At 68.6% G+C, this 56,086-nt stretch carries 55 protein-coding genes, 2 tRNA genes and 1 other RNA gene (1 of these 58 cut by a window edge); 42 read left to right on the forward strand and 16 right to left on the reverse strand.

The features are described 5' to 3' along the window. The coding region (locus ACIQ0W_RS09950) for a cation diffusion facilitator family transporter (RefSeq protein WP_396642651.1) at positions 1 to 734 on the forward strand (734 nt) is incomplete at its 5' end. A 90-nt stretch (positions 735 to 824) separates the two neighbouring features. Here the strand turns inward: ACIQ0W_RS09950 and ACIQ0W_RS09955 are convergent. Further along, a complete protein-coding gene (locus tag ACIQ0W_RS09955; protein WP_396642652.1) occupies positions 825 to 3,377 on the reverse strand; it encodes an ATP-dependent DNA ligase in 2,553 nt (850 codons plus the stop codon). A gap of 106 nt (positions 3,378 to 3,483) precedes the next feature. Here ACIQ0W_RS09955 and ACIQ0W_RS09960 point away from each other — a divergent pair, with 106 nt between their 5' ends. Next, positions 3,484 to 4,380 (forward strand): Ku protein, encoded by an 897-nt coding sequence (locus ACIQ0W_RS09960; protein ID WP_396642654.1) that lies wholly within the window; start codon positions 3,484 to 3,486, stop codon positions 4,378 to 4,380. 20 nt (positions 4,381 to 4,400) lie between these two features. Here the strand turns inward: ACIQ0W_RS09960 and ACIQ0W_RS09965 are convergent, their stop codons facing one another. Continuing rightward, positions 4,401 to 5,195 carry a DedA family protein gene (locus tag ACIQ0W_RS09965; RefSeq protein ID WP_396642655.1) on the reverse strand — a complete coding sequence of 265 codons (795 nt, stop codon included), beginning with the start codon at positions 5,193 to 5,195 and terminating at the stop codon, positions 4,401 to 4,403. 65 nt (positions 5,196 to 5,260) lie between these two features. Further along, positions 5,261 to 5,342: transfer RNA gene (locus tag ACIQ0W_RS09970), tRNA-Leu, on the reverse strand. Positions 5,343 to 5,448: 106 nt separating this feature from the next. Between ACIQ0W_RS09970 and ACIQ0W_RS09975 the strand changes: the two genes are divergently transcribed. The 11 genes from ACIQ0W_RS09975 to ACIQ0W_RS10025 all read left to right on the forward strand — a co-directional run bounded on the left by ACIQ0W_RS09975 (position 5,449) and on the right by ACIQ0W_RS10025 (position 13,221). Continuing rightward, complete coding sequence (locus ACIQ0W_RS09975; RefSeq protein WP_396642656.1) at positions 5,449 to 5,820, forward strand: PadR family transcriptional regulator; 372 nt, start codon at positions 5,449 to 5,451, stop codon at positions 5,818 to 5,820. A gap of 1 nt (position 5,821) precedes the next feature. Next, positions 5,822 to 7,171, forward strand: coding sequence for a permease prefix domain 1-containing protein (locus ACIQ0W_RS09980; protein WP_396642657.1), 1,350 nt, complete (start codon positions 5,822 to 5,824; stop codon positions 7,169 to 7,171). A gap of 88 nt (positions 7,172 to 7,259) precedes the next feature. Continuing rightward, positions 7,260 to 7,697, forward strand: coding sequence for a hypothetical protein (locus tag ACIQ0W_RS09985; protein ID WP_396642658.1), 438 nt, complete (start codon positions 7,260 to 7,262; stop codon positions 7,695 to 7,697). A 175-nt stretch (positions 7,698 to 7,872) separates the two neighbouring features. Next, complete coding sequence (locus tag ACIQ0W_RS09990) at positions 7,873 to 8,985, forward strand: CpaF family protein (protein WP_396642741.1); 1,113 nt, start codon at positions 7,873 to 7,875, stop codon at positions 8,983 to 8,985. Beyond that, complete coding sequence (locus ACIQ0W_RS09995; protein ID WP_396642659.1) at positions 8,982 to 9,839, forward strand: type II secretion system F family protein; 858 nt, start codon at positions 8,982 to 8,984, stop codon at positions 9,837 to 9,839. Before ACIQ0W_RS09990 ends, ACIQ0W_RS09995 begins: the two co-directional genes overlap by 4 nt. Beyond that, positions 9,836 to 10,792, forward strand: coding sequence for a type II secretion system F family protein (locus tag ACIQ0W_RS10000; RefSeq protein ID WP_396642660.1), 957 nt, complete (start codon positions 9,836 to 9,838; stop codon positions 10,790 to 10,792). The genes ACIQ0W_RS09995 and ACIQ0W_RS10000 overlap by 4 nt, the downstream gene beginning before the upstream one ends. A gap of 465 nt (positions 10,793 to 11,257) precedes the next feature. Next, entirely contained in the window at positions 11,258 to 11,617 is a 360-nt protein-coding gene (locus tag ACIQ0W_RS10005) for a hypothetical protein (protein WP_396642661.1), read from the forward strand. Positions 11,618 to 11,712: 95 nt separating this feature from the next. Beyond that, the gene (locus tag ACIQ0W_RS10010; RefSeq protein ID WP_396642662.1) at positions 11,713 to 11,892 is read left to right on the forward strand and encodes a hypothetical protein; all 180 of its coding nucleotides are present in this window, start codon (positions 11,713 to 11,715) and stop codon (positions 11,890 to 11,892) included. A 6-nt stretch (positions 11,893 to 11,898) separates the two neighbouring features. After that, entirely contained in the window at positions 11,899 to 12,309 is a 411-nt protein-coding gene (locus tag ACIQ0W_RS10015; RefSeq protein ID WP_396642663.1) for a TadE/TadG family type IV pilus assembly protein, read from the forward strand. Positions 12,310 to 12,313: 4 nt separating this feature from the next. Beyond that, on the forward strand, positions 12,314 to 12,775 hold the full coding sequence (locus ACIQ0W_RS10020; RefSeq protein ID WP_396642664.1) for a TadE family protein: 462 nt from the start codon (positions 12,314 to 12,316) through the stop codon (positions 12,773 to 12,775). Next, the gene (locus ACIQ0W_RS10025; protein ID WP_396642666.1) at positions 12,772 to 13,221 is read left to right on the forward strand and encodes a pilus assembly protein TadG-related protein; all 450 of its coding nucleotides are present in this window, start codon (positions 12,772 to 12,774) and stop codon (positions 13,219 to 13,221) included. Before ACIQ0W_RS10020 ends, ACIQ0W_RS10025 begins: the two co-directional genes overlap by 4 nt. Before the next feature lie 177 nt (positions 13,222 to 13,398). Here ACIQ0W_RS10025 and ACIQ0W_RS10030 read toward each other — a convergent pair whose 3' ends face one another. Beyond that, entirely contained in the window at positions 13,399 to 14,802 is a 1,404-nt protein-coding gene (locus ACIQ0W_RS10030; RefSeq protein ID WP_396642668.1) for an MFS transporter, read from the reverse strand. 20 nt (positions 14,803 to 14,822) lie between these two features. Here ACIQ0W_RS10030 and prfB point away from each other — a divergent pair, with 20 nt between their 5' ends. From prfB to smpB, 4 genes are all read left to right on the forward strand, one after another. Continuing rightward, positions 14,823 to 15,932 carry a peptide chain release factor 2 gene (prfB, locus tag ACIQ0W_RS10035; RefSeq protein ID WP_396642669.1) on the forward strand — a complete coding sequence of 370 codons (1,110 nt, stop codon included), beginning with the start codon at positions 14,823 to 14,825 and terminating at the stop codon, positions 15,930 to 15,932. A gap of 222 nt (positions 15,933 to 16,154) precedes the next feature. After that, positions 16,155 to 17,390: a cell division ATP-binding protein FtsE gene (ftsE, locus tag ACIQ0W_RS10040; RefSeq protein WP_396642670.1), complete on the forward strand. Its 1,236-nt coding sequence runs from the start codon at positions 16,155 to 16,157 to the stop codon at positions 17,388 to 17,390. Then, entirely contained in the window at positions 17,387 to 18,304 is a 918-nt protein-coding gene (ftsX, locus tag ACIQ0W_RS10045) for a permease-like cell division protein FtsX (protein ID WP_396642671.1), read from the forward strand. The genes ftsE and ftsX overlap by 4 nt, the downstream gene beginning before the upstream one ends. Before the next feature lie 107 nt (positions 18,305 to 18,411). Continuing rightward, positions 18,412 to 18,888, forward strand: a complete 477-nt coding sequence (gene smpB, locus ACIQ0W_RS10050) for an SsrA-binding protein SmpB (protein WP_396642672.1) — start codon at positions 18,412 to 18,414, stop codon at positions 18,886 to 18,888. Positions 18,889 to 18,912: 24 nt separating this feature from the next. On the opposite strand, the gene ACIQ0W_RS10055 is transcribed toward smpB, so the two are convergent. The 5 genes from ACIQ0W_RS10055 to ACIQ0W_RS10075 all read right to left on the reverse strand — a co-directional run bounded on the left by ACIQ0W_RS10055 (position 18,913) and on the right by ACIQ0W_RS10075 (position 24,869). Beyond that, positions 18,913 to 20,373 (reverse strand): MFS transporter, encoded by a 1,461-nt coding sequence (locus ACIQ0W_RS10055; RefSeq protein ID WP_396642673.1) that lies wholly within the window; start codon positions 20,371 to 20,373, stop codon positions 18,913 to 18,915. 25 nt (positions 20,374 to 20,398) lie between these two features. After that, complete coding sequence (locus ACIQ0W_RS10060) at positions 20,399 to 21,748, reverse strand: M20/M25/M40 family metallo-hydrolase (RefSeq protein ID WP_396642674.1); 1,350 nt, start codon at positions 21,746 to 21,748, stop codon at positions 20,399 to 20,401. A gap of 36 nt (positions 21,749 to 21,784) precedes the next feature. Then, on the reverse strand, positions 21,785 to 22,435 hold the full coding sequence (locus ACIQ0W_RS10065; RefSeq protein ID WP_396642676.1) for an SIMPL domain-containing protein: 651 nt from the start codon (positions 22,433 to 22,435) through the stop codon (positions 21,785 to 21,787). A gap of 237 nt (positions 22,436 to 22,672) precedes the next feature. Beyond that, positions 22,673 to 24,091, reverse strand: a complete 1,419-nt coding sequence (locus ACIQ0W_RS10070) for a DUF222 domain-containing protein (RefSeq protein WP_396642677.1) — start codon at positions 24,089 to 24,091, stop codon at positions 22,673 to 22,675. Positions 24,092 to 24,242: 151 nt separating this feature from the next. Then, positions 24,243 to 24,869 (reverse strand): hypothetical protein, encoded by a 627-nt coding sequence (locus ACIQ0W_RS10075; protein WP_396642678.1) that lies wholly within the window; start codon positions 24,867 to 24,869, stop codon positions 24,243 to 24,245. 228 nt (positions 24,870 to 25,097) lie between these two features. Between ACIQ0W_RS10075 and ACIQ0W_RS10080 the strand changes: the two genes are divergently transcribed. The 14 genes from ACIQ0W_RS10080 (at position 25,098) to ACIQ0W_RS10145 (ending at position 38,360) form a co-directional block, all read left to right on the forward strand. Then, on the forward strand, positions 25,098 to 25,919 hold the full coding sequence (locus ACIQ0W_RS10080) for a DUF4397 domain-containing protein (RefSeq protein ID WP_396642679.1): 822 nt from the start codon (positions 25,098 to 25,100) through the stop codon (positions 25,917 to 25,919). A 34-nt stretch (positions 25,920 to 25,953) separates the two neighbouring features. Next, positions 25,954 to 26,586 carry a class F sortase gene (locus ACIQ0W_RS10085; RefSeq protein ID WP_396642680.1) on the forward strand — a complete coding sequence of 211 codons (633 nt, stop codon included), beginning with the start codon at positions 25,954 to 25,956 and terminating at the stop codon, positions 26,584 to 26,586. Then, positions 26,583 to 27,191 (forward strand): RNA polymerase sigma factor, encoded by a 609-nt coding sequence (locus tag ACIQ0W_RS10090; RefSeq protein ID WP_396642681.1) that lies wholly within the window; start codon positions 26,583 to 26,585, stop codon positions 27,189 to 27,191. Before ACIQ0W_RS10085 ends, ACIQ0W_RS10090 begins: the two co-directional genes overlap by 4 nt. Next, on the forward strand, positions 27,178 to 27,939 hold the full coding sequence (locus ACIQ0W_RS10095) for an anti-sigma factor (RefSeq protein WP_396642682.1): 762 nt from the start codon (positions 27,178 to 27,180) through the stop codon (positions 27,937 to 27,939). The genes ACIQ0W_RS10090 and ACIQ0W_RS10095 overlap by 14 nt, the downstream gene beginning before the upstream one ends. A gap of 116 nt (positions 27,940 to 28,055) precedes the next feature. Beyond that, positions 28,056 to 28,425, forward strand: a transfer-messenger RNA (tmRNA) gene (gene ssrA, locus ACIQ0W_RS10100). A gap of 190 nt (positions 28,426 to 28,615) precedes the next feature. Further along, on the forward strand, positions 28,616 to 28,882 hold the full coding sequence (locus ACIQ0W_RS10105) for a hypothetical protein (protein ID WP_396642684.1): 267 nt from the start codon (positions 28,616 to 28,618) through the stop codon (positions 28,880 to 28,882). Between the two features lie 126 nt (positions 28,883 to 29,008). Next, positions 29,009 to 29,986, forward strand: a complete 978-nt coding sequence (locus tag ACIQ0W_RS10110) for a zinc-binding dehydrogenase (RefSeq protein WP_396642685.1) — start codon at positions 29,009 to 29,011, stop codon at positions 29,984 to 29,986. A 153-nt stretch (positions 29,987 to 30,139) separates the two neighbouring features. Further along, positions 30,140 to 31,657, forward strand: coding sequence for an SPFH domain-containing protein (locus ACIQ0W_RS10115; RefSeq protein ID WP_396642686.1), 1,518 nt, complete (start codon positions 30,140 to 30,142; stop codon positions 31,655 to 31,657). Between the two features lie 58 nt (positions 31,658 to 31,715). Continuing rightward, entirely contained in the window at positions 31,716 to 32,447 is a 732-nt protein-coding gene (locus tag ACIQ0W_RS10120; protein WP_396642742.1) for a formylglycine-generating enzyme family protein, read from the forward strand. Between the two features lie 211 nt (positions 32,448 to 32,658). Next, positions 32,659 to 33,060 carry an SdpI family protein gene (locus tag ACIQ0W_RS10125; protein WP_396642687.1) on the forward strand — a complete coding sequence of 134 codons (402 nt, stop codon included), beginning with the start codon at positions 32,659 to 32,661 and terminating at the stop codon, positions 33,058 to 33,060. Positions 33,061 to 33,165: 105 nt separating this feature from the next. Continuing rightward, on the forward strand, positions 33,166 to 33,360 hold the full coding sequence (locus ACIQ0W_RS10130; RefSeq protein ID WP_396642688.1) for a hypothetical protein: 195 nt from the start codon (positions 33,166 to 33,168) through the stop codon (positions 33,358 to 33,360). A gap of 413 nt (positions 33,361 to 33,773) precedes the next feature. Further along, positions 33,774 to 35,423, forward strand: a complete 1,650-nt coding sequence (locus ACIQ0W_RS10135) for a glycosyltransferase (RefSeq protein WP_396642689.1) — start codon at positions 33,774 to 33,776, stop codon at positions 35,421 to 35,423. Beyond that, complete coding sequence (locus tag ACIQ0W_RS10140; RefSeq protein ID WP_396642690.1) at positions 35,416 to 36,852, forward strand: glycoside hydrolase family 26 protein; 1,437 nt, start codon at positions 35,416 to 35,418, stop codon at positions 36,850 to 36,852. Before ACIQ0W_RS10135 ends, ACIQ0W_RS10140 begins: the two co-directional genes overlap by 8 nt. A gap of 74 nt (positions 36,853 to 36,926) precedes the next feature. Then, positions 36,927 to 38,360, forward strand: coding sequence for a UDP-glucose dehydrogenase family protein (locus tag ACIQ0W_RS10145; RefSeq protein ID WP_396642691.1), 1,434 nt, complete (start codon positions 36,927 to 36,929; stop codon positions 38,358 to 38,360). Positions 38,361 to 38,617: 257 nt separating this feature from the next. On the opposite strand, the gene ACIQ0W_RS10150 is transcribed toward ACIQ0W_RS10145, so the two are convergent. Then, positions 38,618 to 39,202, reverse strand: coding sequence for a hypothetical protein (locus tag ACIQ0W_RS10150; protein WP_396642692.1), 585 nt, complete (start codon positions 39,200 to 39,202; stop codon positions 38,618 to 38,620). Between the two features lie 10 nt (positions 39,203 to 39,212). Then, complete coding sequence (locus tag ACIQ0W_RS10155) at positions 39,213 to 40,052, reverse strand: inositol monophosphatase family protein (RefSeq protein WP_396642693.1); 840 nt, start codon at positions 40,050 to 40,052, stop codon at positions 39,213 to 39,215. Between the two features lie 101 nt (positions 40,053 to 40,153). Here ACIQ0W_RS10155 and ACIQ0W_RS10160 point away from each other — a divergent pair. Beyond that, positions 40,154 to 40,226, forward strand: a tRNA-Lys gene (locus ACIQ0W_RS10160). Between the two features lie 70 nt (positions 40,227 to 40,296). Here the strand turns inward: ACIQ0W_RS10160 and ACIQ0W_RS10165 are convergent. Continuing rightward, positions 40,297 to 40,668: a hypothetical protein gene (locus ACIQ0W_RS10165; protein ID WP_396642694.1), complete on the reverse strand. Its 372-nt coding sequence runs from the start codon at positions 40,666 to 40,668 to the stop codon at positions 40,297 to 40,299. A 166-nt stretch (positions 40,669 to 40,834) separates the two neighbouring features. Here ACIQ0W_RS10165 and ACIQ0W_RS10170 point away from each other — a divergent pair, with 166 nt between their 5' ends. Next, positions 40,835 to 41,803 (forward strand): fumarylacetoacetate hydrolase family protein, encoded by a 969-nt coding sequence (locus ACIQ0W_RS10170; protein ID WP_396642695.1) that lies wholly within the window; start codon positions 40,835 to 40,837, stop codon positions 41,801 to 41,803. Positions 41,804 to 41,889: 86 nt separating this feature from the next. On the opposite strand, the gene ACIQ0W_RS10175 is transcribed toward ACIQ0W_RS10170, so the two are convergent. Then, on the reverse strand, positions 41,890 to 43,179 hold the full coding sequence (locus ACIQ0W_RS10175; RefSeq protein ID WP_396642696.1) for a phosphatase PAP2 family protein: 1,290 nt from the start codon (positions 43,177 to 43,179) through the stop codon (positions 41,890 to 41,892). Positions 43,180 to 43,481: 302 nt separating this feature from the next. On the opposite strand from ACIQ0W_RS10175, the gene ACIQ0W_RS10180 reads away from it, so the two are divergent. Beyond that, a complete protein-coding gene (locus tag ACIQ0W_RS10180) occupies positions 43,482 to 43,841 on the forward strand; it encodes a hypothetical protein (RefSeq protein ID WP_396642697.1) in 360 nt (119 codons plus the stop codon). 2 nt (positions 43,842 to 43,843) lie between these two features. After that, positions 43,844 to 44,635 (forward strand): nitroreductase family protein, encoded by a 792-nt coding sequence (locus ACIQ0W_RS10185; RefSeq protein WP_396642698.1) that lies wholly within the window; start codon positions 43,844 to 43,846, stop codon positions 44,633 to 44,635. Between the two features lie 60 nt (positions 44,636 to 44,695). On the opposite strand, the gene ACIQ0W_RS10190 is transcribed toward ACIQ0W_RS10185, so the two are convergent. Both ACIQ0W_RS10190 and ACIQ0W_RS10195 read right to left on the reverse strand, forming a co-directional pair. After that, the gene (locus ACIQ0W_RS10190; protein ID WP_396642699.1) at positions 44,696 to 45,745 is read right to left on the reverse strand and encodes a zinc-dependent alcohol dehydrogenase family protein; all 1,050 of its coding nucleotides are present in this window, start codon (positions 45,743 to 45,745) and stop codon (positions 44,696 to 44,698) included. A 162-nt stretch (positions 45,746 to 45,907) separates the two neighbouring features. Next, positions 45,908 to 46,690: an IclR family transcriptional regulator gene (locus ACIQ0W_RS10195; RefSeq protein WP_396642700.1), complete on the reverse strand. Its 783-nt coding sequence runs from the start codon at positions 46,688 to 46,690 to the stop codon at positions 45,908 to 45,910. Between the two features lie 162 nt (positions 46,691 to 46,852). On the opposite strand from ACIQ0W_RS10195, the gene ACIQ0W_RS10200 reads away from it, so the two are divergent. Genes ACIQ0W_RS10200 through ACIQ0W_RS10210 form a run of 3 tightly spaced genes read left to right on the forward strand, consistent with a single transcriptional unit; the run spans position 46,853 to position 49,519 of the window. Further along, positions 46,853 to 47,635 carry a CoA transferase subunit A gene (locus tag ACIQ0W_RS10200; protein WP_396642743.1) on the forward strand — a complete coding sequence of 261 codons (783 nt, stop codon included), beginning with the start codon at positions 46,853 to 46,855 and terminating at the stop codon, positions 47,633 to 47,635. Between the two features lies 1 nt (position 47,636). Further along, a complete protein-coding gene (locus ACIQ0W_RS10205) occupies positions 47,637 to 48,338 on the forward strand; it encodes a 3-oxoacid CoA-transferase subunit B (protein ID WP_396642701.1) in 702 nt (233 codons plus the stop codon). Next, complete coding sequence (locus ACIQ0W_RS10210; protein WP_396642702.1) at positions 48,335 to 49,519, forward strand: acetyl-CoA C-acetyltransferase; 1,185 nt, start codon at positions 48,335 to 48,337, stop codon at positions 49,517 to 49,519. Before ACIQ0W_RS10205 ends, ACIQ0W_RS10210 begins: the two co-directional genes overlap by 4 nt. A gap of 198 nt (positions 49,520 to 49,717) precedes the next feature. On the opposite strand, the gene ACIQ0W_RS10215 is transcribed toward ACIQ0W_RS10210, so the two are convergent. Beyond that, a complete protein-coding gene (locus ACIQ0W_RS10215; RefSeq protein WP_396642704.1) occupies positions 49,718 to 49,969 on the reverse strand; it encodes a hypothetical protein in 252 nt (83 codons plus the stop codon). Positions 49,970 to 50,307: 338 nt separating this feature from the next. Between ACIQ0W_RS10215 and ACIQ0W_RS10220 the strand changes: the two genes are divergently transcribed. The 4 genes from ACIQ0W_RS10220 to ACIQ0W_RS10235 form a co-directional block, all read left to right on the forward strand. After that, a complete protein-coding gene (locus tag ACIQ0W_RS10220) occupies positions 50,308 to 51,756 on the forward strand; it encodes a trehalose-6-phosphate synthase (protein WP_396642705.1) in 1,449 nt (482 codons plus the stop codon). After that, complete coding sequence (locus ACIQ0W_RS10225; RefSeq protein WP_396642706.1) at positions 51,753 to 52,649, forward strand: trehalose-phosphatase; 897 nt, start codon at positions 51,753 to 51,755, stop codon at positions 52,647 to 52,649. The genes ACIQ0W_RS10220 and ACIQ0W_RS10225 overlap by 4 nt, the downstream gene beginning before the upstream one ends. 9 nt (positions 52,650 to 52,658) lie before the next feature. After that, positions 52,659 to 54,377 carry a dihydroxy-acid dehydratase gene (gene ilvD / locus ACIQ0W_RS10230; protein WP_396642707.1) on the forward strand — a complete coding sequence of 573 codons (1,719 nt, stop codon included), beginning with the start codon at positions 52,659 to 52,661 and terminating at the stop codon, positions 54,375 to 54,377. Positions 54,378 to 54,458: 81 nt separating this feature from the next. Then, positions 54,459 to 56,086, forward strand: partial view of an acetolactate synthase large subunit gene (locus ACIQ0W_RS10235; RefSeq protein WP_396642708.1) — the 5' portion only. The gene runs 175 nt beyond the window's last position; only the first 1,628 of its 1,803 coding nucleotides appear in the window; it begins with the start codon at positions 54,459 to 54,461; its stop codon lies beyond the right edge, outside the window.

A 56,086-nucleotide genomic window follows, 5' to 3' on the forward strand; every position in this document is an offset into this window, starting at 1 on the left:
TCGTTGCGAACGCGGTCGCGTCCCGGCCCGCGGATGACCGGCGCACCTACGGTTATCAGCGCGCCGAGGTGTTCGGGGCGCTGATCAACGCGGCGGTCCTGATCGTGCTCTCCGTCTGGATCGCGGGCGCGAGCGTCGGGCGCCTGATGGCGCCCGACGGTGCCGAGGTAGAGGGCGGCGTGATGCTCGTCATCGCGATCGTGGGCCTCGTCGCGAACGCCGTGGCGCTCTGGCTCCTGAGTTCGGCGCAGCGGAACAGCATCAACGTTCGCGGGGCGTACCTCGAGGTCATGGGCGATCTGTTCGGATCTGCGGCGGTGATCGTCGCCGCCATCGTGATCGTGGTGTCGGGATGGGTGCAGGCGGATGCGATCGCGTCGCTGCTGATCGCAGCGATGATCGTCCCGCGGGCGATCGGGCTGCTGCGTGAGGTGTTCTCGGTGCTGTCGGAGTCCGCGCCGCAGGGCACGCAGATCGCCGAGATCCGGGGCCATATCCTGGGCGCACCAGGCGTCGCAGACGTCCACGACGTGCACGTCTGGCAGCTGACGCGCGGTGCTCCGGTGTTCACGGCGCACGTGGTCGTGGACCCGGACGTGCTCGAACGCGGGGGAGCGGCCGAGCTGCTGGCGAGTCTGCAGTCGTGCCTGGCCGATCACTTCGACGTCGCGCACTCGACGTTCCAGATCGAACCCGCCGGTCACGCCGACCGCGACACGGCCGCCCACGCCTGACCCTGGGCGCAGCCATGCCCAGCGAACGGACGCAACATGCCGTGTCGATCCCGACGGACGCGGCATGTTGCGTCCTCTCGCGGTTGAGTGTCAGGGCTCGCGGACCACGTCGGCGGGGGTCTTGTCGGGGCGGAGGCCTCGCCAGCGGGCGTGACGCAGCGACCCGTCCCGGGTCCACTCGGCGAACTCGACCTCGGCGACGAGTTCGGGCCGCACCCAGAGCGCATCCGAGGCATCCGCCGCCGGGATTCCGACGAACGGATTGGTGTCCGTTCGCAGCGGCGATAGCGCCGCCGTGAGCCGCGCGAGGGTGGCATCGCTGAACCCGGTGCCGACACGCCCCGCGTACTCCAGCCCATCCGGACCCGGGACGCCGAGCAGCAGCGAACCGATCGATCCGCTCCGGCCACCGCGACCCGGCCGGATGGCGCCGATCACGACCTCCTGCGTCTGGGTCAATTTGACCTTGAACCAGGACTCGGTGCGGATGCCGCGGCGATACGCCGATGCGGGGTCTTTCGCCATCACCCCCTCCAGGCCGAACTCGCGAGCCGTCGCGAGGGCGGCGTCGAGGTCGTCGAAGACGGGCGGGGCAGACAAGGGGGGTCGGGCCTCCGCCACGACGCGCTCGAGCAGGGCCCGTCGTTCACGCAGGGGGAGGGCCGCAACATCCGCTCCGTCGTATTCGATGAGGTCGAACACGTAGTAGGTCACCGGGGTGCGCCGGGCCTCGGCGGCGATGTCCTGAGCCTTGACCAGATTCATGCGGGGCTGCAGCAGCGAGAAGCTGGGCCGACCGGTCTCGTCGAGCGCGACGAGCTCGCCGTCGAGCACCGCGGGCTCGGCCGGAAGTCCGAGCGACTCGGCGGTGAGTTCGGGGTAGCGCGCGGTGATGTCGGTGCCACGACGACCGATCAGCCGAAGCCTCGCACCGTCCCAGACGCCGAGTGCCCGGATGCCGTCCCACTTGAACTCGACCCACGGCTCCGCGTCCGCGCGTGCCGACCAGCGCCGGATCGCCCCGGCCGCGAGCCCGGGCGCGGAGCCCGTCGCGAGCATGGGGCTGAAGCGTTCGCCGGAGGGGATGTCGGAGCTCGGTCTCGTCTCAGAGCGCGCGTGCGCCCCGGGATTCGCCCCTGCCTCCGCATCCCCGTGCTCGTCCCGGGACGGCGGAGCTTCGTCGTCGATCTCGTCGTCCACCTCTTCGAGCGCGACGACGGGCGTCCCTTCCGACTGCTGCCCACCCGAGGAATCCGTCTTCATCCGATGCAGCAGCCAGGTCGACTTCTCACCCGCGCCGTCCGTGCGGATGAGCGCGAGGCGCACCGCACCGAGAGGGCCTCCCGGGCGCCCGAACAGCGTGAAGATGATCTCGTCGTCGCGCCACTTCTCGAGGTCGTAGCGACCGTCGTCCCAGATCGTCATCGACCCCGCGCCATACTCACCCGCGGGGATCGTGCCCTCGAAATCGAGGTACTCGATCGGGTGGTCTTCGGTCTGCACGGCCAGATTATTGCGGGCGGTTGTGGGCGGCACACCCCGCGGCACGGCCCAGCTGGCCAGCACGCCGTCGCGCTCGAGGCGCAGGTCCCAGTGCAGGCGGCTCGCGTGGTGTTCTTGGATGACGAAGCGCGGTCGGTCGCCGGATGCCTCGGAGGCGCCCAGCGCGTTGGACGGCACGGGTTCGGGGGTCTTGCCCGCCTCGCGTTTGGCGATGTAGACGGCGAGGGGCCCGTCGTCGGCGGCGCGACCACCAGCGTGGAAGCCGAGTGCGCTCAGGGGGTCGCCATCCGTTTCCACTCTCTCGAGCACCTCGGTGAAGTCGAGGTGCGCCAGGTCGGGATCCTCGAGCTCGCCCCACGTGCGAGGTGCCGCGACCATCGGGCGCAGGCGTCCGCGCAGCGAGTAGGGCGCGATCGTGGTCTTGGCGCCGTTGTTCTGGCTCCAGTCGATGAACACCTTGCCGGGGCGCGCGGCCTTGCTCATCGCGCTGACCACGAGGTCGGGATGATCCGCCTCGACCGCGCGCGCGAGCTCCTTCGCGAATGCCGAGATCTGGTCGCTCGTCTGGGCTCCATCAAGAGGCGCGTAGAGGTGGATGCCTTTGCTGCCGCTGGTGACGGGGTAGGTCTCCCACCCCATGCCGCCGAGGATCTCGCGACACCTGCGCGCGACCTCGGCGCACTCCAGGAGCCCCACGCCGGGCCCCGGGTCGAGATCGAGAACGAGGCGGTCGGGATTGCCGCGCCTGCCATCGGGCGTGAACCGCCACTGCGGAACATGCAGTTCGAGGCTCGCCACCTGCGCGAGGTACACGAGCGTCGCGACGTCCCCGACGAGCGGATAGTCCTTCGGGCCGCCCGAGTGCTCGATCGGCGTGCGCCGAACCCAGTCGGGCGCACCGGCCTCGAGGTCCTTCGCGAAGAACGAGGACTCCGGATGCTCCGCCGTGCCCACGCCGTCCGGCCACCGCTTGCGGGTCACGGGCCGTCCGGTGACGTGCGGGATCAGGAACGGCGCGATCCGCGTGTAGTACGCGATGACCTCGCCCTTGGTGGTGCCCGTTTCGGGGTACAGCACCTTGTCGAGGTTCGACACCCGCAGGCGGCGCCCCGCGACTCGCACCACCTGCTCCCCGGCCATCCGCCCAGGGTACCCGGGCACCATCGAGTTGCTCCGCTGTCGCACATCGATGCCGAGCCCGCGTCAAGGGGTCGATTTGCGACGGTGGAACGGGTTGACTGAGGGCATGAGAGCGATCTGGAAGGGTGCCGTCGCGTTCGGCCTCGTGAACGTGCCCGTCAAGGTCTATGCCGCGACCGAGGATCACGACGTTTCGCTGCACCAGGTACATGCGGCCGATGGCGGACGCATCCGGTATCAGCGCATCTGCGAGATCGACGGCGAGGTCGTGCCGTACGCGGACATCGATCGGGCGTTCGACGACGGCGAGCAGACCGTCGTGCTGACCAAGGATGACATCGCTTCGCTGCCGTCCGAGCGCAGCCGCGAGATCGAGGTCGTCGAGTTCGTGCCGTCCGAGCAGGTCGACCCGATCATGCTCGACCGCTCGTACTTTCTCGAGCCCGACTCGTCATCGCCCAAGGCATACGTGCTGCTGCGGCGGACGCTCGAACAGACCGACCGCACCGCGATCGTGCGGTTCACGCTCCGCCAGAAGACGCGACTCGCAGCGCTTCGGGTGCGGGGTGACGTCCTCGTGCTGCAGACGCTGCTGTGGGCGGACGAGGTGCGCGAGGCGGCCTTCCCGTCGCTCGATGAGCCCGTGAAGATCTCGGCCAAAGAGCTCGAACTCTCGGCCAGCCTCGTCGACAGCTTCGCCGAGGACTTCCGCCCCGACGAGTTCGTCGACGACTACCAGCGCGAACTCAAGACCCTGATCGAGGCCAAGCTCGAGCAAGGCGACACGCTCGATACGTCGGCGACGTTCGGCGAGAGCGCGGATGAGGACAAGGGTGGCGAGGTCATCGACCTGATGGATGCCCTCCGCGCGAGCGTCGAGCGGTCCCGGGCCGCGCGGGAGGGCGGTGGGGCGAAGAAGGATGCCCCGGCCAAGAAGTCCGCGGCCGGTTCGAAGTCCACCGCGAAACCTGCGGCCAAGAAGAAGGCGGCCAAGGCCTCCTGACAGACGCTCCTCGGCTTGCCCTAAGCGCCGGGACGGTGCTCGCCGTCTGAGTCGTGGTGGCCGATCTCGGGTGCCTTCTCGAACACCTCGGGCTCGAGCACGAGCTCCTGCGCCTCGACGGCATCCGTGACGACGTCTTCGCCCGCGGCGACGGCCTTCTTGGCCTTCCGGCGCTCGCTGAAGTAGTGATACACGGTGACGAGAAGCGTCCCGGCCACGGCGGCGAGCAGGATGATGTCGATGTATTCCGCAACGAAATCGCCGAGCCCGGGGATGAACCCGATGCCATAGCCGATCATCGTCAGCCCGAAGCCCCAGATCATCGCACCGATGAAGTTGTACAGCGAGTACCGGCGCCACGGCATGTGACCGACGCCTGCCGCGACCGGGGCGAAGGTGCGCACGATCGGCACAAAGCGCGCGATGATGACGGTCAACCCGCCGTACTTCTCGAAAAAGGCGTTCGTGCGCTCGACGTTCTTGCGGCTGAACAGGCCGGATTCTTTGCGCTCGAAGATCGCGGGTCCGCCCTTGTGGCCGATGTAATAGCCCACTTCGCCGCCAAGGAACGCAGCGAGGGCGATGAGCAAGGCGACCCACCACACGCTGATGCCGAATACGCCGTTCGGCGCGACATCGCTCGAGTGGGACAGTAGGCCGGCCATGATCAGCAGGGTGTCGCCCGGCAGCAGGAATCCGACCAGCAGGCCGGTCTCGGCGAAGATGATGAAGCAGACCACCAGCAGGGCCCAGGGGCCGGCGGCGGCGATCAGCGTCTCGGGATCGAGCCAGGGGATGAGGGCTGCAGGCTGCACCAGTTAGTTTCCCGTCGTTCTGGGGCGGGTCGCCGACGTCACAGAGGTGTGAAGAATCGGCCGCGTGCGGAAGGTGGGACTTGAACCCACACGCTCGAAAGCACAGGAACCTAAATCCTGCGTGTCTGCCAATTCCACCACTCCCGCGAGTTCGATCAGTCTACTGGCGAGTACGCCCGTTTCTGAGTGCTCGAAGACCTTTGCCGCTATGCATAGCACCACAATGTATAGTGCTTCGAGGGTAGGAGGTCCCGTGAACATCGACAAAGACCTGGTCGCCGCGATGGCTGCACCACTTGTTCTCGCGATTCTGAATGACGGTGAGAGCTACGGCTACGCCATTCTGAAGCGCGTTCGCGAGCTGTCGGCGGGTGAACTCGAGTGGACGGACGGGATGCTCTATCCGCTGCTGCATCGTCTCGATCGGCTCGGGCACGTCGAGGCCGAATGGGGTCTGTCGCCGGAGGGTCGCCGCCGTCGCAATTATCGGATCACGGATGCCGGACGCGCACAGCTCGTCGAGCAGCGCCGGCAGTGGGCCACCGCGACCCGAACGCTCAGCGGCATCTGGGGACTCGCCGCACCGGGCGGCCTTCCGGGCGGCATCGCCGTGGCGGGGGCCTGACATGGGTGTGCTGGATGAGGGCGTGCAGCAGTGGCGCGCTTCGCTGGCACGCGGGCGGGTGATCGATTCGGCGGACCTCGACGAGCTCGAGGAGCACTTGCGCGATCAGGCGGAGGACCTCACCGAGTCGGGGTTGAGTGAGGACGAGGCCTTCCTGATCGCGCTGAAGCGACTCGGGGCGGCGGACCGCCTGACCGCGGAGTTCGCCCGAGAGCACGGCGACCGGCTGTGGAAGCACCTGGTGCTCGCGCCCGAGGTGGAGACGGAGGGCGCGAGAGCGAAGCATCCGCTTGTCGTCATGATCGCGTTCGCCCTATTCGCTGCCGTGGCGATTCAGGTCGGCCGGATCGCGGCGGAGAGCGGCGGCGGCATGGCGTCGTGGTTCCCGCGCAACGTGAGTCTGCTCGTGCTACCGGTGCTGGCGGGGTACCTCGCGTGGACGCGCGGTGTCGCGCGAGCGCGAGTGGCCGTGCTCGGCGGGGTCGTGGCGATCCTCGCGGTCGGCGTGAACGTGTTCCCGTTCGACGACTCGTCGTCGACCGCGACCCTCGTGGCGATACATCTGCCGGTCGTGCTGTGGTTCGTCGTGGGCGCCGCGTATGTCGGAGCGGAGTGGCGGTCGAGCGCTCGGCGCATGGACTTCGTCCGGTTCACGGGCGAGTGGGTGATCTACGTCGTGTTGATCGCGCTCGGTGGCGGAGTGCTTCTCGCGCTCACCGCGTTGGTCATCGCCCCGATCGCGCCGGAATCGATCAGCGGGCTGGAGAGCTGGACGCTGCCTTCCGGTGGCGCGGCCGCGGTGATCGTCGCGGCCTGGCTCGTCGAGGCCAAGAAGAGCGTGATCGAGAACATCGCTCCGGTGCTGACGGCGATCTTCACGCCCCTGTTCGCCGCGATGCTGGTCGTAGCCGCGGCGCTATATGCCGTTGCCGGCATCGGCCGTGAATTCGACCGCGACCTGTTGACCGGATTCGACGTCCTGCTGCTCGTTGTGCTCGGCCTGGTGCTCTACGGCCTTTCAGCCCGGCCCGAATCGGCGAGAGCGGGAGTGATGGACGTCATCCGTGTCGTGGCGGTGGTGGCGGCACTGGTGCTGGATGCCTTGGTGCTCGGCTCGCTCTTCGGCCGGATAGGTGAGCTCGGACTCACTCCCAACCGTGTCGCCGCGATCGGTCTGAACGCCCTGTTGATCATCAACCTGGCAGTAACGGCCTGGCTGTCGATTCGGCTTCTGATCGGGCACGCACCCGTTTCGCGCCTCGTGCGCTGGCAGACGTCGTACCTGCCCGTGTTCGGTGTGTGGGCGGGTTTCGTCGTGCTGGTCGTGCCGGTTGTGTTCGGGTTCGCCTGACCGGCGCGTTGGCGCTGAGGGACCGGCGGGCCACAGGCCGGGACCTTCGGCACTGTGGAGCAACGCGCGGGCTCCCTAGCGTCGAGTCATGGACACGTCTCGGTTGTGGCGCATGCTGCTGTTGTTCGTCGCCGGGTTCAACGCGCTCTCGGCGGTCGGTGGCGGTATCGGGTTGATGGCCCCCGGATCGCTCGGAATGCCGGCCTGGTGGGTCGAGGACTCGGGGATGAGCTTCTTCTCGGCGGGACTGATCCTGCTCGTGATTGTCGGCGGGACGCAGTCTGTCGCGTTCGTTCTGCTGTTGTTGCGGCGTCCGTACGCGATGCTCGCGAACGCCGTCGCGGGCTTCGGCATGGTGCTCTGGATCTATATCGAGGTCGTGTTGCTGCCGGTCTATTCGATCCTGCACACGATCTACATCGGCACCGGAATCGCCCAGCTCGCCCTCACGCTGGCGTGCCTCGGCGTTCTAAAGAGCGACGCCGGCGTCGTTCCGCGTCAGCGGTACGGCGTCCGTCGCGGCTGAGCGCGTGGGGAGACTCGGGACGCGCGTCTGTGGATAAGTCCGGATGCCTCGGCGCGCATCTTGCAAGGATGCCCGAGTGTCGATCGCCCCGAGCCCTGCCGTCGCTCACCCCGCCCCGCGTCCCGATGCGGTTCCCGAAACGGCGGTTCCCGAAACGGCGGTTCCCGAAACGGCGGTGGCGGCTCGGGTGCGCGACCGGCTCCGTGTCGAGCGGATCGACCCGGCCCGCGACCCCGAGGCGGCGCATCGTTTCGCGCTCGCAGAGGTGCGTCGCCATAACGACGTGGCGCTCGCCCGCGGCCTCCCTCTGATCGAGGACGAGGCAGGCTGCGTGCGCGGTGCCTTGGCCCAGGTCACGGGGTTCGGGCTCCTTCAGCCGTACCTCGACGACACCGGAGTGGAAGAGATCTGGATCAACGCGCCGGACAGAATATTCGTCGCCAGGGCAGGTGTTTCCGAGCAGGTGCCGATCCGTTTGACCGATGAGCAGGTGCGCGACCTGGTCGAGCGGATGCTGCATCCGACCGGCCGTCGTGTCGACTTGAGCCAGCCGTTCGTCGACGCATCGCTCCCGGACGGGTCCCGCGTGCACGTCGTGATCCCGGATATCACCCGGCGCCATTGGTCGGTCAATATCCGCAAGTTCACGCCCGCGTATCGCGATCTGGATGCTCTCGTCGTTCTCGGGTCGTTGCGTCCCGGCGACGCGGACCTGCTGCGCGGTGCGGTCGCTGACGGGCGGAGCATCCTGGTCTCGGGTCCGACTCACGCCGGGAAGACGACCCTGCTCGCGGCGTTGATCGCGGCATGCCCGCCCGATCATCGAGTCGTGACCGTGGAGGAGACGTTCGAGCTGGGTGTCGATGCGCCGGACATCGTGGCGATGCAGGGACGGCAGCCGAGTCTCGAAGGCACCGGTGAGGTTTCGCTTCGGCGCCTGGTGAAAGAGGCGTTGCGGATGCGTCCCGACCGGCTGGTCGTGGGAGAGGTCCGCGATGCCGAGGCTCTCGACCTCGTGCTGGCCCTCAACACCGGCGTTCCCGGTATGGCATCTATCCACGCGAACACGGCGAAGGATGCTCTGGCCAAACTCGCCGCGCTGCCGCTTCTGGCGGGCCGAAACATCGATTCATCCTTCGTCCTGCCCGCGATCGCGGCCGGCGTTGACCTCGTGGCGCATTGCTCGCGCTCGGCCGACGGACGGCGTCGGGTGAGCGAGATCGCGGCGACGACGGGCCGAGTCGTCGGGGGAGCGGTCGAGGTAGAGCGGGTCGGGGGCGACACGTGACCTTCTGGTGGGGTGGCGTGCTGGGCGCAGGGTTGCTCCTCGTGCTCTCGCCGTGGCTCTGGCCGAGCCGGCCGTCACGAACGTCGCGCGCGGGGGCGAGTGCCGTCTCGCGGCTCCTCGAGGAAGCCGGGATGTCGCACGTGCGGCCCCGTGTGCTGGTGGCCGTGTCGCTGATGCTCGCCGCAATGGGCGCGGCCCTGGTCTGGCTTCTGCTCGGCGTGCCGATCCTGGCGATGTGTGCGGCGGCGTTCGGGGCGGCAGCGCCCGTCTTGTGGTTGCGTGCTCGGCGCACGCAGCTCATCCGATCACGGCGCGGGCTGTGGTCGGATGTCTGCGACCACCTCGTCTCGGCGGTGCGGGCAGGGATGTCCCTGCCCGACGCGGTCGCGAACCTCGCACTTTCGGCGCCGCCGCTCCTACGGCCCGCGTTCTCGTCTTTCGCACGTGACATGGCGGCGTCCGGTCACTTCGATTCCAGCGCCCTGCGATTGAAGGCAGTGCTCGCCGACCCGATCGCCGACCGTATCGTCGAGACGCTCCGGATGGCGCGGCACGTCGGCGGGACCGAACTGCCCGGCGTGCTCAGGTCACTGTCTACGGCGGTGCGGGCGGATGCGGCGCTGCGGGCCGAGGTCGAGGCGCGTCAGTCGTGGATTCGGGGCGCAGCGCTGCTCGGTGTCGTCGCGCCGTGGGTGATCCTCGCGCTGTTGTCGCTGCGGCCCGAGGGTGCCCGCGCGTACACCAGCCCCGAGGGCATCGCTCTCGTGATCACGGGTGGGCTGGCTTCCGTCCTGGCCTACCGATTGATGCTCGGCCTCGGGCGCCTGCCTGAGCCGCGAAGGTGGCTCGCATGAGCGGAATCCTGGTGGGCGCGACCCCCGTGAGTTCGATGGCGTTCGCCATCGTGCTCGGTACGGCGTTCGGATTCGGCGTGTGGCTCTTGGTCGTCCTGTTGCCGCGGTGGCGCGCGCTCCCTCTCGAGCGTCGGATCGCGCCCTACGTGCGGGAGGTGACCGATCCCCGAGGCGCCACTCCCTGGCTGGTGACGGATGCCTGGGCGCCGCCGACAGTCGGACGAGCGTTCGCGGCAGCGGGCATCCGGTTCGCGGGACTCTTCGGGAGTTCGGCGACGATCTCACGCCGGTTGGCTCAGGCGGGACGCCCTGGAGGCGTCGAGGAGTTTCGCGCGCGCCAGCTGGCGTGGGGGATCGGCGGTCTGCTGGCGGGTTCCGTCGTGCTGATCGGGGTGACCCTCGCGGGGCGGTTCACACCGTTGGCCGCGGCCGTTCCGGTGATCGCGGCGGTCGCAGGTGTCGTGCTGTGTGACGCCCTGCTGCAACGCGCCGCGAAAGCGCGACGGGCGCGGCTGCAGGAGGAACTTCCGCCCGTGCTGGAGTTCTTGGGGTTGTGCCTGGCGGCGGGCGAGAGCCTGCTCGATGCGTTACGACGCGTCGGATCGATCGGTAGCGGTGAGTTGTCGCGCGAGCTCGCCGGGGTCGTGCTGGAGACGGGCACCGGGTCGTCGCTGGGTGATTCGCTCGGGTCGCTGTCGCGGCGTCTCGAGCTGCCCGCATTCTCGCGTGCTGTGGATCAGCTCGTCGCCGCGATCGAGCGGGGCGCGCCGCTCGTTCAGGTGCTGCAGGCTCAGGCGGGTGATGGGCGCGAGGCGGCGCGGCACGAGTTGATCGAGCGCGCTGGTCGGTCCGAGATTCTGATGCTCATCCCGCTGGTCTTCTTGATCCTTCCCCTGTCCGTGATCTACGCCGTTTACCCGGGTGTTTTCATGCTGCGCCTCGGGCTCGGCTGACGCCTCAACGAAAGGACCGACATGCGCAACAGTCACCTCCGCGATCGGTAGGCGAGCGCTCTCAGCGCGCCGCGGCCTCGCGCGGCTTCCTCGGGACGACGTCGGCGATGTGCCGGGCTGGGCTGTCATCGCAACCCACGTAAAACAGCGTGCGCACGTGCGTGGGGGGAAGGCCCCGGCTCCGTGCTAGCTTGCTGGCGAGCCCGCCCAAGGCACATCTACCCGGTAAGGATGTGCCCCGCCCGCAGTCCGGAGGGGGTGGCAGCCTGTTCGAGCCAGGCCGGGTCCGGGGAACTCACGGCACTGCGGGTGCGGTCGGGGTTCCCACTTCGCGCCTGCGGAGGGCGTTGTGGGAACTGCACGGTAGTGAGGCCGGGGACGTCCCGGGATCGGCTGTCGTCGTGCTTCACCCCTGACGGACCCATTTGTCGCGACGGAGGACGCGTGGCCTGCTAGACAGGTTTTGTGAACCCGGATCGCGTGCGATGGCTTGACGGGCGATGGCTGGCGCTGGCGCGCGGCGGCCACGAGTTCGGCTACGTGTCATTCCAAGCGGTCGAATTTGGGCGTGGCTTCGTGGGGGAGCCAAACGGATGGCTCGGTCGGATCCGGAGCGCCGCGCCCGAACTGATCCTCGAAGAGACGCACTGGAATCTCGACGATCAGGGTGTGTTGCGGCTCCTCGACGGCGACGGGTGGGATCAAGTCACCGGCGATATGGATTTCTCAGATGAGCCCATCACGCCGTCGTGTGCGGATGCCACTTTGTCGACGCGATGGCTCACTGACCCTGAGATCAACGAGCTACTGCATACCCGCCACTAGTCCGAGTGGTGGCGAAAGCCTCGCGCTGCCCGGCTTTGGAGCGTCTTGTGGATAACTTTGGAGCCGTCTTCGCCCGCTCGTCCAGACTTCGTCTCATGATTCAGAAACTGAGATTTGCGTTCGGCGATTTGGCTGAGGATGAGGTCGGTGATGTACCGGGATGGGTCTTGATCACGCTCATGACCGCCGGCTTGGTGGTGCTGATCTGGGCCCTCGCGGGGCCGGCGCTCGGTCAGCTCTTCGAGCAGGCGATCGCGCGCGTTTCCGGTCTCTGACGTCTCATGGTCCGGTGTCGGCGCCGCTTCGGCGGCCTCGCGCTCGACTCGCGCGGGTCGGCGCCCGTCGAGTTCGTGCTCGTCGGTGTGGTCCTGACGGTGCTGACCCTTGCCATCGTTCAGTTCGGTGTCGCCGTGTACGTGCGGAATGTGGTGCACGACGCCGCGGTCGAAGGAGCGCACCGTGCCGCGCTCGCCGACACGACGCTCGCCGAAGGTGAGGCGCGCACGCGCGACGTCATTTCTCGCACAGTAGGTGCGGCATTCGCCGAGGACGTGTCGGCACGCGACACCGAACATCTGGGGTATCCGGCGGTGGAGGTCACGGTGCGCACCACGCTTCCGCTGATCGGCCTGATCGGCATGCCTTGGGCGCTGGAGGTGACCGCGCATGCACCAGCCGAGACCCTCGACTAGACGTGTGCGTCGCGCGACGGCTCGGGACCTGCCTGGCGATGAGCGCGGCTCGGCCCCGCTCGAGTTCATCGTCGTCGGGCTCCTCCTGCTCGTGCCCTTGGTGTATCTGATCGCTTCGCTCGGAGTGATCCAGTCGCACGCGCTGGGCGTCGAGTCGGGTGCGAGACACCTGGCCCGAGCGATAGCGATGGCGCCGGATGCGGCGGCCGCCGAGGCCCGTGCGTCCGCCATCCTGCACAGCACCGCTTCGGGGTATGGGATCGAACCAGGCGGGATCGACGTCGGCTTCGCCTGTGTTCCGGCGGGCGGCGCATGTCCGCGCGCCGGGGCGACGATGATCGTTTCGGTTGCGGCGCGGGTGCCGCTGCCGCTCGTGCCGCCTGTGCTCGGCCTGGATCACATCGCAAGCGTGCCCGTTACAGCCACGGCGGTTCACAAGGTCTCGCGGTTCTGGGGCGCCGAATGAAGCGCGGGCTGCGCAGGCCGAACGGGCCAGCGGTCAGGAAGCGTCCGGACGACGAAGGATCCGTACTGCTGCTCACCCTCGGATACGCCGTGCTGGCGATCGCGCTGATCGTCGTGGGCGCGAACGCCGCGAGCTTGTACCTCGCGCAGAAGCGCGTCGACTCGGTTGCGGATGCAGCGGCGCTCGCCGGTGCGGACGGATTCGCTCTCGTGCTGCAGGACGGCGAGCCCCGGGCCATCCTGACCGATCAGGGGGTTCGGTCGCAGGCGAGCGCGCTGGTCGACATCGCCGGTTCGGGGGTCTCACTCGTATCCGCGACGACACCGGACGGAGTCTCTGCTCGGGTGACCGTGGCGGCGACGTGGGATCCGATTCTGTTCTCGGTCTTCGTCCCGGGCGGCGTCGCGCTGGATGCCACGGCCACCAGTCGCACGGCAGTGGACTGAGCGCACGCAACGCCGCGTCGCGTACATGTGAAAGGAACCATTCGCGAGAATCGGCCGGATTGCCTCCGATCGGGCCCCGCCGACGCCGGTTTTCCTTCCAGATGTACGCGCCGAGCCGGATACGCACCGCGCGGAAGGGGCGAATTGGACGTGCGGCCGGGCTCAGCGTGTGCGGCTTCAGCGCACCCGCGGCACGAACCGGGGAACGTAGCGCGAGAAGGCGGCGGCCCCCACGAGGCCGATCACGCCGATCAGGGCCACCGCCCCGCCGATCGACCAGACCGCGGTCACACCCGAGACGAGCAGCGGGGTCGCCGCCCCGCCCGCGTCGGTGAGGGTGCGCCAGGACCCGAGGAACGGCGCGGGGTTCGACTTGGGTGCGACATCCGCTCCGAGCGTGAGCAAAATGCCGCTCGACAGGCCGTTACCCACCGCCAGGACCATCGCGAACGCCGCGAACCACATGGCCGCGTCGTCGAGGTCGTGCGTCACCGATAGGGCGAGGAATCCGCTGCCCATCAGCACCATCGACGGCAGCACGGCCCACAGACGGCCGAAGCGATCCATGATCTGGCCGCTCACATAGAACAGGGCGAAGTCGATCGCCCCCGAGATACCGACGACGAGCGCGATCGTCGAGGCGTCGAGTCCGATCGACAGACCCCACAGGGGCATGACGAGCTGGCGTGCCGAGCGGACGGACGACAGGGATGCGGCGGCCAGGCCGAGCCGCGCAAGCACACTCCGGTTCTGCCACATCGTGCGGACGACGCCTGCGCGTTCCGAGGTAGGGATCGAGCCCGTGACGGCCTCGCCCGTGTCCTCGCGGTCGACGCCTTCCGGGTCGATGGCATCGGCGGCGCTGGCATCGGCGGCCTCTGCGCCCGGCGCGGGCTGGTCCTCCACGGCACGACGGGCCGAGGCATCCGTCCCCGTGCTGCGTGCCTCTTCTGCGGCGACCCGCGTCTCGGGGTCAGGTCCGAGCAGAACGAGGAAGGCGGTGGCGACGAGGCAGATGCCGAAGAACCACAGCGCCGCGTCCTCGGTGCCGAAGATCGCCAGCAGCGCGGCGGCGATGAACGGGCCGACGAACATGCCGAGCCGGAAGGTGCCGCCGAGCAGCGAGAGGGCGCGGGCTCGGTAGGCGAGCGGCACGCGCGTGGCCATGAACGAGTGGCGCGCGAGCCCGAAGACCGCGGCGCACAGCCCGATGAGCAGAACGGATGCCATGAGCACGCCGATATTCGGTGCGAGCAGCGCACCCGCCACACCCAGCAGCGCGATGCCGAGCGCGATCGCCATCGACAGGCGCTCGCCGATGCGGGCGACAGCCCACCCGGCGGGCAGGTTTCCGACGAGTTGACCGACCACCAGAGCGGATGCAACGAGCCCGGCGACCGCGATGTCGGCGCCGAGTCGCGCGGCCAGAATGGGCAAGAGGGGCAAGACTGCACCCTCGCCCACGGCGAAGAGGACGGTGGGTCCGTAGATCATCGGGGCGAAGCGTCCGAGCACCGACGCGGTCTCGCGCCGAGAGCCGTCGCCCGGGGGAGGCGCGGGCGGGCGATGGGTCACGTGCATCCACGTTAGTCTGGACTGTCATGCTCGACTTCGATCTCTCCGCCGAAATCCAGGCGCTCCGTGCCACCTTCGCCGACATCCAGGCGGTGGTGGACGTCGACGCACTCCGCAAAGAAATCGAGCGGCTGAGCGATGCCGCCGGTGCACCGGACCTCTGGGACGACCCGGATGCCGCGCAGAAGGTCACGAGCGCGCTGAGCCACCGTCAGTCCGAGCTCGCGCGGATCGACTCCGTCGAGAGCCGCTTGGACGACCTCGAGGTGCTCGTGGGGCTCGCGCTCGAGATGGACGACGAGGAATCCGCCGAGGAGGCTCGCAAGGAGCTCGCCGAGCTGACCGAGACGATCGGCCAGCTCGAGGTGCAGACGCTTCTCGACGGAGAGTACGACCAGCGCGGCGCGGTGGTCACGATCCGTTCCGGCGCGGGCGGTGACGACGCGACCGACTTCGCCGAGATGCTCATGCGCATGTACCTGCGCTGGGCCGAGCGTCACAAGTATCCCGTCAAGGTGATGGACACCTCCTACGCCGAAGGCGCGGGCATCAAGTCCGCGACGTTCGAGATCGACGCTCCCTACGCCTACGGCACACTGTCGGTCGAGGCCGGCACGCACCGTCTCGCCCGCATCAGCCCCTTCGGTTCGGCCGATAAGCGCCAGACGTCGTTCGCGGCCGTCGAGGTCATCCCCGTGATGGAGGAGGCCGTCGAGGTCGACGTTCCGGAGGGCGACATCCGCGTCGACGTCTTCCGCTCGTCGGGTCCCGGTGGTCAGTCCGTCAACACGACCGACTCGGCCGTGCGCATCACGCACCTTCCGACCGGACTCGTTGTGTCGATGCAGAACGAGAAGTCGCAGATCCAGAACCGCGCCGCCGCCATGCGGGTGCTGCAGACGCGCCTCATGCTGCTGCAGCGCGAGGAAGAAGCGGCGAAGAAGAAGGAACTCGCGGGCGTCATCACCGCGAGCTGGGGCGACCAGATGCGTTCGTACTTCCTGTACGGACAGCAGCTGGTCAAGGACCTGCGCACGGGCTATGAGGTCGGAAACCCCGCGGCCGTCTTCGATGGCGACCTGGATGGGCTGATCGCGGCGGGCATCCGCTGGCGCAAGCGTCCGATCGACGAATAATCTGGCGCATCCGTCACTCGGGTGCTGGGCCACGTCCGGCCATATCTGTCGCCGAACGGACCCAACACGCCGTTCCGACGCGCGGTGTGCGGCGTGTTGCGTCCTCTCGATGGGGTGACAGAGGCCCGTCGATGGGATGACCGAGCCGCGCGACCTCCGGAACACCTCGCGAGGGGTGTCGCTCGGGGGTCACGGCGTGACCGCGCTTAGGCTCGGATCGCCATGATCAGGTTCGAAAGCGTGACCAAGACCTACCGCGGTTCATCGAAGCCCGGCCTCGCCGGAGTCGATTTCGAGGTGAAACGCGGAGAGTTCGTCTTCCTCGTCGGCGCTTCCGGATCCGGAAAGTCGACGTGCCTGCGGCTCGTGCTGCGTGAGGACGTCCCCTCCGAAGGTCGCGTCGTCGTGCTCGGCCGCGACATCGCGACCCTGTCGAACCGCAAGGTGCCCTACTTCCGTCGCCATGTCGGCGCGGTGTTCCAGGACTTCCGGCTGCTGACGTCGAAGACCGTGTTCCAGAACGTCGCGTTCACCCTGCAGGTGACGGGTTCGTCGCGCGGATTCATCCAGCAGGCCGTGCCCGAGGCGCTCCAGCTCGTCGGCTTGGCGGGCAAGGAGAAGCGCCTGCCCCACGAGCTCTCGGGCGGTGAGCAGCAGCGCGTCGCGATCGCCCGCGCCATCGTCAACCGTCCGCAGGTGCTGCTCGCGGACGAGCCGACCGGAAACCTCGACCCCGCGACATCCATCGGCATCATGCAGCTGCTCGCACGGATCAACGCGGGCGGAACGACGGTCGTGATGGCGACGCACGAGGCCGGATTCGTCGACCAGATGCAGCGGCGCGTGATCGAGCTGTCGGCGGGCGAGATCGTCCGCGACGAGACGCACGGTGGCTACGGTGACACATCCCAGCTGCCCCGCCTCGCTCCCCAGACCACACGCGGCGCCGAGTCCATCGCCGCGCTCACCGCCGTGCTCGAACTGCAGCAGCGTGTGGCCGCGGGGGATGCCGGTCCCGCCACGGGGCCGCTCGAGGTCGCCTCGACGGCCGTCGATCTGGTGGCCGAGGCGGTGGGAGCGGATGCCGTGGGGCGGCCGGTCGCTCATGCCGAACCCACGCGTCCCGACGACGTCGCTTCGTCGGCCGCGTCGTCCGCCGCAGTGTCCGCGTCCGACGCCGCGGCAGGTGCTTCGGCAGTCGGCGCCGCTATGTCGAGGGATACAGCCTCTTCTCCGACCGGCTCCATGTCCGAGTACGACCTCGAGCCCTCCGCAGAGCCGCTCGCGCCGGCTGATCCTCCCGTGACCGAGCCCGAGGCCGTCGAGGCCGAGCCGACGCGAACGTCGCTCACGGGTCCGATCGTGATCGATCTGCCGGAACTGCCCGAGGTCGGCATCGCCGATCGACTCGGCCTGGGTGAGCGAGACGAAGATGACAGCGTGGGGTCGACGTCGTGAGGGTTCAGCTGATCCTGGGCGAGGCGCTCTCGGGTCTTCGTCGCAACGCGTCGATGGTCATCTCTGTCGTGCTGGTCACGTTCGTGTCGCTGACATTCGTCGGCGCCGCGATCCTGATGCAGATGCAGATCAGCACGATGAAGGACTTCTGGGCTGAGCGTGCCCAGGTCGCGGTCTACATGTGCACATCGATCTCGACCGGCGCGACCTGTGCCGACGGCGAAGCGACGCAGGAGCAGGTCGACGCCGTCAGCGAAGCTCTGGTATCGCCCGCGCTGCAGCCCCTGATTCGCGAGACCCGTTTCGAGAACAGGGATGAGGCATATGCCGCGACGATCGAGCAGCTGGGCCAGGAGTACGCCGACGTCATCACTCCCGATCAGGTCAACCAGACGTTCTATGTGAACCTCGTCGATCAGTCCCAGTCGGCCGTGATCGTCGAGGCGTTCAGCGGGATGCAGGGCGTCGAGCAGGTGCAAGACCAGCTGCAGTACCTCGAGCCGCTGTTCCAGGCGCTGACCGTCGCAACCTATATCGCCGTCGGCATCGCGGGGCTGATGCTCGTCGCGGCCGTGTTGTTGATCGCCACGACCATTCGCCTGTCGGCGTATGCCCGACGGCGAGAGCTCGGCATCATGCGGCTGGTGGGAGCATCCAACCGCTTCATCCAAACGCCCTTCATCCTCGAGGGCGTGCTCGCGGCGCTCCTCGGTTCGGGACTGGCCAGCGTCGCGATCTGGGCGGGCATCACGTTCGGTGTCGACGGATACCTGCGCGAGCGTGTGACATTCATCACGACCTGGGTCGGCGACGCAGGCGAACTCTGGATCGTGATCCCCGTGATCATCGCCCTCGGCGTGGTGCTTGCGGCGCTGTCGGCGGGCTTCGCCATCCGTCGCTGGCTGCGCGCGTAGGCGCTCGGGATCCTCGCCCTGATAGACTGACCGGCTGCCGCTCGGGCGGCACGGCAGTGTCGGTTGAGTAGTGCAGTGTCGGTTCAGTAACGTCAGCAGGGAACATCATGGTCAAGGAACGCGGGGAGAAGGTCGTCGCGACCAATCGTCGCGCGCGCCATGAGTACTCGATCGAGAAGACGTACGAGGCCGGGCTCGTGCTCACGGGCACCGAGGTCAAGTCGCTGCGAATGGGTCGAGCCAACCTCTCGGACGGCTACGCCTACATCGACGGGAACGAGGCCTGGCTGGATGCCGTGCACATTCCCGAGTATTCGCAGGGGCACTGGACGAACCACGCGACCAAGCGCGTTCGCAAGCTCCTGTTGCACCGCGACGAGATTGTCAAGCTCTCGCACGCCGTCTCGGCCGGCGGTTACACGCTCGTTCCGCTGAAGCTCTACTTCTCGGACGGTCGGGCCAAGGTCGAGATCGCGCTCGCGAAGGGTAAGCGCGAGTTCGACAAGCGCCAGACCCTGCGCGAGCGTCAGGACAAGCGCGAGGCCGAACGTGCCATGCGCACGAAGAATCGCCTCGGCGACTGACAGGCTTTCTGATCGCCGCCGTCGCTACCTCACGACGGGCTGTATTTCGGCCTCGGCTACCGCCCGGTCGGTGAAGGCCTCTCTGGGTACGAATGCCAGCAGCACGGCGGCGGCGAGTGCCGTCACGCCGCACACCACCCAGACGGTGACGTAGCCCGCGAACGATCCCGCGGTGCCCTCGGCGGCCGCGCCGGTCGCGTTGCTGATGAGCGCGATGCCGAAGACGCACGACGCGATCGCGCCGCCGACGGTCTTGACCGAGTTGGTCAGCCCCGTCGCGACGCCGGTCTGGGTGGGAGGGGCAGCGGATGCCGCGGCCGCGGGAAGAGCTGCGACCAACGCGCCCGAACCGAAACCGACGATGATCATGTTCGTCAGCACCTGCGCGTAGGTGTCGTGGAACGGCAGGAACATCAGGAACCCGACACCCACGAAGATCGATGCGCCCATGAGCGTGATGCGGGGCGTGATCTTGCGGGCGATGGGGGAGAACAACAGAGCGCCGACGATCATCGCGATCAGATAGACACCGATAATGAGCGAGGTCGCGAAACCGGCGGTGCCGAGCCCGTAGCCGTAGACCTCGGGGTCGGTGCGCGCGAAGGTCGAGAGCGGCGCCTGGGCTCCGAGCACACTGACACCGAAGAGCCCGGCGGTCAGGAACACGGGGCCGAGGGCGGGCGACCGGAACATCCGGACGTCGATCAGCGGGTCGTCGTGGCGCAGCTCCCACATCGCGAAGGGGATCACGAGCAGGATGCCGAGGGCGACGAGTCCCCACGACAGCACATCGCCGACGCCGTTGAGTCGCAGGAAGCTCAGTCCGCCCGTGAACGCGATGAGGGCGAACGAGATCAGCACCAGGCCGACGGTGTCGAAGTGCCCGCCGACCGGTTCGGGCGATTCCTTGACCCCGAAGAGGATGACGAAGAAGCAGATCACGACGGCGATGGCCGGGATGAGTAGCACGACGGTGAGAGGCAGCGAATCGACGAGCGCCCCACCGATGAGGGCGCCGCTGATCGCGCCCGCCTCGAGCGCCGCGACGAGCAGGCCCGCGGCGCGAGCCGTGAGAACGGCGCGACCCGGCATCGAGCGCGACCGCGACCAGATCAGGGCGATCTCGAGCGGCAGCCACACGACGTAGAACCCCTGCAGGGCCCAGGCCGCGAGGAAGATCGCGAACGAGTCGGTGAACGGGAGGACGAGGGATGCGGCGGCCGTCACAGCGGTCGACACCAGAAGCATCCGTTTATGTCCGACCATGTCGCCGAGCTTCGCGAGCGCCGGAACGACCAGCGCCGAGAGCATGAGCTGCGAACCCTCGAGCCAGTTGACGTCGGCATCGTTGATGTCGAGGTTGCGAGCGATGTCGGTGAGCATCGGGGTGTAGTACCCCTGCAGGATGCCGCTCGTGAACTCGACGAAGGCGAGGAATCCGACCACGCCGGCGAGGGCGCCCAGGGCTCCGGCACGAGGGTTCATCGGCGCTCTCTCTGTTCGGGTGCGATCACTGTAGCCGCTGCAGGAGCGTGCGATGGAACAGTTCGCCGCGCTCGAGTTCGGCGATTTCGACGCTCTCGTCGACGCCATGGATCGCGGCGCGCTGGGCCGATGACATCGCGAGAGGTGCGAAACGGTAGACGGCGGGCGCGAAGCGGTGGAAGTGGCGCGAGTCGGTGGCCGCCATCATCACGTACGGCACGGTCCGGGCCGCGGGGTGCGATGCGGCGACCGCCTCCGCTATGAGAGCGAACTGCGCATTGTCGGTCGGCGATTCGGGCGAGGGTTCGCTGCCCTCGACGACCTCGACCGTGACGAGCGGGTCGTGGATGCGCCGGCGGACGCGGCGTACGGTCGCGGCGACGGTGGAGCCGAGCGCGATGCGCACGTTGAGGGTCGCGGATGCCTGTGAGGGCAGCACGTTCGGGGCGGTTCCGCCCTCTTGCATCGTCGCGGCGATGGTCGTGCGGACGAGCGCCGCCGGCTCGCCACCGAGCGTCGCGAACACCTGTGCCGTGAGGGGCTTCGCGGTGGCGAGCACCCGCAGCAGGGTCCGCGCGGGTTGGGGTGTGCCGTCGGCGAAGAGACCGAGCATCCGGGCGATCGCGCGGGGCGTGCGAGCGGGGAACGTGCGGGGGGTGAGCCGGTTGACGGCGCGCGCGATTCGGCCGACCGCCGTGAGGGTCGGAGGTGCGGATGCGTGGCCCCCGTCGCCCCGCGCAGTCAGCCGGAGCGTCGCGATCCCTTTTTCGCCGACACCGACCATCGCGGCCGTGCCCGCGACGAACGGCAGGGGTGCGTCGACGACCGCGCCGCCCTCATCAAGCACGAGCCACGGGACCATGCCCCGGCCGTGGAGGGTTTCGGCAATGGTTTGGGCGGCGTTGCCGAAAGTCTCTTCGTTGCCACCGAGCGAGATGTAGACGTCACGCGGCGGGGTGAAGCCCGCGGCGAGGAGGTTCTCGACGGCCTCGAGTGTGACGATCAGGGGCCCCTTGTCGTCGAGCGTGCCGCGGCCGTAGACCGAGCCATCCGCAATCCGTCCCTCGAATGGTGGGAACGACCAGGGGTCGGTCGGGTCGACGGGGACGACGTCGTAGTGCGCCATGAGGACGACGGGGTTATTCGTGCCGGTGCTGCCGGGCCAGCGGAAGAGCAGACCGAAGTCGGTGATGCGCTCGAGTTCGAGATGTTGGTGGATGAAGGGGTAGAGCTCGGCGAGCAGCGTCACGAAGTCTTCAAAGGCTCGCGGACCACGGCGGTCGAGCTCGGCGCTGACGGTCTCGAGCTGAATCATGCGGCTCAGGCGTTCGGCGATTCCGGGCCGGACAGCGACGGGCTCGGACGTGGCGCTCATGGTGACACCCTAGCCACCGGCGGGTCGGGGTTCGGGTCAGCGGGCCGCGAACCGCGCTTCGACGCCGGCGGTGACCGTGATGTCCTGGGGCTGGAAGTCGAGGCTGGGCGAAGCATCCGTCGCCATGGCGCGCATCATGCGCGGGCCGGGGTCGGCTTCGGGGCGTCCGAGCAGGCCGATGTCGGCTATCTCGAGCGGGGTGACGGAGGCATGGCCGATGGCGTTCGCGTAGGCGCCCGCACGCGAGACGGCGGTCTGAACGGCGTGGGCGGCGACCTCGGCCTCGACGGTGCGGCGGGTTGCGGTTGTCAGTTGCCAGGTGACGCCGCCGACCTGCACGCCCTCGCGTTCGGCGACGGCCGACACCCACCAGGACAGCGCGGCGAAGTCGGTGAAGGTGGCGACGATCTCGACGCTCGCGTGGTGGACGAGGGGGAGTTGCTTGCCCTCGTTGTTCCAGGGACGTTCGGCCCAGACGCTCGCGCGCTGACTCGACCATTCGCTCACTTCGCCGGATGCTTGGCGTGCGGCGAGCTCTTCGCGCAGGGGTGCGGCGATGGCGGCGATGCGTTCGACGACCGGGCCGCGCTCGGGTCCGTCGCAGCGGACGCTGAGGTGGACGACCCCTTCTTCGGGGGCGATTCGGGTTTCGTGTTCGCCGCGGACGGTGATGATGACGTCGCTCATGCCTGTGACTCTAGGGGTTTGGGCTGGATGCGCGATGGACAGATTCGTTCGTTGAGCGAGGAGCGGATTCGGCGAGTCGAACGCGCGTGCGCGGGTGGGAGGTTTCGTCTCGCTTCGCTCGCTCAACGACCGAGAGCCGGAGTCATCGAGCTGTCACAGAACGCTGGATTTGATGCCCGGATGCAGCAGTTCGTGACAGTTCGGCGGGTGCTCAGCGACGCGCGGGCATGGTGGTGCCTAGAAGGGTGGTGGGTGTTCGGTGGGGGTGAAGCGGATGCGGGAGGGTGGGTCGTCGATGTAGATCTTGCCGGTGGGGCTGGTCCATTCGAGGATGCCGCCTCCGAGGTTTCGGACGTGCCAGGGGGTGGCGTGTTTGAGGGTGTGGTGTCGTCGGCAGAGGTGGTGGAGGTTGTGGGCGCAGGTGGTTCCGCCGAGTGCCCAGTCGTGGCCGTGGTCGATGTCGCAGCGGTGGACGGGTTGGCGGCATCCGGGGAATCGGCAGTGTTCGTCGCGGGCTTGGAGGAAGCGTTTGAGGTCGGCGTTCGGGGTGTAGCGGTCGACGGCGAGGATTCCGCCGGTGATGGGGTCGCTGAGGACCCGATCCCATCCTGTTGCGAGTCCCGCGAGCTGGCGGGCGGTGTCGATGTCGATCGGGGCGCGCCCGACGAGTTCGGCGGGTTCGTCGCTGAGCCCGGCGAGGGACAGCGCGGGGACGGTGACGTGCACGATCGCGCGGATGGCGCCGAGCCCCCCGAATCCGAGCGACGGGTCGGCCGTGGTGGGGTCGTCTTGCGGAGCGCTGGTGAGCAGCATGTCGGCGAAGATGTCGGCCCGGAGCTGGTCGATCGTGCGCGGGTCGGCAACCGACTCGGGGGCGCAATCGGACGTGGTCTGACCAGACGCACCGGCACCCGCGCCATCCGTCGCGGCGCCCGTGCCCACGCCCGCGCTCGTGGCCACCGCGGCGGGGCCGAAGGACGCACCCGGCTGGGCTGCGGTGCTCGCGTTGCGGACCGCGCGCGCCTGCTGCGTCAGCCTGTCGTAGATACCGTGCACGAGGGTGGCGGGTCCGACGTAGGTGAGTTCGCCCATTCCGTCGGGCCGGTCGGTGACGGCGACCGCGCGGTCGGCGCGGGCGTCGCGATGCCGTTCGGTGACGGTGCGGGGCTGGAGCCGCTCGGCGAGGGCCTCGACCGCCGGTCGAAGACGCGAGGGGGACAGGTTCTCGGCACGCGCGACCGCCTCGGTAGCAAAAGCGAGGCGGACATCGGCGTCCTGAATCGGGGTGCCCGCGTCGACGATCACGCGGGCGTGGCCCACGAAGATCCGCCCCTCTTCGAGCGCTTCGAGCACCGGGGTGAAGTCGTCCGCGAGCACGACGGCGTCGTTGATCTGCCGTTGCACCGTCCGGTCGGAGGCGCGCACCGCGAGCGCGAGCTCGGCTGCGATCGAGCGGAGGTGCATCTCGCGCTCCCGCGAATCCGACCGCAGCGCGACCGAACGGGATCCCGCGAGCTCACCCGCCCCCGCGAGCAGTCGAACCTCCGCCGCATGGACCTGTGCGGCCTGCTTGCGCAGGGCCACGATTCCCTCGACCAGACCGAGGACAGGCGCGTCGTCGAGCGCCTCTACAGCCTCGGTCCGATTCGAACTCATGTTCGATACTCTACGGACGACCTCCGACATCCGAAGCCCGAAAACCCCGCAATTCCGCCGCAGAACGAGGCATCACGATGAGAGTTCTCTCACACAGAAACGTGTCCGAAAAGTCGCGCCCAGGACGCTCGGCAGAGACTCCAGACAACCGCTACGGAGCGAACCCGGGCGGCGCGGTGATCGAAGCGAGCTCAGATTTGGTGCTCGCGTACCGTACCTGGCCGTCCACGAACAGGTACGTCGTGCCGTAACCCTCGGCGTCGACGATCGGCATCATCTGGGCGTCGTCGGCGGTGACGTAGATGCCCTCCGCCGCGTCCTCGCGGCGCCAGCCGCCCTCGAGGATCAGATCCGAGATCATCGCCTCGGCGTCGGCGACCGGCGCCCACCCGAGAAAGGTGAAGTTGTCGGTCGCGACCGTGTGATCTTCCATCCACTGGCACAGGATGCCGTCGGCCACGGGCATCCCCGCGATCAGCCAGGCCTGGTCTCGCACCTGACCGGTCCAGCCAGCAGCCTGGTACCGCGCGAGCGCATCGGGGGACATCGTGTTGTCGCAGGTCAACTCGATCGACGGCGCGGCGGGCGCGGCGTCGGAACCGGCTGAGGTAGACGGGGACGCAGCCCCGGCACCGGGCTCGGTGCTCGCGCTCGATGCACCGGGGTTTGACCCAGACGTGCTCGAGTCCGACGAGTCCGCGGACGTGCAGCCCGCCAGCGCGATAGCGGAGGCGATGCCCGCGCCGAGCAAGAGAGTCTGGACGGTACGTCGATTCATGGCTCATCCCCATTCGCCTGGGCGCGAGAGCGCCTCATCCCCCCGCGCCGCGGGCTCCCCGGCCCCAACGCGTCGCTTCCGACAATAGGACAGCCGCCCCACACCCCGCACCTGCCCCCGCAACACGAGACGAAAAAGAAACCTCGACCACCTGCATCCGTCACGCACCTTCGCCCGGAACAACTCTCTAGACGGCGCGAAGAGCTCGCGCCCGTGAAGGAGGACAACGTGCGCAAGACAATCGCTGCCGGCATTGCTGTCGGTGTCGTCGCCGCCGTGGGATTCATCACCCCCGCGAGCGCGATCTCGTCAACCACCGCCGATCTTTCGGTGCTCCATGCCGTGCCTGACACCCCGGTCGACGTCTACGTCAACGGCGACCTGACGCTCGACGACTTCCAGCCCGGCGACCTCGCCGGCCCGCTCGACCTGCCCGCGGGGGACTACGTCGTCGCCATCACGGCACCGGATGCCGCGGACGACAGTGCCCCGGTCATCGGCCCCATCACCCTGACCCTCGCGGCGAACACGAGCTACACCGCCGTGGCGCACCTGGACGAGGCCGGCGCACCTACGGCCACGCTGTTCACCAACGACATCAGCACCACCGCCGCAGGCGAGGGTCGACTGACCGTGCGCCACGTCGCCGCGGCCCCGGCGGTCGACATCCTGGCCGGCGGCACCCCCGTCGTCGAAGACCTCACCAATCCGAACGAGGCGACGCTGAACCTGGCCGCCGGTGTGGTCCCCGCCTCCGTGGCGCTGGCCGGCACGACCGACCCCGTGATCGGGCCCGCCGATGTCGACGTGCAGGAAGGCGTTCTGACGATCGTCTACGCCTGGGGTAGCGCGACCGATGAGAACCTCGCCCTCGCTGTGCAGACCATCACCGGCCTGCACTCCTCGCCCGACAGCGTCAACTCGGGCTCGGCCGGTCTTGTCGCAGAGAACGGCCCGGCGCCGCTCGTGTGGGGCATCGGCATCATCCTTGCGCTCGGTGCGGCAGTCGCGGCCGCCCTGGGCTTCCGGTCAGTCCGCTCGCGCGGCTGACATCCGATCGGGCGAGCAACAGGAGAACATCACGATGAACAGAGTCCCCCCACTCATCGTCGCGGTGTTGTTGCTCGCCCTGACGGGATGTTCGCTCGCCCCCGCCAGGCTCCCGGACGCGGGGGCGAGCGACGTCCCAACCCCCACTCCCATCCCGTCGCCGACCGCCGTGGTCGACGTGCCGCGAACCTCGAGTGCAGTGCCGCCGGTCGTCGATCCCATCGCCCCCGTTCGGGTGCAGGTGCCTTCGGTGTCGATCGACATGTCGATCAGGCCCGTCGGAATCGAGGACGGCGGTTTCATGGAGCTGCCGCCCGAGCCGAGCGTCGCCGGCTGGTACCGCTACGGCGCGTACCCCGCTGAAGGCGCCGGAAACACCGTGCTCGCGGCCCACGTCGATTCGCGCGTCTACGGCATCGGTCCGCTGTCGAACCTGCGGAATCTCGCGGCTGGCACCGAGGTGCAGGTCGAGAGTGAGGACGGCGGGATGACGCGCTACGCCATCGAGAGCGTCACCTACTACCCGCGGTCGCAGTTGCCGACCGAGCAGCTTTTCGTCCGAGACGGCGCCCCCGCTCTCGTGCTGATCACGTGTGGCGGCAGCTTCGACCCCGAAAGGCGGTCGTACAGCGATAACGTGGTCGCCATCGCCCGGCCGATCGCATGACCGGGGGAACGACCCGCGGCGGGGCGCGTCACATCCGAAAGGTCAACGGCATGGATGCCGATCCTGAGCAGTCTCTCGACGCGAGATTTCGCGCGGGCGATGAGCGCTCGCTCGAAGAGGTGTATCGGCGCTGGTCGCCGGTCGTCTACACACTCGCCCTGCGATCGCTCGCGGACACCTCGGACGCCGAGGACGTAACACAGAAGACCTTCGTCGCCGCCTGGACCGGACGTGAATCGTACGATCCCGCCAAAGCCGCGCTCGCAACGTGGATCATCACGATCGCGAAGCGTCGCATCGCCGACACACACGAGGCTCGCGCCCGGGTCAGGCGTTTGCAGGAGCAGCTGGAGCGCGTGACACATCCGGACGAGCTGGTGGCCGCGCCATCCGTGGACCTGGCCGAAACGCTGCTCGTGGCGCAGGAGATCGAACGGTTGGAACCGTATGCTCGGGCCGTCGTGCGACTCGCGTTCTTCGACGACCTGACCCACCAACAGATCTCAGCCAGACTCGATATGCCCGTAGGTACCGTGAAAAGCCACATCCGCCGAAGTCTGACCCGAATGCGCACCAGATTGGAGGCCGTCGATGTCGCACCGTGACCCGAACAGTGAGTCGCACCTCGACCCGGAACAGCTCGCGCTGTTGGCGATGGGCGAGCCGGTCGCGTCGGCCGACGACGATCTGCACATCGCGGCGTGCGTCGACTGCCAACGTGAGCTCGGTGAGCTGCGCCACGCGGCCCTCGTTGGGCGGTCGGCCATCGACGCCGGCGAGATGCTGACCCCGCCCGAGCGTGTGTGGGACGCGATCCGCGACGAGGTCGGTATGCCGGTGTCGGATGCCGCGCCCGAGACTTCGGATTTGTCCACCGGCGGGCACACCGTCGCGCGCCACGCGGGCAGGCGACGCCGCCCGGGACTTGCCACCGCGTGGGTGCTGGCGGCATCGCTGGTCGTCGTCGCGGGCGTGGCCGTCGGCGGCTGGGCGGTCGGGCAGCGCACCGCCGTGGTCGAGGTGGCTGCGGCATCCCTCGACGCATTCCCCGACCACCCCGGAGCCGTGGGTGCCGCCGTGCTGGAAGAGACGCCCGACGGCACGCGGATGGTCCGGGTCGAACTCGAGGCCGATGAGATGCCGGATTCGTACCGTGAGGTGTGGCTGATCACGAAGGATGCGTCGGCGCTCGTGAGCCTCGGCGTGCTCGACGGCACCGAGGGCACCTTCACGGTGCCGGCCGAGATCGACGTGTCGCAGTACGTGTTGGTCGATGTGTCGAACGAGCCCGACGACGGTCAGCCCGGGCACTCGGGCGATTCGATCGTGCGCGGCGAGTTGGGCTTCTTGTAAGGGTGGCCAGCGGCCCTTCGGGCCTGTAAACTGAGATGCTCGGGTGTTGGTAACACACATCCCGAGCGTGGTAACTCAACAGCGTGCGACAACGGCCCCTTCGCAAGAAGGACCATGGGGATGATCGGTTTCGACATCGCCTGCGAACCTGCGAGAAGCGGGCCGAGGATGCAGGGTTATCTCGTAAACGATCTCTGCAAAACAATAAGTGCCGAAACCAAGCGCACTGACTTCGCCCTCGCTGCGTAAGCGAGCCCGATAGTCCGTCAGACCGTGTGTGATCCCGACACGGACCCTGGCGTCATTTAGGGATCTTGCTGTGTGACGGCGCCTGAACGTCACGCGGGACTTTTCTCAGGCTGGGCTCGTCGACCTAGATGCTTGTGGCAAAGGTCGGAGCCGAGCAGAACGTCAGCACAAGCTACGTCCGTAGAAGGCGCAGAATCACAGCGATGGACGGGGGTTCGATTCCCCCCATCTCCACATCGGTCGTTGTCGCACGTTGGGGGGCCCGGCTCCCGCGCGCTCTATGCTCGCGGGGGCCGGGCTCTTTTTTTCTTTACGGATGCCTCGGCCTCCGGTCGCTGAGCCTGTCGAAGCGACCCGCTGTACCTTTGCGGCCGCTGAGCCTGTCGAAGCGACCAGCCCGACCCGCGCAGCCCTCTTGGAGACCCCCATGCCCGACCCTCGCCGCAACCTGATCTCCACCGGTACCCTCTCGCTCGCCCCCGCCGACGCGCCCGAGAAGTGGGCTGTGCGCACCTCGGACGACTCCCCGGCCGTCGAGGCGCACTGGGGCGACTGGGTGCGCCTCGCCAAGCGCATCCTCGACGCCGACGCCCTGTCTCGCGAGCTCGAGGGCCGCGGAGATGCCTGGGATCTGGGTCACGCTGCGGGAGCAACGGATGCCTCGGGCAGTGACACCCCGAATCCGTTCCGCTGAGACGACGCTCAACGACCGGGGCATACGCGGAGGCGCCCGGGCGTTGGGCGGGGAGGGTGTGGCGGGCGAGGAGCCCCGACCTACTAGTCGCACACACCCGGCCGTCAGATCCAAAGGAGCACCACCTTGCGCACACTCATCCACTCGACATTCGGCGAAGCCAGCGACGTCCTCGAGGTCGCCGAACGGCTGATCCCCGAGCCCAGCGCGGGTGAGGTGCGGGTGCGCACGGTGCTGTCGCCGATCCACAACCACGACCTGTGGACGATCCGTGGCACCTATGGCTTCAAGCCCGATCTGCCGGCTCTGGCGGGAACCGAGGCGCTCGGCGTCGTCGACGCGGTCGGCGAGGGCGTCGATCAGCTGCACATCGGGCAGCGCGTCGCCACGGGCGGCACGTTCGGCGTGTGGAGCGAGTACTTCGTGGCCAAGGCATCCGGGCTCGTACCCGTTCCGGACTCGGTCGACGACGAGACCGCAGCGCAGATGATCTCGATGCCGTTCAGCGCGCTCAGTCTGCTCGAGTACCTCGACGTGCAGCCGGGCGAGTGGATCGTGCAGAACACCGCGAATGGAGCAGTCGGCAAGCTCATCGTGCAGTTCGCCGCGGCGCGCGGCGTGAACGTTCTCGGTCTGGTGCGCCGCGACGCGGGCGTCGATGAGCTCGGAGCCCTCGGCATCCGGGACGTCGTCTCGACGGAGAGCCCCGACTGGCGCGAGCGCGCCGCGGAGATCCTGGGCGACGCGGCCCCGCGAGCGGCCGTGGACTCGGTCGGTGGGTCGGCCGCTGGGGACCTCCTCTCGCTGCTCGGAGAGGGGGGCACGCTGGTGTCGTTCGGGGCGATGGGGTCCGACAAGCTCGAGCTGTCTTCGGGGGACCTGATCTTCAAGCAGGCGACGGTGAAGGGCTTCTGGGGCAGCAAGGTGAGCCAGTGGATGGATGCCGACAAGCGCGCCGCCCTCTTCGGTGAGCTGGTCGAGCGCATCGGATCCGGCGAGGTTGCGATGCCCGCGGGTGAGGTGTTCGAGTTCACGGATGCTCGGGCCGCTGCATCCGCGAGCGACCAGCCCGGGCGCACAGGCAAGATCCTCCTGCGCTTCTGACCGGGAGGTCGGCTCCCCCGGTCGGACCTCGGGACCTCGGGACCGGGGTATCGGTGGGTGACGTCGAACTCGGGGGAGCGCGAAAGTACCTCTGCGCATAGGTTGGGTTGTACGGCGTGCACGCGGCAGGCCCGAAGAAGGAGACCCACCCACATGGATCCGTTCCTGCTCATCGCGCTCGCCGTCGGCGGCGGAATCGTCTTCGTCGTCCTCATCATCATGCTGATCCTGTTCCGCCTCTGGTACCAGGTGCCCCGGGCCGACGAGGCCATCGTCATCGTCGGTAAGAAGGCCCGCGACAGCACCGAGGGCGAAGCCAACAAGATGACCGTGATCAGCGGTCGCGGCGCTCTCGTCAATAAGCTCACGCAGCGCTCCGACAAGGTCTCGCTCCGCTCGCGCCAGATCAAGTTCGAGCCGACGGCGCAGACGATCAACGGTGTGACGATCGACCTGACCGGCGTCGCGCTCGTCAAGATCGGGTCGACCCCCGACCAGGTACGCCGCGCGGCCGAGCGTTTCGCGTCGCAGGACGAGGCGATCGTCATCTTCACGACCGAGCAGCTCGAGGGTGCGCTGCGTGGCGTCGTCGCGAAGCTCACGGTCGAGCAGGTCATGCAGGACCGCCAGAAGCTCAGCGACGAGATCGCCGAGGGGATCTCTGGCGACCTGCTCGCGCAGGGACTCGTGCTCGACTCGTTCGCGATCCAGGGGATCACCGACAAGAACAACTACATCTCGGCGCTCGGAGCGGTCGAGGTGCAGCGCGTGCGCCGCCAGGCAGACGTCGCCGAGATCGATGCGCAGCGCGAGGTCAAGAAGCGTCAGCTCGCCGCCGACGAGGCGAACCTGATCGAGCAGACCGCGCTCGACAAGAACAAGGCCGCCGCGCTGTCGGAGGTCGGCCGTGCGAACGCGCTCGCAGAGCAGTCCGAGAACCTGGCGCGCGCCGAGGCGGAGCAGGGCGTGCTCCTGCAGGAAGCCAACAACACGCAGGCTCGACTCGACGCCGAGGTCAAGAAGGTCGCCGACGCCGACAAGTACAAGCAGCAGACGGATGCCGAAGCCCAGGCGTACCAGCAGCAGACCGCGGCCGACGCCGAGGCGTACAAGCGCCAGAAGAACGCCGAGGCCGAGCGCAAGGTCGCTCAGGAGCGGGCGGATGCCGAGGCATACGCCGTCAACGCGCAGGCCCAGGCTCGCGAGGCCGCAGCATCCGCCGAAGCCGCCGCGGTTCGCGTGCAGGCCGAGGCCGACGCCCTCGCCGTGCGGGTGCAGGCCGAAGCCGAGTCCGAGTCCATTCGCCTACGCGGTACCGCGACCGCCGAGGCGATCGCGGCCGAGGCCGAGGCGCTCCGTGAGAACCAGGACGCGATCCTCGCGAAGGAGATCATCGGGCAGCTGCCGCAGCTCATGGCCGAGTTCGCCAAGGGTTACCAGAAGATCGGCAACATCACGCTGATCGGCGGCGACACCGCGGGGACTCACATGGCACGCGAGCAGTCGACGAGCCTGTCGGCGACGTTCGAGAGCGTCAAGGCCGCGACCGGTCTCGACCTCAGCGCGATCATCCAGGGGCAGGCCCTCGGGCGCGGGATCGCGGAGGGTTCGGCGAAGCCTGTCACCCCGGCCGCGACCTCCTCGGCGGGGTCGGACGCCGCCGGCGACTGAACGGCCGGAACCGACCCGCTCGATCCCGCTCGGACGGAGGCCCGTGGACGACATCCAGATGGCCCGGATCGGGGCTGGAAGTGTCACGCTCCACGATGCGCGACGCAAGGCGCGCCGGACCGTGGAACTCGAGCCCTTCGAGATCGGGGTGTACCCCGTGACCGAGGAGCAGCTGGCCGAGATCCTGGGTGAGACATCGGTGCACCCGCGGCGCCCGGCCGTTGAGGTGAGCTGGCTGCGAGCCATCCGGTTCTGCAACGCGGTGTCGGAGTGGGAGGGGCTCGATCCGGCCTACTCGTTCGAGGGCCAGGACGTGACCTGGCACATCGACTCGGATGGGTACCGGCTGCCGACCGAGGCCGAATGGGAGTACGCGTGCCGGGCAGGGTCCACCGGAGCGCACTACGGACCGCTCGCCGAGGTCGCGTGGACGAGCGGCGATGGGACGACCACCCCGCAGAACGTGGGTGGCAAGCTGCCCAACCTGAACGGGCTCTTCGACACGCTCGGCAACGTCTGGGAGTGGTGCTGGGACCTGCTCGATCCCGCGCGTTACGGCGACTACCGCGTGTTCCGGGGCGGCGGGTACGCGGACGACGCGTGGAGCGTACGCGCCTCGACCCGGCGCGGCGGGCCCCCGCGTGCGACGCACGAGGACGTCGGGTTCCGCCTCGCCCGCGGGGGCTTCGACGCCACGGATGCGGCGCAGGGCTGGTCGGCGGTAGCCGATCGGGAGCGCGGCGACGTCGACGGGCCGCTGCCGTCCGGCTGGACTCCGCTCGGGCGGTGAATTCCGCCCCGAGCCCCGGCTCGTCCCGGCTCGTCTTCAGCACGCGGCCGGCGGACATCTGAAAGGAACGAAGGGCCTGCGGGACGGCATGTGGCTGGAAATGGGCTCGAGAACCTCGTCGTTCCTTCCGGATGTACGCGTCGGGCCCGGTCGGCGCATGTCGCAACGGGCGACGTAAGCGGACATAGCGTGGAGATATGGAGAGCAACTCATGAACGACGGGGAGCTCGGGTCGGCGGTCGCGCTCGCGGTGGTCGGCATCGTGATGGTGCTCGCGGGAGCGCTGATGGTGTGGCTCGCGCGCAGGAGCAGGCTGGGGCGGCTCCCACGCAATCAGATCGCCGGGGTGCGCACTCGGCTCACGCTGTCGTCGGATGAGGCGTGGTCCCCGGCCCAGCGAGCGGCGGCCCGCGGCACCACCGTCGGTGGGTGGGGTGCCATCGTCGCCGGTGCTCTCGTGGCCACCCTCGGCTTCTGGCGGCTGGGCACCGATGCCACGTTCGTCGCCACCGCGATCCTGACGCTGGGCGGCGCAGCGTGGATGATCGGATGGGCGCTCGCCGGAGCATCCGCCGCTCAGCGCGCCGCCCGAGCCGCCCTCGACACTTCCTGAGGAGGCCCCGGCCGCGGCACGGGGGACCAATGGCCCTACTCGCGGTTTCTGGACGGCCTCTAGCCTGATCGCAGGTCGCCTGACGGGGGGCCGAAGGAGGATGTCATGTCCGAGAGCCGCAGATATGTCGAGCGCGCAGGGCCGTGGGGGTTCATCTTCCTGCTGGCCTACATCGGCGCAGCCATCTACTTCATCTCGATCTCGAACGGCAGCTTCTGGGGCGTCGTACTCGGGCTCCTCCAGGCCGCGGTCTGGCCCGTCTACGTCGTCTATCAGGTGCTCGCGCTGATCGGCGCTTGACCGAGCACCCGGCGCCCCGCGCGCCATGCTTGCTCCGGTTCGCGCGTGTCCCCCGAATGGGCTACAGTGTCCTCCGAACGGTGGACGAGGCATCTGAGTGCCTGTCCGCCAATCGGGGGACACCCCGAAAAACCGCGTGATTCCGGCATGATTCCGCCATTTAACAGCCGCGTGAACCCTTGCTGAGAGCCCTCGATCCGGCGCCCCATTTCTGAGCGCGCGGTTAGCGCTCGTGGTCTGGGCATTGTCGTCCGACTGCGGCGAAACGCGCTGAGCGGGCCCTCGTTTCGTGTCGGTTAAACCGCGGCGAACGCTCTTGCCGCGCCTCCGACCCCGTCGAACACTCGAAGAAAGAGAAAACCGGTCACACCCTCACCGCCGCGGGACCCAACAACCGAGAACGAGGGAGCGGAATGTTCATTTTCCTGCTGCAGGTCAGGCACATGCTCGAGGGGTATCCCGAGCTGTACCTGTTCGCGGTGTACTCGTTCCTGATCTGGGGTCTGTGGCTGACGAAACTCTTGATCAGCCAGCACTACCGGCCCTTCACGGAGCCCCATGAGGCGACGACGAGCGTCATCATCCCCGTCGTCGACGAGCCGCTCGACCTGTTCCGTGACGTGCTCGGCCGCATCATCGAGCAAGAACCGGACGAGATCATCGTCGTCATCAACGGCGCTCGAAACCTCGGGCTCGAAGAGGTCTGCGCCGAGTTCGCCCCGAAGGTGCGCTGGGTGCACACGCCGATCGCCGGGAAGCGCAACGCAGTCAAGGTCGGTGTCGAACTGTCCACATACGAGATCTCGGTGCTCGTCGACTCGGACACGGTCTGGACGCCGGGAACCCTCGAAGAGCTCGTCAAGCCGTTCGGCGACAAGCGCGTCGGCGGCGCCACCACGCGCCAGCGCATCCTCGAACCCGAGCGCAGCTGGATCACCCGCTGGGCGGACTGGCTCGAGAACACCCGCTCGCTCTACTCGATGCCGGCCCAGAGCGTTCTGGGCCAGGTCGGATGCCTGCCCGGCCGCACGATCGCCTTCCGCCGGGACATCCTGGTCCGCGTCATGGACAAGTTCATGAACGAGAAGTTCATGGGCGTCTTCCTCGAGATCTCGGATGACCGCACGCTGACGAACCTGACCCTCAAAGAGGGCTACCGCACGGTCTACCAGCACACGAGCCTGGTCTACACCGACGCCCCGACCCAGGTGAAGAAGCTCTACAAGCAGCAGCTGCGGTGGGCGCGAGGCAGCCAGTACAACACCCTGAGAATGCTGCCCTGGATGCTCGGACACGCGCCGCTGCTCGCCGTCTTCATGGTGATGGACATCGTGCTCCCGTTCCTGCTCGCCGGTGTCATCGGCGGCTGGATCTATCGCGCGGCCGTCGGTGAGGGCCACAACTTCTACGTCGCCATCCTGAACGAGTTCGGCATGAGCTCCGGGCTCATCTGGGTTGTCGCGCTGATCGTCATCTCGTCCGTGCTGAGCATGGCCATCCGCCAGCTGCGACACCTGGCCGAGCGCCCCAGCGACTTCCTGCGCCTGCCGATCTTCATCATCACCTCGACCGCGTTCCTGATGCCGATCCGATTGATCGGGTTCTTCCGGATGGGGCACGCCAGCGGTTGGGGGACGCGTGCCGGCGCCTACGCCGGCGGGGACGCCCCCACGACGGACGAACAGGCGACCGGTCGCGACATCGAGAGCGAGCGCATGCACCAAGAGCTTGCGAAGCTCGGTATCGAGCCCGCGGGGACGGATGCCTCGCCCGCGCGACCCTCGACGAACCACGCGGCCGGTCCCGGGACGGTCGCCTACGGTCCTCTGCGTCGCGGCGAACAGGGCGTCGCCGTCGCCGAGTCCCCGACGAGAGTCGCCCTCCGCCAAGACCGGACGCGCGCCACCACCGAGCAGGCCGAGGTCGCCCCGACGCCCACGGCGTCCGCCCAGGCATCCGACGTCCAAACCGCGCCGCCCCGGCGCCGTCTGAACCCCAAAGCCGCCTGGCCGTACGTGATCGGCTTGGCCATCTTCGCACTGGAGGCGATCTTCATTGTCTAGCGGACCCCGCAGCTGGTGGGCGGCCACCCCGAGGTCGGCGCGCGGCGCGGCGATCGGGGGAGCAGTCCTCGTCGTCGCCTTGACCATCACGAGCGCCGCCGTGTGGGCGAGCCCCGGAGCAGGGGAGCGTCCCCTGACCCTCGAAGAGCAGCTCGCGGCGAGCGAGGCAGAGAAGGCCGCCCTGCAACGACAGCTCGATGCTGCCCAGGCCGCGGCCGAGCGGACTCCGACGCCCGCCACGAAGCCGTCGTCGACTCCGACGCCCACGCCGACGCCGACGCAGACCCCGGCGCCCGTCCCGGACGAGGGATCCGAGCCGGAGGGTCCCGACACAGTCATCGTCTACCGGAACCAGCCCTCGCCGGTTCAGCCACGTCCACCCGCTCCGGCACCCGCTCCCGCGGCGCCCGCTCCGAGCCCGGTCACCGCGCCGGCGAAGGGCGAACTCCTGCAACCCGCGCAGCGCCACTTCGGCATGTACACGACGCAGGCGCCGTTCAACTTCGCGACCTTCGACGACGCGGCTCTCAAGGCGGGCACGCGCCAGTCGATCGTCGGGTACTTCGGCGGCTGGGACCAGACCTATCGCGGAGATGCCGTCACGAAGGCGTGGGAGCGGGGTCTCCTCCCGATGCTCACGTGGGAATCGCGACCCATCGCCTCGCAGAACGACGTCGTCGAAGAGCCGGACTACTCGCTGCCGCGCATCCTCGGCGACCCCGACAACGGCGTTCCGGGGGCGTTCGACGAGTACCTGCGTCAGTACGCCCGCGACATCGTCACGACGGGACTACCCCTCGCGATCCGTCTCAACCACGAGATGAACGGCATCTGGTATCCGTGGGCGGAGACGACGAGCAGCGGCGGATCGCTCAACGGCAACAGGCCGGGCGACTACGTCGCCGTCTGGACGCACGTGCACGACATCTTCGAAGAGGAGGGCGCGAACTCCCTCGTCATCTGGACGTGGGCGCCCAACATCATCAACAACCTCCCGTCCCGCAACAAGTCGCTCGAGTTCCTCACGGCGCTCTACCCGGGCGATGAGTACGTCGACTGGATCGGGATCTCGGGATACCTCCGCCCGCCGTACGCCGAGAACCAGGCGTTCACGTTCGACTACACGTTCGGTTCGACGCTCGCCCAACTCCGGCAGGTCGCCGACAAACCGATCATCCTCGCCGAGATCGGAGGCTCGGAGAACGGCGGCCACAAGGCCGACTGGGTCACGGATGTCCTCGATGCCTTCACGCGCCCCGAGAACTCCGACCTCATCGGTCTCTCCTGGTTCAACCTCGCCGTCACGACCATCAGCAAGGGAGAACGCGTGACGAACGACTGGCGCATCGAATCCCGGGCGGACTCGCTCGAGGCCTTCCAGACGGGCATCGCCGATCCCGCCGCCAACTTCTTCCTGAAGCCGTACTGACCCATCCCCCTGTCGCACGATTCTCACCATCCCCGCTCGTCCCGCTCCACCTTCCCCACCTCAAGGAGTGCATCGTGAAGATCATCCCCGCCCGCCCCGTGCACGCGGTTCCGCCGCTCCCCACCGACGACGCGGGCGCGCCCCTGCGCGTCAGCGTGATCGGCACCGGATATCTCGGTGCCACCCATGCCGCAGCCGTCGCCGAGATGGGCTTCGACGTCATCGGCGTCGACACGGATCCCGCCAAGGTCGCCGCTCTCGAACGCGGAGAGGTGCCGTTCTTCGAACCCGGACTGCCCGAACTGATCTCGCGGCACGTCGCCACCGGGCGTCTGCGATTCACGACGGATCTCGCCGCGGCGGTCGCGGCATCCGATGTCCACTTCATCTGCGTCGGAACACCGCAGCAGGCCTCGAGCCACGGCGCGGACCTGCGCTTCGTGGACTCCGCCACGCGCCAGGTCGTCGAGGCCATGACGCACGACGGCCTGATCGTCGGGAAGTCGACGGTGCCCGTCGGCACGGCGTCGCGACTGCGCTCGATGGTGGGGGAGACGATCGCGCCCGGAATGCACGTGGAGCTGATCTGGAACCCCGAGTTCCTGCGCGAGGGGATGGCCGTCGAGGACACTCTTCGTCCCGACCGCATCGTGATCGGCGGGGCATCGCCCTGGGCGGAGGAGCGCCTGCGCCGCCTCTACGGACCCGCGATCGAGAACGGAGCGCCCGTCGTCACGTGCGATCTGCCCACCGCCGAGCTGGTCAAGGTGAGCGCCAACGCGTTCCTCGCGACGAAGATCTCGTTCATCAACGCGATCGCCGGCCTGTGCGAAAAGGCCGGGGCGGATGTCGGGGTGCTCGCCGACGCGATCGGGTACGACGCGCGCATCGGCCGCAAGTTCTTGAACGCCGGGCTCGGCTTCGGGGGAGGTTGCCTGCCGAAGGACATCCGCGCTCTGATGCACCGCGCGGGCGAACTCGGGGCCTACTCGACGGTCATGCTCATGCAGCGAGTCGACGAGATCAACATGGACCAGCGTCAACGGATCATCGACATGACCCTCGGGGCCGTCGGCGGGTCTGTGCTGAATGCGCGCGTCGCCGTGCTGGGAGCGGCTTTCAAGCCCGACACCGACGACGTGCGAGACTCGCCGGCGCTGAACGTCGCCGCCGCCCTGCACCTGCGGGGCGCGCACGTGACGGTCTACGACCCGGCGGCGGGCGACACGGCGAAGCGCTTGTTCCCGACCCTTTCGTACGCGGACGGGATGGAGAACGCCGTTCGCGGAGCGGATGTGGTGCTCGTGCTGACGGAGTGGGACGAGTTCCGCAACGCCGACGCGGACGTGATCGGCGATCTGGTCTCGCAGCGGATCGTCGTCGATGGCCGCAACTGCCTGCCCGCGGACGCCTGGCGGGAGGCCGGATGGGACTACCGGGCACTCGGGCACGCGATTCCGGTGCCCGTGCCGATGACCGGGGCGATGCGGAAGATCGAGGCCGCGTAGCCCGGGGCCGGGGCGGCGGCGCGTCAATCCGATAGGAATATCGGGCCCGGATGATGCCGGATGGCCCGTCTGGGCCCGTTATCGGGTCGTCGTTCTTTCAGATACACGCTGGCCGGGGCTGATCGGGGCGGCTTCGGGTCGTCGGGCGAACATCCGAGAGGTTTGCTGCGGCTGAAGTCGCCCGAGAGGGGCTCCGCGGGCCGTCCCCAGCAGGTCGCACCTCTCGGATGTCCGCTGTACAGGGCCGACCGCACGGATCAGGTGGGCAGCTCGATGACGAGCAGCCCTTCCTTCGTGTCGGCGACGGCGACCCATCCGTCGCCGAAGAGGAACGTCATGCCATAGCCGTCGTCGTCGGTCGCGACGGTCGTGTCAGGGTTCTCGGTGACGTATACGCCGTCTGGCGTTTCTTCGGCCACCCAACCGCCTTCGGCCAGTTCCGCCTGGGCCTCTTCGGCATCTGCCGGATCCATGCCGGCCCACCCGTAGATCTGCACGCTGGCCGTGACGGCTCCGGCCGCGCCCCAGATGCACCACAGGCCATCGGGGATCTCACGCGAGCCGACGCGGAACACCTCCTCCTGCGCCTCCCATCCGGCCTCGACGAACGCCGCGACGACATCGGGTGCGATGAGTGTTTCGCAGGTGAGGTCTTCGGGTCGCACGACGGGCTCGATCGCGGTGGGCGTCGGCGTGGGGGTGGCTGTGGGAGCAGCACTGGGCGGCGGCGCGGATGGCGCGGCATCCGGTGTCGACGCGCATCCCGTGAGCACCAGCGCGGCCACGAGCGCGGTGGCGCCGAGGGTCGTGCGGGAACGGGGGAAAGCGCGGGAACGAGTCATGGCGTCCAGATCAGGCGGCCGGCGCGGGGGAGTGGACGAAATCGAGGAAGTTCTGGTGCAGGATGCCGTTGGTCGCCATCACCGAACGTGCCGAGAGGGTCTGTTCGCCCTCGAATGATGTGACGCGACCGCCGGCCTCGGTCACGATCGGCACGACGGCGGCGATGTCGTATTCCTGTACGCCGAATTCGGCGACGAACTCCAGGCGTCCTTCGGCGAGCAGCATGTAGGGCCAGACATCGCCGTAGCCGCGGTCGCGCTTGACTCGGCGCGTCAAGGCGACGAGCGCGTCGAGGTGACCCGTCTCGTCCCATTGCGCGATGCTCTGGAAGCTCACGCTCGCCTCGTCGAGCGTGTCGATCGACGAGACGCGCAGCCGCCGCTCGCCGCCGTCGGGCGTGTTCGTCCAGGACCCGAGGGCTTCGGCACCCCACCAGCGGCGTCCGATCGCGGGAATTCCGACGACACCCACGACCGGCAGGCCGTCGATCGCGAGCGCGATCAGGTTGCCCCACATGGGGATGCCGCGCACGTAGTTCGCCGTGCCGTCGATCGGGTCGATGATCCACTGGCGTCGGCTGTCGCCGCTCGTTCCGTACTCTTCGCCGAGGATGCCGTCGCCCGGGCGCTCCTCCGCCAGGATCGCGCGGATCGCCCGCTCGGCCGCGAGATCGGCCTCGGACACCGGCGAAGCATCGGGTTTTGTCTGCACGTCCAGGTCGACGGCATCGAAGCGCGCCATCGAGGCCGTGGCCGCGGCATCCGCGAGTCGGAGCGCAAGAGAAAGGTCGTCGGCACGCGAGTGATCGGTGTGCGCGACGCCGGGGATGGGCGACGTGGGGGAAGTCACGGCCCCAGGATACCGGCGCTTGCCTGGACGATTCGCGAGTGACGTAACCGTGATGGTAATGTTGACCCTCGGTTCGCCCGGCTCCACCTGGGCGGACCTCTGCACCTCTAGCTCAATCGGCAGAGCAACTGACTCTTAATCAGTGGGTTCTCGGTTCAAGTCCGAGGGGGTGCACTGGGAAGCCTCTGAGATCTCGCCATCTCGGAGGCTTTTCTCATGCTTGGAGGAGCGTCGGGGCTGTGCGCTATTCCCCGGTCAGGAGGCGCCGTGCGTCTTCGTCGAGGCCCCTCGGTTTGCGTGTCCGATCGCGTCGACCCGGCCACGCGAGCGTCGTGGCCGCGATGATCGTGACCCACGCGAGGAGGAGCACCAGAACCCCTCCGACGAGACCCAGTCCGGGGCTGAGGAAGTCGAACACGGGGAGCGGTATCGGGGTGGGGTCGGAGGCGGCGCCGGGCAACCTGAACCCGGATTGGAATGCCCACCAGGCCCACAGGGTCACTCCGCGGAGGATTTCGAGGGCGTGCAGCACCGCAATCGTCATGCCGGCGACGAGCGCGGCTCCTCCGACGATGAACAGACCTGCCACGGCTGAGCCGCGTTGCCACCGAGTCATTGCTCCTCCATCGATACCGTTCGCGGGAGTCTGGCACGAGCTCCATACCCGCGCGAGCATCTCGCGGCCGATCGGCTTTCCACTCCGTGAGACGGCTCGGGCGACACACCTCGCGCGGACGGTATGAATCAGGTGCCGCAACGGCGCGGACGGAACAGGAGATCTCGTGAAGATCGCACGATGGGACCACGCGGGTGAGGTCGGTGAGGGCTTCGTCATCGACGGTGCGGTCGTTCGATTCCCCGACGCGCACACGGTCGAGAGCGTCCTCAGCAGGGGCCTCGACCGGGCGCACGAACTGTTCGGCCGCGTCCACGGTGGTGGAGTGCCCCTCTCTGCGGTGACCCTGCTCGCTCCGCTCGTTCCCGCATCCGTCCGCGACTTCGCGACGTACGAAGAACACCTCGAAGGTATGACGGCGGATGCTGCGGGCCAGGGCCATGTGTCCGACGCCTGGTACGAGGCCCCGCGTTTTCGCTTCAGCAATCGGCACATGATCTTCGGGACCGGGGCGACGATCCGGCCGCCGGCGACCGAGCGGCTCGACTACGAGCTGGGCGTCGCGGCCGTGCTGGGGGGCGAGCCCGGAATCGACCTGTCACCGGAGGAAGCGGCGACGCGGATCTTCGGGTACGTGATCACGAACGATTGGTCGGCGCGAGACATCCAGTTCGCCGAGATGCAGGCCCGCCTGGGTCCGGTGAAGGGCAAGGACTTTGCGACATCCATCGGCCCCTGGATCGTGACGGCCGACGAGGTCGCGACGCGGATGACGCCGGACGGATTCCTGGCGCTTCGCGCGGAAGCGTACGTCGATCGGGACCTGACGGGGTCGGACCTCGTGTCCAATATGGCGTGGACGTTCCCCGAGCTCATTGCGTACGCCGCTCGCGCGTCCCGGGTGATGCCGGGGGATGTGGTCTGTGCCGGCGCCATGGGCAACGGGGGCAGCCTCGGCGAACTGTGGGGTCGGGCCGGGGGAGCGCTCACCCCGCGACCCCTCCAGCCGGGCGACGAGGTCGTGTTTCGCGTCGAGCTGCTCGGCGAGCTCGCGGGCACGGTCGGGGAGCCGTTCCCCGCGCGCTCACTGCCTGCCGCGCGCCGCCGGCCGAAACCTCGCGCTCGCGCGCTCTGAGCCCCGCGGGTGGCGCAGCAGCTCTTCGATGTCGTTGCGGCCGGGCGCGACGCATCCACGCCCCGGATGTCCTCCCGCTGCGCCCGTCACTCCGCCGAACCGCGGAGACTCTTCGCCCCACGATCCGGCCGGAATGCGTGCCAGCACACCGCCAGCCAGACGACACCGAAGAGGACGCTGGCCAGCGCGTCGGTGGGGTAGTGCATGCCCACGTAGAACCGGGTCAGGGCCACCCCGAGCACGATGAGGGCAGCCAACGCGACCGCGATCGCGCCGACACGGCGGCCCGCCCAGGCGACGAGGAGCAGGGCGATGGCGCCGTAGGTGACGGTGGATGCAGCGATATGTCCCGAGGGGTACGCGAGGGTGGCGGGGAGGCCCGTCAGGTGCTCGACGGACGGCCGGGGGCGACCCACGACAGCCTGGGAGAACAGGAAGATGGCCGTCTCGCCGGCGGTCGCCGTCACGAGGAACAACACGGGAGCCCAGCGGCGGGTCACGGCTGAGGCCAGAGTAACCGCGGTGAGCAGCACCATGATGATGCCGGGTGTGTTGCCCAGGGGGTCGACGATATGGGCGATCGCGGTGAGCACGGGAGTGCGGATGTCGACGAACCCGTCGATGACGGCGGCATCGAACTGCCGCACCGGCGCGAGATGGCGGGTGATGAGCAGGCCGGAGCCGATCAGCCCCGCACAGAGGAGAACAGCCGCCAGGACGAGTGTGAGTCCGCTACGCCAGCCCCCGGGCAGCGGCGCTTCGCCGATCGGAGCAGGCGGCACCGCACCCTCCGGCGGGGGATTCGCTGAGGGCCCGTGCGGCAGACGCTCCAGCGCCCGCTGCCAGCGGAGGAACGTCATCGTGGCCACCGCCAGCCAGGTCAGGGCGATGAGCCAGCCGATCGCGACGGATGCGTACCGCTGTTGGGCGACGACGGCCGCGCTGACGATTGCGGCGTCGGCGAGCGTCACCGCGACGATGGTCCATGCCCGCGCTGCCGCTGACGCGAAGGGAAGAAGCACGAGCAGCAGCACGCCCAGGGTCACTGTTGCGAACAGGACGAGGGAATCCGGGGTGATCACCGCGGTCGCGTCCAGCGGGGGCAAGAGTGCACCCGTCACGCGGATCGCCGGAGCGAGCCCGAGATCGAGGGCGACGGCGCCGGTGCCGACCGTCGTGACGAGCAGGGCGAGGCGGCTCAGGCGGCGCAGCAGGAGCCACACGAGAATCAGCGGCAGGAGAATCCAGCCGATCTGAGACATGATCTCGAGCGCGAAATCGACGATCGCATACTCCCCGGACCGATTCTCTCCCCCCGGCGAGGATGCCTCTGGGCCGGTGCCGATCGCAAAGGACACGGCCAGCCCGAGCGCCACACCGGCGATGAAGACGACCAGAAGTCCGAGGGATGACCCGGCGGCCAGGCGAAGAACCTGGCGTCGGCCGGGCCCAGTTGCGCGGCCGACCAGGGTCCGGTCATCCCACCATGATTCTGTGATGTCGAGCCCTCCTTCTCGGTGCGCCCGTCTCGCGGGCTTCTGAAAACTCTGTAAGGCCCGCGACGTCGTGGTCAAGGCCGGGCGGCGATCGCGGCGCTCTGCTATGCGGCTCCGTGGGGCCGGGTGTTGCGATGAGCGCCGGAAGGCTCTTGCGGGGGTCCGGGTAAACTGCGGACCTCATGGTGACTCACTCTCGAGCGATAGCGGGACCCGCGCTTCCCGTCGCGGCATCCGTCGCCTACGCGGTGAACTGCGCGCTGGGCATCAGCGTCGCGACTCGGATCGTGGACACTCACAGCTTCCGTTGGGTGCATCATGCCCTCTTCGCGACGACCGCCGCCCTGACGGCCGCGAGCGCGGTCGCAGCGGTCGTCGACCGGCGTGCGGGCCACGCTCTCTCCGTGGTCGGCGCGCTGGGTGTGCTCGCAGTGATTCCCTACGTCGGCACCCGCAGCTGGCGGCACAGCGCCACGGCCACGGCGGCCGCGCCGTTCTTCGCCGCCGCCCTCATCACGTCACGCAGAACCACACAGGGGTAGGGATGGAATTCCTCGATGTCGTCCGACGACGCAAGACCACGAACGGGCATCTGCTGCCCGACCCCGTCTCCGAGGAGCATCAGCGCCTGCTGATGGAGGTCGCGGGGCGGGCGCCCTCGCAGCTGAACAGCCAGCCGTGGCGGTTCGTGCTGATCGAAGAACGCGACACGATCGATGCCATCGCGGCGATCAGTGGCGAGAGCATGACGACCGCGATGTCGAACGGCACATTCTTCGAGCGGTACAAGCGGTACTTCCGTTTCAGTCAGGCCGAGATGGACGAGCGACGCGACGGGATGCTGTTCGACAAGCTTCCGGCGCCCCTTCGGCCATTCACGAGCCAGGTCTTCACGCGGCGCGGGCAGAAGCTCATGAACGGGTTGCGTGTGCCGCAGACGCTGGGGGAGGAGAACCGCAAGCTCGTCGCCGGTGCGCCCCTGCTGCTGGCCGTGCTGCTGGATCGCGAAGAGAACCGGGAGGGCGAGCTGTCGTCGTTCTACTCCCTCTTCAGCATGGGTGCGGCGATGGAGAACGTCTGGCTCACGACCGTCGAGCTCGGCATGGGCATCCAGTTCGTCTCGTTCCCGATGGAAGTTCCGGGCAACTGGGAACGCATCGAGCGCCTGCTCGAGGTGCCCGACACGCTCGACCTGATGGCCGTCTACCGTCTCGGCTACCTTCCGCCCGCGGAGCGGCGCCCGCCGATCGACTGGTCGAGCCACCAGCGCAAGCGCCCCTCGCAGTACGTCTTCCGTGGCACGTGCGCCACCCCTCAGGAGGGCTGGGACGACTGAGCGGATGCCTGGGGCCCGCAGTCCTCGGGCCCGCGGTCCTCGCCCTGCAGCTCTGGGGCCTCAGGGCTTCAGCAGCACCTTGATCGCGCGCCGTTCGTCCATCGCGGCGTAGGCTTCGGCGACCTCCGCCAGCGGCAGGGTCAGGTCGAAGACGCGGCCCGGCTCGACGGTGCCGTTCCAGACATCCGGCAACAACTCTTCGATGTAGTTGCGGACGGGCGCGACGCCCCCGCGGAGGGCCACATTGCGACCGAAGAGGGATCCCACCGGCACCGAGTTGCCCTCGGCGGGAACGCCGACGAAGCCGACGGTGCCGCCGGGGCGGACGGTCGCGATGGCCTGGTCCATGCTCTCGGGGGTGCCGACGCACTCGAGAACCGCGTCGGGCCCGATGTCGTCGAACAGGGCCTTAGCCGCGGCGATGCCCTCCTCGCCGCGCTCGGCGATCACGTCGGTCGCACCGAACTCGCGCCCGAGCGCCTGGCGGGACTCGTGGCGCGACATCAGCACGATGCGTTCCGCGCCGAGGCGCTTCGCGGCGAGCACGGCGCAGAGGCCGACCGCGCCGTCGCCGATCACGACGACCGTGCTGCCGGGACCGACCCCGCCGGACAGGGCGGCGTGGTGACCGGTGCCGAAGACATCCGACAGCGTCAGCAGATGCGGGATGAGGTCATCGGCGGGGTACTCGGGGGTCTTCACGAGGGTTCCGTCGGCGTGGGGCACGCGGACGAACTCGCCCTGGGCGCCGTCGGCGAAGTCGCCGAAGTGGTCGCGCGAGCCCCACCACGAGTGCTCGAGGCACGAGGTCGAGACGCCGTTGCGGCAGTTCGCGCAGGTCATGTCGCAGTCGTAGAACGGCGCGATGACGAAGTCGCCGACCGCCACGTTCTCGACATCGTCGCCGATGGCCTCGACGACGCCGACGAATTCGTGGCCGATGCGGGAGCCGGGCTCGGGGTCGCGGACGCCGCGGTAGCTCCACAGGTCGGAGCCGCAGACGCACGCCGCGACAACGCGGACGATTGCGTCTCGGCCCGTGCTCAGCACGGGGTCGGGGACCTCTTCGATACGGACATCGCCGGCTGCATGGATCGTCGTCGCGCGCATGTTCCCAGCCTACGCCGGGCCGTGCGCGCACGACCGGCGCGGGCCGACGGTTGACCGGCACACCGAGAGGACGCACCATGCCATGCCGGTGCGAGACCGGACGGCATGTTGCGTCCGTTCGCGTGAGTCCGCGGGGCAGAGCACCGACTCGAGAGCACCGACTCAGCGCCCCGCGGCGGCGATGCGCGTCGTCAGCTGGTGCGCATGCGCGAGGAGGGTGCGCCCGAGCCCCGCCAGGCGGTCGGGCCCGAAGCGGAACTCCACACCCGTGAGACTCAGCGCCCACTCCGGATGACCCGCACGATTGAACACGGCGGCGCCGATGCCCCAGCTGCCGGGCACGATCAGGCCCGGATTCACGGCGTAGCCGCGGTCGCGGGTCTCGCCGAGTCGCGTCCGGAGCGGCCCCGCGCCATGCGGCGCCCCCCACCGCTCATCGAGTTCGGGGTGACGATCGAGGTAGGCGCCGACATCCTGTTCCGGAAGGAACGCGAGGATCGCGAGCCCCGCGGACGCGACGCCGAGCGGAAAGCGCACGCCCTCGCTCAGCACGAACGAGCGGATCGGAAACGCGCCCTCCTCGCGCAGCAGGCAGACGGTCTCGTCGGCGCGGCGGACGGAGAGGAACGCGCTCTCCTCGGTCTTGACCGCCAGCGACCGCACGATGTCGCGCGCGAGCGCGGTGATGTCGTAGCGTGCCGCGGCGACGGTGCCCATCAGGAAGAGTTCGGGCCCCGGCATCCATCTCGCCGTTTCGTCGTCCTGATCGACGAGCCCCTCGGCTCGGAGCGCCGACAGCAGGCGGTGCGCGGTCGATCGTGAGAGGTCGGCCTGGCGCGCCAGGTCGCCCGCGGTGGCGCCGGCGGCCCCGGAGGCGGTCACGAGGCGCAGCAGCCGGGCCGCGCGGGCGATGGCCTGTGCGCCCGGAACGGTCGGTGTGTCCATAATGTGGACGCTAGTCCGCGGGTGATCCACATGGCAAGAGGGTGATTGCGCGGAGCGGATGCTGGGCGCCAGGCTCGGAGCGACAGTTCTCGCGACCGCGTGGCCGATGAGACGTACCGGATGGTGGACAGCACCGTCTTCGCCGCTCACGAGGGAGTGAATGTGATCGACAAGCAGGTGGCGAGTGCGGCCGAGGCCGTCGCGGACATCCCGGATGGCGCATCGCTCGCCGTCGGCGGCTTCGGGCTGTCGGGCAATCCGATCGCGCTCATCGAGGCGCTGCTCGCGCAGGGCACGACGGATCTCAGCATCGTCAGCAACAACTGCGGCGTGGACGACTGGGGGCTCGGCGTGCTGCTGAACGCCCACCGCATCCGCAAGATGACGTCGTCGTACGTGGGCGAGAACAAGGAGTTCGAGCGTCAGTTCCTCTCCGGCGAGCTCGAGCTCGAGCTGACCCCGCAGGGCACGCTCGCCGAGAAGCTCCGCGCCGGGGGTTCGGGGGTCGCGGCGTTCTACACGCAGACGGGTGTCGGCACGCAGGTCGCCGAGGGCGGGCTGCCGCGGCGCTACGACGGTGCGGGCAGGGTCGCGGTGGCGTCACCGCCGAAGGATGTCCGTGTGTTCGACGTGAACGGTGAGCCCCGCGAGCACGTGCTCGAAGAGGCGATCGTGACCGACTTCGCCCTGGTCCACGCCCTGCGCGGCGACCGGCACGGCAACCTGATCTTCAACAAGGCCGCGCGCAACTTCAACCCGCTCGCCGCGATGGCCGGGCGCATCTGCATCGCCCAGGTCGAAGAGCTCGTCGAGCCGGGCGAACTCGACCCGGACCAGGTACATCTGCCAGGCGTGTACGTCCATCGCATCGTCGAGGTCGGCACCGACATCGAAAAGCGCATCGAGCGCCGCACGGTGCGCGCCGCCCGTTCGGAAGGGAACTGACATGGCCCTGGATCGCCTGCAGATGGCGGCGCGCGCCGCCGCCGAGCTGACGGATGGCTCGTACGTCAACCTCGGGATCGGCCTGCCGACCCTCATTCCGAACTATGTGCCGGATGACGTGACCGTCGTGCTGCAGTCGGAGAACGGCATCCTCGGCGTGGGGCCGTACCCGGCAGACGCTGATGTCGACCCCGACCTGATCAACGCCGGAAAAGAAACCGTGACGACCCTCGCAGGCTCGTCATTCTTCGACTCCGCGACGAGCTTCGGCATGATCCGCGGCGGCAAGATCGACGTCGCCGTGCTCGGTGCCATGCAGGTCTCGCGCACCGGTGACCTGGCGAACTGGATGATCCCGGGGAAGATGGTCAAGGGACCGGGAGGCGCGATGGATCTGGTGCACGGAGCGGAACGCGTGATCGTGTTGATGGAGCACGTGGCGAAGGATGGCTCGGCGAAAATCGTCGACGAGTGCTCGCTGCCCCTCACGGGCCGCGGCGTCGTGGATCGCATCATCACCGACCTCGCCGTGATCGATGTCACGGCCGAGGGGCTCGTGCTCGTCGAGGTCGCGCCCGGGGTGAGCGTCGACGAGGTGGTCGCGGCGACGGAGCCGCCCCTGCGGGTGCCCGAGGCGCTGCGCAGCGCCGCGAGCCCGCACGCCGCAACGCCGCACGCCGCCACGGAAGGGCACGCCTCATGAACCCCGACGACATCGTCATCGTCGCCGCCGCGCGGACCCCGCAGGGTCGGCTGAAGGGCCAGCTCGCGGCGTTCACGGCGCCGCAACTCGGTGGCTTCGCCATCCGCGGCGCGCTCGAGAAAGCCGGAATCGCAGCGGATGCGGTCGACGCGGTCATCATGGGCCAGGTGCTACCCGCGGGGTCCGGACAGAACCCCGCACGCCAGGCTTCGCTCGCGGCGGGCATCGGATGGGATGTGCCCGCGTCATCCGTCAACAAGGTCTGCCTGTCGGGGCTCACCGCGATCATCGACGCGGCGCGCATGATCCGCGTCGGCGACGCGCATGTCGTCGTGGCCGGGGGCATGGAATCGATGACGCGCGCGCCGCACCTGCTGATGGGATCGCGCGACGGCTGGCAGTACGGCAGCGTCGAGGTGCTCGACCACATGGCCCTCGACGGGCTGACCGACGCCTACGACGACGAGAGCATGGGGGCATCGACCGAGCGCCACAACGAGCGGTTCGAGGTCACGCGCGAGCAGCAGGATGCGGCCGCTGCCCGCTCGCACCAGCGGGCCGCGGCCGCGACCGAGGCGGGCGTGTTCGCCGACGAGATCGTGGCGATCGAGGTACCGCAGCGCCGGGGGGATCCTGTTCTCGTGACGGCGGACGAAGGCATCCGTCCCGACACGACCGTCGAGACGCTCGGGCGCCTGCGACCCGCGTTCGCCGAGGGCGGGTCCATCACGGCCGGCAACTCGTCGCAGATTTCGGATGGCGCGGCCGCCGTCGTTCTGACGCACCGAGCGCACGCCGACGACCGCGGGTGGCCGGTGCTCGCCGTGGTGGGAGCGAGCGGGCAGGTCGCCGGACCCGACAACTCGCTGCACGCGCAGCCCGCCCGGGCGATCGCGAGGGCTCTCGAGAAGCAGGGGCTCACTCCGGCCGAGCTCGACATCGTCGAGGTCAACGAGGCTTTCGGTGCCGTGGTCGTGCGCTCACAGCGCGAGCTGGGCCTCGGCGATGACGTCGTGAACATCCACGGCGGGGGAATGGCGATCGGGCATCCGATCGGGGCATCAGGCGCGCGCCTCGTCGTGCACATGGTGCACGAACTCGTGCGGCGGGGGAGCGGTACGGCCGCCGTCGGGCTCTGCGGCGGTGGCGGACAGGGCGAGGCGCTCATCCTCCTGCGCTGAGCGGCGCATCCCTGGTCTGAAGCCCGCGGCGCGCAGGCGCCGGTCGCCGACGTCGCCCATTGCTGCCAAGACCGCCCTGTATTCACCGGAGGCACCCGGCGGACTCGACGCGAAGCGGCGGAGTCGGTGGGGAAGCGCGCGACCCCGGTCGCGAAGTCATGCACGCGCGAACGTTGGCGTCCCTCGCGAGGGTGAGAACTACTTGCGGAGGCGCTTCTTCAGCAGCTTCTGCTCGTCGCCGTGCACAGGGGAGTCGTTGGCGATCAAGCGGCCGCGGGATGCGCGGCGGGTGTCGATGATCGAGCCGATCGCGAGCGCCGCGGTGATGCCCCAGCTGAGCCAGGCCAGCGCTTCGCGCCACGTGAACTCTTGGTCGCGCGCACCGCGCAGCAGGGTGATGCCGCCGGTGAACGCCGAGATGATGCCCGTGCCGAACAGGTACTTGCGCATGTTCCCACGGTACCGAAGGTCGCGGTGCCCTGCCCACGGTTGACATTTTCGGCTCCGGATGCCCGAGCATCCGCTTCCCCGGCACCCGTCCCGGCCCCGCAAGCGCGCCGAAACACCCCGGAGGCCGCGAAAAACCCCATGCCGGCGGGGGTTTCGTCGCGCGAGAGGTGTTTCGGCGAGGGGTGGCGGTGCGGGGAACGCGGATGGCGCGAGGCCGATACACAGGTAAGCGGAGGACAGACGACGGTGAACGGATGCCTCAGGTCGGGCCCGCTTCGACACGCCAGATAACCTGGACGCAGGGCGAAAGCCCGACCTGATGCTTGTGAGAGGCTCCCGTGACGACACCGACCCCCGAACGCGCCGACTTCGTCGTTGTCGCAAACCGGCTGCCCGTCGACCGTGCCGAGAACGGCGAGTGGCGGCGCTCGCCCGGGGGCCTCGTTACCGCACTCGAGCCGATGATGCGACGTGCCGACGGCGCCTGGGTGGGGTGGCCCGGCCAGGCAGACCTCGAGGTCGAACCGTTCGAGTTCGAGGGCACGCACCTCGTGCCGATCGTCCTCAGCGCCGAAGACGTCGAGCTGTACTACGAGGGCTTCTCAAACGATACGATCTGGCCGCTGTACCACGACGTGATCGCCGCTCCGCGCTACAGCCGCGTGTGGTGGGAATCGTACGTGCGGGTGAACCAGCGCTTCGCCGAGGCGGCTGCAGAGGTCGCGGCAGAGGGCGCGACGATTTGGGTGCAGGACTACCAGCTACAGCTCGTTCCGAAAATGCTGCGCGAGCTGCGGCCCGACGTCACGATCGGGTACTTCCACCACATTCCGTTCCCCGCATACGGTCTGTACTCACAGTTGCCCTGGCGACGGCAGGTTCTCGAGGGTCTGCTCGGGGCCGACGTGATCGGGTTCCAGCGCGTCGCGGACGCGGGCAACTTCGCCCGTGCCGTCCGGCGTCAGCTGCGCTACGACACCAAGGCGTCCGGCATTTCGGTGCCGATGGGGGACGGCCGCACCCGCATCGCGCTGGCGAAGGCCTTCCCGATCTCGATCGATGCCGAGTCGTACGCCGAACTCGCCCGCTCGCCCGAGGTCCAGGCGCGTGCGCGCGAGATCCGCGAGGGCCTCGGCAACCCGCGCAAGATCCTGCTCGGAGTCGACCGCCTCGACTACACCAAGGGCATCCGACACCGCATGAAGGCGTTCGGTGAGCTGCTTACCGACCACAAGGTGGATGCCTCGGACGTCACCCTTGTGCAGGTGGCGAGCCCCAGTCGCGAGCGCGTCGTCGCCTACGCGCAGTTGCGCGACGAGATCGAACTGACGGTCGGACGCATCAACGGCACCTTCGACACCATGGGGCACACAGCCATCCGGTATCTCCACCACGGCTACCCGCGCGAAGAGATGGTCGCCCTGTTCCTGGCCGCGGACGTCATGCTCGTCACCGCGCTCCGCGATGGCATGAACCTCGTCGCGAAGGAATATGTCGCGTCACGTATCGACAACCGCGGCGTGCTCGTGCTGAGCGAGTTCGCGGGCGCGGCCGATGAGCTCGGCAGCGCTCTGCTGATCAATCCGCACGACATCGTGGGTCTGAAAGACACCATCATGCGCGCGATCGAGATGCCCGGAGCCGAGCAGGGACGACGGATGCGGTCGCTTCGGCGTCGCGTGTTCGAACACGATGTTGAGGCGTGGTCGCAGAGCTTCGTCGCAGCGCTCGACGCCGCGCGCCGACGAGATCGCGGCCCCGGCCCCCGGGAGGTGGCACCCGCATGACCGAGAGGACAGCCGACATGACGGAAGAGATTTCCGCCGCGCTCCGCCCGCTCGCCGAGACGCCCGTCCTGTTGGTCGCGCTCGACTTCGATGGCACGCTCGCCCCGCTGATTGATGAACCGATGAAGGCCCGGGCCCTGCCCGCATCAAAAGAAGCGATCGCGCGCCTCGCCGCGCTCCCCGACACGGTCGTCGCGTTCGTTTCGGGACGGATGCTGTCCGACCTCCGTATCATCGGCGAGCACGCCGACGACTCGCCCATTTACCTCGCCGGGTCGCACGGCGCCGAGTTCTGGTACCCGACCCCCGCTGACACCCCCGCCCCTGCCTCCGCCGGCCAGCGTGAGGAGAGGACTTCGGCGCGGGACGAGGGCTCTGCGGCCGAGCGAGTCCTCTCGCCGAGCCGAACTCCTCGTGCCAACCAGGATGAGGACGACGTGGACGCCGACGCGATCCGCGCCGCCGCGGACGCCGTCGTCGCCGACATCGAGGGCGCATGGATCGAGCACAAGGCCTTCGGGTTCGCGCTGCACTCGCGCCTGAGCACGGCCGACGACGCCGCACGGGCTACGAGCGAGATCGACGCACTGGTTGCCGAGCGGGCCCCGGCCTGGCGTCGGCGCACGGGCCAGGACATCCTCGAGTTCTCGTCGAGCCACGCCGGCAAGGACGTGGCGATTGCAGCGCTGCGTGAGGCGACGGGCGCGACCGCGGTGTTCTTCGCGGGAGACGACGTGACGGACGAGGATGCGATTGCGCACCTGACCGAGAGCGACCTGGGCGTGCGCGTCGGGCCGGGGGAGTCATCCGCTCGCCTGCGTGTCGCAGATGCCCAAGAACTCGCCGGAGTGTTGTCGACCCTCGCGCGGATGCGAGCAGCGCGGCAGGAATAGACTCGGAGGATGGCTCCGTTCGACCCGTCAGACCGTTCCTCCGTTGATATCAAGCCCCGCTCTCGCGCCGTCACCGACGGCATCGAGGCCACGACCTCCCGCGGCATGCTCCGCGCGGTCGGCATGGGGGATGCGGACTGGGACAAGCCCCAGATCGGCATCGCGTCGAGCTGGAACGAGATCACACCCTGCAACCTGAGCCTGGATCGCCTCGCCCAGGGTGCCAAGGAGGGCGTGCACGCCGGTGGCGGCTACCCGCTGCAGTTCGGCACGATCTCGGTGTCGGACGGCATCTCGATGGGTCACGAGGGCATGCACTTCTCGCTCGTGTCGCGCGAGGTCATCGCCGACTCGGTCGAGACCGTCATGATGGCCGAGCGCCTCGACGGCAGCGTCCTGCTCGCCGGGTGCGACAAGTCCATCCCGGGCATGCTCATGGCGAGCGCCCGCCTCGACCTCTCGAGCGTCTTCCTCTACGCCGGGTCGATCGCGCCGGGCTGGGTCAAGCTCAGCGACGGCACCGAGAAGGACATCACGATCATCGACTCGTTCGAGGGCGTGGGTGCGTGCATCGCGGGACGGATGTCCGAGGCCGACCTCAAGCGCATCGAATGCGCCTTCGCGCCCGGCGAGGGCGCCTGCGGCGGCATGTACACCGCCAACACCATGGCATCCGTGGCCGAGGCGCTCGGTCTCAGCCTGCCCGGCTCTGCCGCCCCCGCCGCCGCGGATCGTCGTCGCGACTACTACGCGCACCGCTCGGGCGAGGCCGTCGTCAACCTGCTGCGGCTCGGCATCACGACCAGCGACATCCTGACCAAAGAGGCGTTCGAGAACGCGATCGCCCTGGCGATGGCGCTCGGCGGCTCGACCAACGTCGTGCTGCACCTGCTCGCGATCGCGCACGAGGCCCAGGTCGATCTCGACCTGCACGACTTCAACCGCATCGGCGACAAGACGCCGCACATCGGCGACATGAAGCCGTTCGGTCAGTACGTCATGAACGACGTCGACCGTCACGGCGGCATCCCCGTCATCATGAAGGCGATGCTCGACGAGGGACTGCTGCACGGCGATGCCCTGACGGTGACCGGTAAGACGCTCGCGGAGAACATGCGCGACCTCGACCCGGACCCGATCGACGGCAAGGTCATCCACCGCCTCGACGATCCGATCCACGTGACCGGCGGTATCACCGTGCTGCACGGATCGATCGCTCCCGAGGGTGCCGTCGTGAAGTCGGCCGGCTTCGACGCGAACGTCTTCGAGGGCCCCGCCCGCGTGTTCGAGCGCGAGCGTGCGGCGATGGACGCCCTCGAGGCCGGACAGATCTCGGCCGGCGACGTCGTCGTGATCCGCTACGAGGGCCCGAAGGGCGGCCCGGGAATGCGCGAGATGCTCGCGATCACCGCCGCCATCAAGGGGGCCGGGCTCGGAAAAGATGTACTACTCTTGACGGACGGACGATTCTCAGGCGGCACAACCGGCCTCTGCATCGGCCATATAGCACCCGAAGCGGTGGACGCAGGTCCTATCGCCTTCGTGCGCGATGGTGATCTGATACGGGTCGATATCGCAGCTCGCACTCTCGACCTACTCGTCGATGAGGCTGAGCTCAGCTCCCGCCGCTCTGGCTGGGAACCGCTGCCCCCGCGCTACACCCGAGGCGTTCTGGCCAAATACTCGAAGCTCGTGCGCTCCGCTGCGGAGGGCGCGGTTACGGGATAGCCCGCGTCCACGGACGCGTCTTCGTCGCCGAAGCATCGTCGGCGATTCGTCACAGTCACTCCGATCGCAAGGATTCTCACCATGCCCGCCGAATCTGCCACGGCCATTCCCCGGCCGCCCGCTCGCACCGCGTCCGCGCCCGTGCTCACGGGTGCGCAGGCGGTCGTCCGCTCTCTCGAGCTGCTCGGCGTCACAGACGTCTTCGGGCTGCCGGGCGGAGCCATCCTGCCCGTCTACGACCCGCTCATGGACTCGACCGATCTGCGCCACATCCTCGTGCGTCACGAGCAGGGTGCCGGTCACGCGGCCGAGGGCTACGCCTCGGCATCCGGACGCATCGGTGTCGCGATCGCGACGTCGGGTCCGGGCGCGACGAACCTCGTCACGGCCATCGCCGATGCCTACATGGACTCGGTGCCGATCGTCTGCATCACCGGTCAGGTGTTCAGCACGCTGATGGGAACGGATGCCTTCCAAGAGGCCGACATCGTGGGTATCACGATGCCGATCACGAAGCACTCGATCCTCGTCAAGCGGGCCGAAGACATCCCATCCGCGATCGCGTCGGCATTCGAGATCGCGGGCACGGGTCGCCCCGGTCCCGTACTCGTGGACATCACGAAGGACGCGCAGCAGGCCGAGGCGCCCTTCGTGTGGCCGCCGAAGATCGATCTGCCCGGCTATCGTCCGGTGACGAAGGCCCACGGCAAGCAGATCCAGGCCGCCGCCCAGCTGCTGGCCGCCGCCAAGAAGCCCGTGCTGTACGTCGGTGGTGGTGTGATCCGCTCGAAGGCCTCTGCCGAGCTGCTACGCCTCGCCGAGGCCACGGGTGCTCCGGTCGTCACGACGCTCATGGCCCGCGGCGCGTTCCCCGACTCCCACCAGCAGCAGCTGGGCATGCCCGGCATGCACGGCACGGTGCCCGCTGTGCTCGCGCTGCAAGAGGCCGACCTGCTCGTCTCGCTCGGAGCCCGGTTCGACGACCGCGTGACCGGCAAGGCCGCGCTCTTCGCCCCGAACGCCAAGGTCGTGCACGTCGACATCGACCCGGCCGAGATCGGCAAGATCCGCGCGGCCGACGTTCCGATCGTGGGTGATCTGCGTGACGTGCTGGTCGACCTCGAGGGCGCCTACGCGGCCGCCGCTGCCGAAACGACCCCCGACATCGCGGACTGGTGGTCGTACCTCGACGGCCTGCGCGACGAGTTCCCGCTCGGCTACGCTCCGACGACGGACGGCCTGATGGCGCCGCAATACGTCATCCAGCGCATCGGCGAGCTGACGGGTCCCGAGGGCATCTACGCCTCGGGCGTGGGCCAGCACCAGATGTGGTCGGCGCAGTTCATCAAGTACGAGCGTCCGAACGCGTGGCTGAACTCCGGCGGCGCCGGAACGATGGGCTACTCGGTTCCCGCGGCGATGGGTGCCAAGGTCGCCGAACCCGAGCGCGTGGTGTGGGCGATCGACGGCGACGGATGCTTCCAGATGACCAATCAGGAGCTCGCGACCTGCACGATCAACAACATCCCGATCAAGGTCGCGATCATCAACAACTCCTCGCTCGGCATGGTGCGCCAGTGGCAGACGCTGTTCTACAACAGTCGCTACTCGCACACCGACCTGAACACCGGTCACGACACCATGCGGGTCCCGGACTTCGTCAAGCTCGCCGAGGCGTACGGATGCCTCGCCATCCGCGTCGAGAAGGA

Origin of the sequence: Microbacterium sp., assembly GCF_044340635.1 — a bacterium.
In the GTDB taxonomy this organism is placed as follows: Bacteria; Actinomycetota; Actinomycetes; order Actinomycetales; family Microbacteriaceae; genus Microbacterium.

Coding starts and splice junctions, on each gene's coding strand:
- ACIQ0W_RS10195 (WP_396642700.1), bottom strand. CDS start 46,690: ATGGACACACCGACCGTTCCGGGCGCACAGGCCATCGCCCGCGCGGCC.
- ACIQ0W_RS10115 (WP_396642686.1), top strand. CDS start 30,140: ATGGATCCGTTCCTGCTCATCGCGCTCGCCGTCGGCGGCGGAATCGTC.
- ACIQ0W_RS09980 (WP_396642657.1), top strand. CDS start 5,822: ATGGGTGTGCTGGATGAGGGCGTGCAGCAGTGGCGCGCTTCGCTGGCA.
- ACIQ0W_RS10055 (WP_396642673.1), bottom strand. CDS start 20,373: ATGAACCCTCGTGCCGGAGCCCTGGGCGCCCTCGCCGGCGTGGTCGGA.
- ACIQ0W_RS09985 (WP_396642658.1), top strand. CDS start 7,260: ATGGACACGTCTCGGTTGTGGCGCATGCTGCTGTTGTTCGTCGCCGGG.
- ACIQ0W_RS10130 (WP_396642688.1), top strand. CDS start 33,166: ATGTCCGAGAGCCGCAGATATGTCGAGCGCGCAGGGCCGTGGGGGTTC.
- ACIQ0W_RS10000 (WP_396642660.1), top strand. CDS start 9,836: ATGAGCGGAATCCTGGTGGGCGCGACCCCCGTGAGTTCGATGGCGTTC.
- ACIQ0W_RS10215 (WP_396642704.1), bottom strand. CDS start 49,969: ATGCGCAAGTACCTGTTCGGCACGGGCATCATCTCGGCGTTCACCGGC.
- ACIQ0W_RS10165 (WP_396642694.1), bottom strand. CDS start 40,668: ATGACTCGGTGGCAACGCGGCTCAGCCGTGGCAGGTCTGTTCATCGTC.
- ACIQ0W_RS10120 (WP_396642742.1), top strand. CDS start 31,716: ATGGCCCGGATCGGGGCTGGAAGTGTCACGCTCCACGATGCGCGACGC.
- ACIQ0W_RS10065 (WP_396642676.1), bottom strand. CDS start 22,435: ATGAGCGACGTCATCATCACCGTCCGCGGCGAACACGAAACCCGAATC.
- ACIQ0W_RS10190 (WP_396642699.1), bottom strand. CDS start 45,745: ATGCGCGCGACGACGATCCATGCAGCCGGCGATGTCCGTATCGAAGAG.
- ACIQ0W_RS10060 (WP_396642674.1), bottom strand. CDS start 21,748: ATGAGCGCCACGTCCGAGCCCGTCGCTGTCCGGCCCGGAATCGCCGAA.
- prfB (WP_396642669.1), top strand. CDS start 14,823: ATGCTCGACTTCGATCTCTCCGCCGAAATCCAGGCGCTCCGTGCCACC.
- ACIQ0W_RS10085 (WP_396642680.1), top strand. CDS start 25,954: ATGAACAGAGTCCCCCCACTCATCGTCGCGGTGTTGTTGCTCGCCCTG.
- ACIQ0W_RS10180 (WP_396642697.1), top strand. CDS start 43,482: ATGGTGACTCACTCTCGAGCGATAGCGGGACCCGCGCTTCCCGTCGCG.
- ACIQ0W_RS10135 (WP_396642689.1), top strand. CDS start 33,774: ATGTTCATTTTCCTGCTGCAGGTCAGGCACATGCTCGAGGGGTATCCC.
- ACIQ0W_RS10225 (WP_396642706.1), top strand. CDS start 51,753: ATGACCGAGAGGACAGCCGACATGACGGAAGAGATTTCCGCCGCGCTC.
- smpB (WP_396642672.1), top strand. CDS start 18,412: ATGGTCAAGGAACGCGGGGAGAAGGTCGTCGCGACCAATCGTCGCGCG.
- ACIQ0W_RS10205 (WP_396642701.1), top strand. CDS start 47,637: ATGGCCCTGGATCGCCTGCAGATGGCGGCGCGCGCCGCCGCCGAGCTG.
- ACIQ0W_RS10150 (WP_396642692.1), bottom strand. CDS start 39,202: ATGACTCGTTCCCGCGCTTTCCCCCGTTCCCGCACGACCCTCGGCGCC.
- ftsE (WP_396642670.1), top strand. CDS start 16,155: ATGATCAGGTTCGAAAGCGTGACCAAGACCTACCGCGGTTCATCGAAG.
- ACIQ0W_RS10015 (WP_396642663.1), top strand. CDS start 11,899: ATGGTCCGGTGTCGGCGCCGCTTCGGCGGCCTCGCGCTCGACTCGCGC.
- ACIQ0W_RS10105 (WP_396642684.1), top strand. CDS start 28,616: ATGCCCGACCCTCGCCGCAACCTGATCTCCACCGGTACCCTCTCGCTC.
- ACIQ0W_RS09955 (WP_396642652.1), bottom strand. CDS start 3,377: ATGGCCGGGGAGCAGGTGGTGCGAGTCGCGGGGCGCCGCCTGCGGGTG.
- ACIQ0W_RS10090 (WP_396642681.1), top strand. CDS start 26,583: ATGACCGGGGGAACGACCCGCGGCGGGGCGCGTCACATCCGAAAGGTC.
- ACIQ0W_RS10095 (WP_396642682.1), top strand. CDS start 27,178: ATGTCGCACCGTGACCCGAACAGTGAGTCGCACCTCGACCCGGAACAG.
- ACIQ0W_RS10185 (WP_396642698.1), top strand. CDS start 43,844: ATGGAATTCCTCGATGTCGTCCGACGACGCAAGACCACGAACGGGCAT.
- ACIQ0W_RS10010 (WP_396642662.1), top strand. CDS start 11,713: ATGATTCAGAAACTGAGATTTGCGTTCGGCGATTTGGCTGAGGATGAG.
- ACIQ0W_RS10030 (WP_396642668.1), bottom strand. CDS start 14,802: ATGCACGTGACCCATCGCCCGCCCGCGCCTCCCCCGGGCGACGGCTCT.
- ACIQ0W_RS10075 (WP_396642678.1), bottom strand. CDS start 24,869: ATGAATCGACGTACCGTCCAGACTCTCTTGCTCGGCGCGGGCATCGCC.
- ACIQ0W_RS10070 (WP_396642677.1), bottom strand. CDS start 24,091: ATGAGTTCGAATCGGACCGAGGCTGTAGAGGCGCTCGACGACGCGCCT.
- ilvD (WP_396642707.1), top strand. CDS start 52,659: ATGGCTCCGTTCGACCCGTCAGACCGTTCCTCCGTTGATATCAAGCCC.
- ACIQ0W_RS10210 (WP_396642702.1), top strand. CDS start 48,335: ATGAACCCCGACGACATCGTCATCGTCGCCGCCGCGCGGACCCCGCAG.
- ACIQ0W_RS09960 (WP_396642654.1), top strand. CDS start 3,484: ATGAGAGCGATCTGGAAGGGTGCCGTCGCGTTCGGCCTCGTGAACGTG.
- ACIQ0W_RS10125 (WP_396642687.1), top strand. CDS start 32,659: ATGAACGACGGGGAGCTCGGGTCGGCGGTCGCGCTCGCGGTGGTCGGC.
- ACIQ0W_RS10025 (WP_396642666.1), top strand. CDS start 12,772: ATGAAGCGCGGGCTGCGCAGGCCGAACGGGCCAGCGGTCAGGAAGCGT.